This window comes from Flavobacterium sp. 38, from assembly GCF_057799715.1.
The window spans coordinates 57,672-115,342 of the sequence record NZ_JBYNWZ010000008.1 but is presented as its reverse complement, the minus strand read 5'-3'; the positions used below and the strand labels follow the sequence as shown (position 1 = coordinate 115,342).

Genomic DNA, 57,671 nt, shown 5'->3' with positions numbered 1-57,671 from the left:
TTCACGCAGATTTTTTCTTTTTAATTCTTTTAATCCGTGTCTCAAATTATTTCACGCAGATTTTAAATTGATCTAAGCAGATTTCGCAGATTTATTGTAACTGCATTAAAATTAGATCTGCTTTAATCTGCAAAATCTGCGGGAAACTTTTTTTTAAATTCTTTAATCTGTGGCTTTAACGTTTATAGCTATTCTCCTGATTTTTCTCAGCAATTAATCTTTTGCATTCTTCCAGCAATTGTTTTCTTAAAATAGACAGCTCTCGTTCTTTGGCTAGAGCCGAATTTTTTGCGTTGGTCGTAACGATTTCAGTTTTGATAATGAGTTCTCTTATTTCGATTGGCATAATGGTTTACGTAAAAAGTTTATCAAATTTGGTATCCTTTGAAATGTCAAAATAGGTGTAAGCCAGTTCAATAGATTCTATCGCGATATTGCTTTCCTGAGAGTTTAAATCAGAAACAGCATATTTTACAGGATAAGCATTATTAAAAGTCCATTGCATGCATACGACTCCAGAGGCATTAAGCAATTTCAGAATCACATTTTTGGGCTGAATTGGGTTTGATAATCCTTGATCAATGCAGTTGGCGCACCAATTTACCAGCTGCGATCCTGCAGGCACCATGGCTCTTTTAAGTACTAAGTTTTGACTGTTGGAAATGGTTGGGAGGCGATATTTAAATCTATTTTCGCCTCCACAAACAATTTCTTCTAAGCTTAGTTCTTTAGAAATTCCAGACACCTCTTTGAAAGCCGCATCTACACCCGCAAATGAAAGTGTAAAATAAAAGCTAACAGGATAATCGTTACTTACCGCCATTTTTAATGATCAGTTGTTCGTGTGCAATTTCTATAGTGTCTACCGCAACCTCGTTACCATCAGATTTTAAATCGGTGCTGGTAATTTTAGTGGGCCAAGCATTATTTAAAGTCCATTGCATGGTTACGCCGCCTTTTTCGTCTAATAATTTGATCAGAACCGTTCTTCTTTTAATCGTATTCATTACGACTTGCTGATGCCAATCCCAGAAAGTATTGTCATTAACAAAGATTCCACGTTTCATGGTTACGTTTCCGTATTTGGTAATTCCTGGCATTTTCTCCACAGAAAAAAGCGGACTATTACTTTTACGGTATTCTATAATTTGATTTTCGACGTCCATTCCGGTAACTTCTTGAAAAGCTACTTTTGTTAATTCTGTTCCAAGGTCTACTTCGAATCTAAACTTTGGCATGGGCCATGTTGCGCCTTGTACGCTTCCGTCATCTGTTGCCATATTCTTTTATTTTTAAATTAAAATTTTACTTAATTGAGTATTTATTTGATTAACTAGAAGTTGCCATTTGCTGTTGAAATGTCAAGACAATGAATTCAGCAGGATGAACAACAGCTACTTTAACCGTAACATTCATGAAACCATTTAAAATGTCGTCTGCCGTCATGGTAGAACCCAATCCGCAGGCTACAGAAAAGGCATCAGAAGCGCTGGCTCCCTGTAAACCTCCTTGTTTCCAGATCGAATTAAGGAAACTGCTGATCATTGAAATCACGGCTTCCCAAGTGTTTTTGTCATTCGGCTGGAACACATAAGCCTGAGCGGCCAGTTTACAAGATTGTTCTAAGAATATCATAGTTCTGCGCACCGGAATATATCTCCAGTCTTGGCTATTTCCGTCTAATGTTCTAGACCCCCAGATTAAGATTCCTAAGCCGTTAAAAGTTCGAATCGCGTTGATCGATTTACCCGAAACAGCATCTACGTTTAAGTTGGCTTGTTGACTTTCAGAAATCGAAATCGGTAATGAAGCTGCACCTACGATCGAAGTATTTGCAGGAGCTTCCCACGGACCAACGGCATTGTCTACAGTTGTAATTACTCCTGCCATAGCACCGCTTGGAGGAAGAATATTAGCATCGGCTACAATGTGTTTGATCATTAAGGAATAGGTCTGACTTGCAATAAGTAAGGCATTGTGATTTTGAGTAACAGTTAAAGTACTTGCCGGACTTTGAATATTAGCAATAATTGCCGCCGCTGCTGGATTTGGAGCGCTAGCAGGATTAAGAATTGCTTCTAATTGTTTTACATCTCCGCCAAATAAATTCGTATAATCAATATCAGAATTTTGCATTATTGTAGTCCCGATAAAAGGATAATATGCCATTCCATAATTTAACCCAACAGAACCTGTATTCATTCTGAAATTGGTAATGTCTTGAGTATACAGAATTGGGTCTGGAGCGTCACCTCCAATAATATCAAACAAACACATTGCTGTTTGCATTTGCGTTGCTTGCAAAAGCATGGACTGCATTAATGTTCCATTGTTTTCTACACTTAACAAAGTCGCTTCAGGGCAGATGTACATAGTGGGTTCTTGCTCGTTTAGCAATAAAGCAAGTCCTTTAGTCAAATCATTCAGCTGTACATTCGGATTTACAACAGGAACACCTGGAGCTGCTGGTTTTTGCGACGGAGGTCCGTAGCTTCCAACAGAAACAATATAAGCATCTCCACCGCCATTTTCGTAAAAAAGCCTTACGCTATTGTACAAATAATAAACAGTGTTCGGGTCTGGAACTATAGAATAATAAGTTCCTGCAATTAGCATGTAGTCGCCTTTTAAGGGCTGACTTTTTTCTGCTACCAAGTAATATTCAGGATTGTACTGTTTCGACGGACTTGCAGGTGCAGGTGGATCTGGCAAACAGAAAAAAGCCTGAAAATCAGCAAAAGATGTGATTTTTACTGGCACATTCGTATACGATTTTCCTTCGTATGCGGCCTGTGGTGTGTACCCTATAAATGCTGGTATTGCTGTGGCAACTCCAACAACAGAATTGGGAAAAGCATTTAATTCTTGAATGTAAACACCAGGAGTTTGAATGGTAGATAAATTCATTGATTTTAGTTTTTAGTGTTCATTTTTAATAGTTTTTTTATAAGTAGATATACATTGGTGAGGCGACTTCATTTTGGTCGCTATTCTCGATTATTCCTATTCGGGAGACATCTGGACACGGAAGTCCTTTAATAATTACTTTAGGTTTGGCATTGTTTTGATTTGAAACAGAACTGTTTATTAAGTCAAATTTATATTTCGGTTTTTCACTAAGCGTAATGTAAGTTTTGCTGGAAGTAAACAGCAAAGCCGATTCTCCAGTTTGAATTGTGACTTGCTGCGGTCCGTCAAATTGTATGTTTTCTTTTTGAGTGATCGAAGGATTGTTTAGCTGTACAGCGTTTTTATTGATAAAATAATATTGCCATTGGGTGGCTCTTGCCGTAAAATTGATTTCAAAAAATATAAAATTAGCAGTGTTTTGTTCTTTCAATAGATCTTCAAAATAGACTTTTAAATGCCCAAAATGAGATGATGCAGGTTTGTTTTCTAAAGTCTGATTCAATACAATTTTCCCCTCATTGTTTAGATTTTTAGGATCCTGGCTAGAATAATTAGCGGTTCCGATCCAATTAATTGGCAAAGTTGTAAAGAGAATAAAATTTGGATTACTGCATCTAATATTAAATTCGAAATAATCTTGCTGTGTAGTTTTAGAAATATAATCTAACAGATCTGAAAGTGATGATTTTGTGTTTGAATATAAATCGAATCCGTTTGAAATGTGATTGGTTTTGAAACCGAATTTCTTGAATATTTTATCGGTTTTATTATTTGGCGTAAAATGAAGGCAATTGCATTTGCCGTTATCAAAAAAAGTATGATAAGCGCCTGTAGTAAAGATTTTTATGTAATTGCTCTGTATCATTTTACGATATTATTACTAGTGTTTTTTACAGACGGTATAATTTCCATAATTTCATGTCCTTGCGCTTTTATCAGTTTCATTTTATAAATAATCGAAGGCTGGTATTTCGCGCCCATCGCCGTCCATAAACTGTGCATTTGGTGGTAAGAAATCTTTTCGTACTCAAATTCTAATCTGCTTAAACCGTCTGGAATAGAAGAGGAGGACGAAGCATCTACATAATTGTTAATCTGAAAGAAGATGATAATGGCATCGAGAAATTTTAAGGATTCTGTGTAATCTTCAAAATTGCTGCTAATGAGTAAATCTATATTGTATCTTTCTGTTGGATTGAAATTGGAATAGTTGCCACTTTCTAATTTCTGATTTCTGATATAAAAAGGCTGATTGGTTTCTTTTTCAATATTTATCAGAGACAAAACCACTTTGTTCTGATTTACTTTTGGCAAAGTGCCACTTGGTTCAATGAGATAGTTTACAGTCGTTTTGTCTTCGGTTAGGCCAAAACGATTTTTTAAAAACTGTCCCAATAATTTATTCGTAAATTGAAGTGATTGATGTATCATCGTTTTAACTCTTAAATTAAGTAAGTGTGATAGCTAATAAATTAGCTGTTCTTAATTGTAAAAGTAACTGAGAATTAGATTTGTACGAAAAATTTGTAATATACTTTTCATAGACAAATTTGGCAGATAGTCGATGTTTTTATAGACAAAGTATAGACAAAGTTTTTTTTGTCTACGCTTTGTATCAGTTTGGTGTATATAGCCCTAAAAAGTATTGCTGCATTTTGACATATACAGTAAAAAACACTCTCAAAGTAAGTATAGATTTTGAAATTTAGGGAAAGAAAAATGGACAGCATTTTTATAGTACAAAGCTGTTTAACATTGCTAAAATTTACTGAAGCATGTAATGGTAAAATAACAAATAAGGGAAAGGAAATTAAGAAACAGTTCTTAAGTACGAAATGATATCGTCTTCTTTCTTAAGAGTTAATTTCTTTTTAAGACGATATTTATGAGTGCGAACGCTTTCTTGATTAATGCCGAGAAGATTGGTAATGTCATTGTTGCTCATATTCATTTTAATGTAGCAGCAATATTTTAAATCTCGAGAACTTAGAGAAGGATGTTTTTTGGCAAGAGCCAAAAGAAAATTAGGATTTGACTGTTCGAAATAAATTTTGAAATCATCCCAGAGCTTATTGTCGTTTGCAACTGTTTTTATAGAATTTACAATAGACATCAATTCAATTCTGGTCGCGTCATCTACGTTGGGATATAAATAAGAAATACGTTCTTTTACTTTCAAAAGCACTTCAACCTTTTGATCAAGTTCCATTACATAATGACTCAGTTTATCAGGATCATTCTTCTGAATCGCAGCTTCTGCAAAAGACGTTGGAGCTTTGCTTTGTGACTCTGTTTTTTTTAGAAGAAAAATAGATCGTATTCTGTAAATTAAAAAGTCAGTATTCTTAAGTTGCTGATAAGGAAAAGTAAAAACAATGCTTTGTTTGGACCAGCATAACGATTCGCATTCATAATTCTGTGTCAGGTATAAAATGGGAATATTCCTTTTATCAGAATCAAAATTAGTATCATTCAAAACAAACTGATTTTGTTTGAATCCTAAAATGACTAAATCTGGATTTAAAGAATTTATGGTGTTTTTCAAATCTACTCCTCTCGAAACAGAAACTGTAGAAAAGGCGTAATCAGATACTATTGATATCGCGTTTAATATCATAGTCAATATCGTGATATCGTCACATCCGATTACTATAGATTTTTTCTCAAGCATTTTTTGGGGTACTATATGTTGCTTTTTTTATGCGTTTTCGGTTTAATTTCTAAGACAGCATATCAAAATGAAATAAACATTTTTTCTCGTTAAAAACAGCTCTTAACATTGACAGAGTTTATCAGATAAAATAAAACTCACTTCTCCAGACAGTATTGATAACTTGATTTGAATAAAATAGAATTGCAGCTATTTTTGATGATTTGTGGCTTATAAATTAAAGGGATGTAAATTTATTTAATCATAAGAATATTACTATAAGTACTATTACGTGTTTTTGCATTTCTTGTGTTAATTAACAATTTCATCACTTTAGACATTGAAAATTAACTAAAAGCCGATTTTTAATACTAAAATCTAGAAAGCATGATGAATTATGTGGCCGATGTTACAAAACAACTCATTTCAGCATTGTTTCATTTTAGAATATTGATGGTTCATTTTACTATTTCTGGTTTCAGATTATAAACTGAAACCATTTACAGAGGGGTAAACAAAAAAGATTAAAGTTTTTCACTCTAATTTTAATATTATGAAAATGCAGCTTTTTAAATCGGTTGATCGAGGAGCTGTCTGAAGAATGCTTAGCACTTATAATTATATTATGAGTATTGTAAAATGAACCTGTAAGGTAAAATACAGTATTAATTTAAACGCAACAAAACCTATGGCGGCTATTCCTGACGAATTGTATAATGTTAAATTTGCAGCGTACTTTGATTCTATGAAAGAATTGTACATACTCGATGAAAAATTTAAGGTTATGTGCGACGCTTATTGTATAAGTACTGCAAAAACGGAGCTTTATAAGGATAAAAGCGAAAAAAACTACAAACGCAAGATGAAGTTTGAAAATTTGTCAAGAGAATTAGAAGAAGAAATACTTTTTTACATTATGAGAAACAGATAAATTTTATTGCTGATCTTCAATAGATTTGCAAAGAGCTATTTGCGATACAACTTTCCATTGTTCCATTTTTTCTGCTCTAGTTAAACCCGCATTTAGTCCGCTAGTTGAAGGTAATGTTGTATAAATGATGCCTTCTTGTGGAACAGTAAGTTTTTGGAAGTATTTTGCAGCAGCTTTACTTTCAAAAAAGATATATTTTATATTCGGATATTGTTTATGCAGACTTTCAAAATCGTTTATCGTTTCTTCTGTTATTTTAGCATCACTGCTTCCTTCTCTTTTGCAGCTTTCTAAAACATTCCAAAGACCAATGTTATACTTTCTTACGAGTGCTTTTCGATCTTCATAAGAGGCGCTGAATTCTTCTTCAAAAATAGCAAACAGAATTTTCCAAAAATGGTTTCCTCTATTGGCGTAATATTCCTGCTTAGCAATAGATTGCTCGCCCGCCATAGTGCCCATAATTAGAATAATTGTGGAATTGTCGATTAATGGGGGTAGGGCTTTTTTGAGCATGTTTTGTTTAAAATTCTGGTTTTGTAAAATTACAAATATGAATTTAAAATAGAGTTATAATTAGGTCTACAAGTTTTAGAAGAAAAGAATGTTGAAGAAATTACAAACTATTTGCTTTCTAAAATTTAAGGCAAAAGTACATTTGTTTTTATGTAGTGTGTTGGTTTTTAATTACTTGTGGTTGTTTTTATTGCTGAATTATAAAACAAACAATTTATAGTCTCCTGACAGTTCTGTTAAATAATTAAACAAAAGTTAAAGCTTTACGGGAAACCGTAAAGAAGTGTGATGTCATTCCATTATTTTCGCTCACAAATTATAATAACTAACCTCAAATTTATAAAAAAATACTTATGCGGAAAATTTACCTACTGCTTCTTTTTTTTGTGTCTATTAGTAGCTATTCTCAAGATATTCTTTGGGAAAAGTCATACGGTGGCACGCATGCTGACTACCTTTTTGATGCGCAGCCTACTGCAGATTACGGATTTATTTTAGCTGGAAGTTCGCTATCCAATAAAACTGGGAACAAAGAAGAAGATAATCATGGTGATTTAGACTTCTGGGTCTGGAAGATGAAAGAAAGTGGAGAGCTTGACTGGCAGAAAAGTTTTGGCGGTGCTGGTTTTGATTTTCTTCAAAGTATTAAAAACACGAGAGATGGCGGATTTATTCTTGCAGGAACTTCAAATTCTTCAAAAAGTTTTCAAAAGAAAGATAATTGCAAAGGGCTTTCAGATTTCTGGGTCATAAAATTAAATGCCGCTGGCGACGAACAATGGCAAAGAACTATAGGCGGAAATGGACAGGAAGAACTCTTATGCGCTTTTCAGACGAAAGATGGAGGCTATATTTTAGGAGGTTCTTCAAGCTCTAGCCCAAATTCGGTTTCAGGCTCTAAACTGGACGAAAATTCTTTTGCAACTGATATTTATTCGAAATCAGAGAAATCTAGAGGTAGCTTGGACTACTGGATTGTTAAGTTAGATAAAGAAGGTGTTATTCAGTGGCAGAAAACCTATGGAGGTCAATACTCTGATGTTCTAAGAAGCATGGAACAAACCTCTGATAATGGATATATTCTTGCGGGCTACTCTAATTCTCCTATTTCTGGTGATAAAACAGAGCAGCATAAAGGCGTTGGAGATTACTGGATTTTAAAAATAAACGATACAGGAGTAATCGAGTGGCAAAAAACTTATGGAGGAGATGGTGACGACCAGCCTTATGTCATTCATCAAACAAAAGATGAAGGCTATATCTTAGGAGGAAACTCAAATAGTAAAAACGCATTGACTACAGAAGGAGGTATTGTTGCAAATGGAACAGATTATTGGCTTCTTAAGCTTGATAAAGAAGGAGGAGTGCTTTGGAGTAAAACTTTTGATTTTGGAAAAGTTGATATTCTGACTTCACTAGTTGAAAATGAGGATGAAACTTATTTGATTGGAGGTCATGCGCGCAATTCTGGGCCAAAGTCTGGCGGAAACAGTCTTGCATCAAAAGCTGTCGGACTGGTAGCAAAAGAGAAAGATGGCATAAACGATTATATCGCCTTAAAGATTAATGGCCAAGGTGAGGAAATCTGGAACAAAAGCGTAGGAAGCGGGGGCGAAGATATACTTCGCAAACTTATCGAAACCAGAGATGGTGGTTATCTGATGGCAGGTACTTCTAATGGCTCTTCCAAAGATAAGAATTCTAATATTGGAGGAAACGATTTCTGGGTAGTTAAACTTAAAGATAAGGCCAAAGTTGAAAAGGTTAAAGCAAGTATCGAAGCTATTCCTAATCCTGTTTCTACTTATACAAATGTAATAATCGGATACGATTTTAATATGGGGACGGCAAGTGTAGTGGATATGCTTGGTCGTACACTACAGAGTTTTTCTATTTCAAATAGAACTGTTCCAGTAGATTTAAGCAGATACGCTGAAGGAGTCTACATTATTATTATCAAAACAGATATTAAAACCGAATCGGTTAAAGTAATTAAAAGAATAACAGGTAAATAGAATTGGAATAATCTTAATAAGAAATATCTAAGTTATGATATTGTTTAAAAAAAAAGATTTTATGAAAAATAAAATATTATGGGTTCTAATTATTAGCTTTAGTATAATGCGTACTAACGCACAAGATATACCTAATATAATGCCAGCTTCTCCTACTTCCGCGTCTTTGGGAAATTATGGACAGATACCTTTAGGATTGTTTTCTGGAACCCCACAAATTAATATTCCAATTTTTGAATTAAAAGGAAGAAAATTGACAGTACCAATTTCTTTAAGTTACAGTTCTAACGGAATACGAGTTGATGAAATGGCATCTGATGTTGGATTGGGATGGGTTTTAAATGCGGGAGGTTTAATTACAAGAACAATTATGGATGATGCAGATGAAAATCAGACTGTAGCAACACCAAATTTTTCTGATTTTACAGCATCAACACTCGCGTATTTGCAAAATGCTACTACTCAAGGTGATGGATATGATGCGTCAGCAGATATCTTTTCCTTTAATTTTAATGGCTTTTCCGGTAAGTTTTATTTAGACAATAATAAAAATCCAGTTTTAATAAATCCTTCAGCATTAAAAATTGAAAGTGCAGAATCTTATGCATTTAAAATTACAGATCCCACAGGTATAATTTATTGGTTTGGAGACTCATCTTCAACTGAAAAAATTATGTACAGAAGTAAATTGACAACACATAATACATGGACAGGGGAGGAACCTACGAGCTGGTATTTAAATAAGATTGAAGATCCTTCTTCAGGCGATATTATAACATTTGATTATATAGTTTCGAACTATACGTATGATGCAGGTTTGTCACAATCTGTTTCTAGAAGTGTTACCTCGACAGGTTCTGCACCGGGTCAAAATTTAGTGATTACTGAATCGAGAGTTCTAGGAGTTATACTAAGTTCTATTTCATCAAGTTTGGGTAAAGTTAAATTTATTTATGAAGAGAGGGATGTTAGCTCTAATACAAGAAAAATCGAAAGGATTGAAATTGAAGATAATAATCAAAATAGTATTAAAAAAATTAAATTGGGCTATAATATTGTTGCAACGACTTTAGCAACTCAATATGATAATCCTCATATATTTTATGAGCCTCAATATGGAAAAAGATTGTTCTTAACCAGTATTGCTGAAATTAAAGACGGCAGTAATATACCACCGTATATATTTACATATTATGATTACGATAAAATCCCTCCAAGATTTTCATATGCACAAGATTATTGGGGATATTTCAACGGTGATAGTAATAACAATTATCTCGTAAGCAATGATGACTATTATCTTTCGGATAGTAATTTCTCATTATCTATGTTAAAAAATATTTTTGGTAATGTAGGAGGAAATAAAAAGGCAAATGGACTTTACAGTAAAAATGGATTATTAAAATCTATTACATATCCAACAGGTGGATCAAATGAATTGATATATGAGCCTCATTCATATTATGGAACTAAACAGATTTTTCCTTCTAAGAAGCAATTAAGCATTAGTCTTTCTAACACTGCAGATCAAATGGCTAGAAGTGAAACAGTAGTTACAGAAACAATTCCATATTATCAGGAAAAAGTACCATTATATTTTTCTTCTGGATCAACTAGATGTTGGGAAAATGGTTGGCCTGATCATCATATAAGAGCAAGTTTAGTGGTAGAAGTTGCTGAAAACGGATCCGAAATATTTGAAACACCTCTAAATGGAGAAGGAATTTATAGTGTTGATGTGCATGGTATGAAGATATATAATAGTAATAGCTCTGTGATAGCTGCACCAACAATAACACAGCATTACATTGATTTGCAGCCAGGCAGAAAATATAAATTTAAGGTTTCAGTGCCATTTGAGTGTGTTAGAGGTGATTTTAGTACATCTTTTTACGATCAAAATCCTACATCTATTGATGCAAATATTGAAGTAGGAGGACAAAGAATATCTAAGATTATTTCCAATTATGGTAATGATAAACAAGAAGTGAAGAAATACTACTATGGAAATCTTTCATGTTTGGATTGTTCAAGTGGAGTTCTAGAATTACCAACACCTTCTATAACGTTAAAAACTTATCATGATTGGACAGGTACTACTTGGTCTGGGGATTCATCATACACGCTTTCGAGTACAGATGTTATCTCTTTGAACTCTAGTTCAATACTTCCATTATATACCAAGCAAAATAGTCATATTGGATATAGCTCTGTTGTTGAAAGTATCGGTAATAATTTTGATGGAGGTGGAATATTGCATAAATTTATGATTGCACCTATTGAAATTGCAAATCCATTAAGGGGAAGATATGTGCCTGGAACTCCTTTAAACACAACTTTTGGAACCGGTAACGAAATTGAAACGCAATATTTTTATAAAAATGCGGATAAATACGTGACAGTGAAAAAAGTTATAAATGATTACTATTTAAACCCTGTATTAAATAAAGAATACTATGGTTACAGTATAAGCCAACGTGACTTTTACTCAGGAAGTACTTGGACAGTTACGGATAAAATAAAAGCTTATGATATTACAAAATATATATTGAGGTCTCAATGGCATTATTTAAAGTCAATGACTGAAGAAACATTTGATTTAAATGGATTAAATCCAATTAAGACGAAAATTAATTATAATTATAATAATCAGGATCACTTACAAATTACTTCTCAGACTACAGTTAACTCTAAAGAAGAAACATTAGAAACCAAATACTATTACGCCCAGGATTCAGAGATGTCAGGTCAGCCATTTGTAAATGATTTGAGAACGGCTAATATTATTTTGCCTCCATTAAATACCAAAAGTTTTTCTTCGGGATCTAAGATATCAGAACAGTTGAGAGTTTATGATAAGAGTGCCACTACAAGCAATTTATTGTTACCAAAATCAGTTAATATTAATAAAGGATCAGCAGCAATAGATTTAAGCTCAGACAGAAAACTAACCTATGATCTTTATGATGATAAAGGCAATATTTTGCAATATACACCCGAAAACGGAATACCAGTTTCTATTATCTGGGGGTATAATAAAACACAACCTATTGCCAAGATTGAAAATATGGTTTATGCATCTATTCCAGCAGAAACAATAAACAATTTGCAAACACTTTCAAATAGTGATAAAGACAACTGCATGTCGGAAGGATGTACAGAACAGAAACTTCGAAAAGCTTTGAATTTATTTAGAGATTCACTTCCAAATGCATTTGTTTCTACTTACACCTATAATCCTCTTGTTGGCGTGACAAGCATTACCGATCCAAAAGGATTTTCTACCTATTATGAATATGATGAAGAATTGAGGTTAAAATGGGTGAAAGACAACCAAGGAAAGCTGCTTACAGAGAATATTTATCATTATAAAAACTAAGATTAGAATTATTTATGAAAACAAAATTACTATCAGCTTTTTTATTTATAATTGTAAATATTTGTCATGCTCAAGTTGCAACGTATTGGTATAGAGATGAAGACGGAGATGGATACGGAGAAAGAGGGCTTGAATGGCCCCCAATAAAGAGCAAAAACCAGCCAGCAGGCTATGTTGGTAATAACTCCGATTTGGATGATACTAACTATCATATAACAAATATTACTCCCAATTGGTTCTATAGTGATCTTGATAATGATACATTTGGGGATCCAGCTACAGGATTGTATATAAGTGTAAAACGGTCATATCAAGTTCGTAACAATACAGATTGCAATGATAATGATGCATCGATAAATCCCAATACAAAATGGTACCGCGATGCTGATGGAGACGGTTACGGATCAGCGTCAAACTATGTAAGCCAATGTGTACAGCCTGCGGGATATATCTCAAATGCATTGGATTATGACGATTCTAATGGGAATATTACCAATATTGCGCCTCAGTATTTTTATCAAGATGCGGATGGAGATGGTTATGGAAATGGAGCTGCAGCTGTCTATTATAGTTACATGCCTGCTGGTTATGTAACTAACAGTTCTGATTGTAACGATTCTGATAAATGGATTAATCCAAATACTAATTGGTATAAGGATAGTGATGGCGATGGTTATGGTAATGATCTAATTAGTGCAAAAAGTTGTGGAGGGTTTCATGGTTATGTTCTTAATTTTGAAGATTATGATGATGGCACTCCCAATATTACTAATATTCCGCCACAATATTACTCTCGTGATCTGGACGGCGATGGCTTTGGCAATCCGGCTACTACAGTATATTATAGCAATAGGCCAGCGGGCTATATTACTAATAATCTGGATTGCAATGATTACAATGCTGCAATTAATCCTAATACAGTTTGGTACCGTGATGTTGATGGGGATGGATACGGAACCGCTGCTTTAACGGCTGTAAGTTGTAATATGCCTGCTGGTTATGTACGTAATGCAGCAGATTATGACGACTCTACAGCAAATATTACCAATATTGCACCGCAGTATTTTTATCGAGACCAAGATGGTGACGGATATGGAGATCCATCCGCTTATGTATATTATAGTTTTATGCCTTCAGGCTATGTAAGCAACAATTTAGACTGTAGGGATATGGATGCTACGCTTACCCCAAATACTAGCTGGTATCGAGATGCCGATGGAGATGGTTATGGAAATAGCGGAATAGTAATAAATTCATGTACACAGCCAAGCGGATACATTAGATGGGCATTAGATTATGATGATTCTACAGCAAATATTACCAATGTAGCACCGCAATATTTTTATCAAGATGCCGATGCCGATGGTTATGGAAATCCATCTGTTTATGTGTATTATAGTAATATGCCTGCAGGCTTTGTTGCAAATAACTACGATTGTAATGATGCAGACAGTTCTTTACATCCAAACACCGTTTGGTATCAGGATGCCGACGGCGATGGTTTTGGAAATGGCGGAGTAACTACTGCTTCATGTACTCAACCGGCAGGATATGTACGTAATGCTGCAGATTACAGTGATACGACTGGTAACATAACCAATATTGCACCACAATATTTTTATCAGGATAGCGACGGCGACGGTTACGGAAATCCATCAGTTTACGTTTATTACAGCTATATGCCTGGAGGTTTTGTTGCAAATAGTTCTGATTGTAATGATGCCGATAACTCTTTAAATCCCAATACGGTTTGGTATAGAGATGCAGATGCAGATGGTTACGGAAATGCTGGAGTATCTACTTCTTCATGTATACAACCGGCAGGATATGTCCGTAATGCTGCAGATTACAATGATACGACAGGTAACATAACCAATATTGCGCCACAATACTTTTATCAAGATATAGATGGTGATGGCTTTGGTAACCCAAATGTTAGTGTGTATTATAGTGCAAAACCGTCTGGTTATGTAAATAATAATGCTGATTACAACGATTCAACAGTAAACATAACCAATATTGCTCCGCAGACATTCTATCGAGATGCTGATGCTGATGGCTTTGGTAATCCAAATATCAGTGTTTATTACAGCGCTATGCCATCTGGATATGTGAATAATAATGCCGATTATAACGATTCTACAGCAAACATTACGAATATAGCTCCACAGACATTCTATCAAGATGCTGACGGAGATGCTTTCGGAAATCCTTCGGTAAGTGTTTATTACAGTGCCATGCCTAACGGATATGTTACAAATAATTTAGATTGTAATGATACAGATGTGAACTTGAATCCAAACACAAAATGGTACGCAGACAATGATTCAGATGGATTAGGAGATCCTTCAGATTATGTGCAGCAATGTTCAGCACCAAATAGCAATTATGTACGCAACAATTCTGATAATTGCCCTCAAGTTGTAGGAAGCAGCGCAGATTGTAATGATGTTGTATCTCCTTCAGATTATAATTATATTATTACTAAAAAGTATAAACAGCCAACAGAGGCAGTTATAACTTCTCCGTCGTTAGAACAGGCACAAACCAGCATAACCTATTTTGACGGATTAGGGAGACCTATTCAGCAAATTGCCAACAGACAATCGGCAACAGGCAAAGATATTATTACTCATATCGGTTATGATAATTTTGGGAGACAAGATATTGAATATCTTCCTTATGTATCATCAGCTGCAAATATGGCATTCGAAACAAATGCAAAAGATAATACGAAAGCTTTTTACAATACAGAAAAATACGAGAATACAGCTAACCCATATTCACAGAAGAAATTAGAATCTTCGCCATTAAACAGAGTGTTAAAACAAGCGGCTCCAGGAAATTCTTGGGCTATGGATAATGGCCATGAAATAAAATTAGAATACCAGTCCAATAGTTCAGCTGATGCGGTCAAATTGTATAAAGCAACAGCAAGTTGGGCTGCAGGCTCTGGTTTGTACGATATCTCGTTTTCTGATGCAGGAACTTATGCAGATAATGAATTGTACAAAAACGTTACTTATGACGAAAATACAACAGCAAGTCCCGCAGAAGGTTCAGGTTCTACAGTAGAATTTAAAAACAAAGAAGGACAGGTTGTCTTAAAAAGAACGTACAATGGAGGAGAGAAGTATGATACCTATTATGTCTATGATATTTATGGAAATCTGACCTATGTAATTCCTCCAAAAGCAGAAGGAACAATAGACTATAATGTTTTAAACGGTTTGTGCTACCAGTACAAATACGATGATAAAAACCGTCTGGTAGAGAAAAAACTTCCTGGAAAAGATTGGGAATTTATTGTATACGATAAACTGGACAGACCTGTAGCTACAGGTCCAGCCTTGTCACCATTTAAAGGCGAGAATACTCAAGGATGGATCATTACAAAATATGATGCTTTCAGCAGGCCAGTTTATACTGGATGGAGCAACCAAACGTCAAATACTGCAACTCGAAAATCATTGCAGGACGCGCAGAATAGCGCTCCAGTTTTGTTTGAAAACAAACAGACTTCTGGAAATATTGACGGAATAGAAGCTTATTACAGCAATGTAATTGCACCAATAAGTTTTAAATTATTAACGGTTAATTATTATGATAATTATGATTTTCCGAATGCACAGGCAGTTCCGTCTACCATTGAGGAGCAGGATGTTTTGGCAAATGCAAAAGGAATGGCAACAGGAAGCTGGACAAGAGCAGTAACTACCGCCTCTTCTACAGCAGGTGAAACCAGTACAATAATTTATGATGATAGAGCCAGACCAATAAAAAATCACCTTCAGAATTATTTAGGAGGTTATACTTCTAGCGAGAGTAAAATTGATTTTTCAGGAAAAACGCTTTATACTGTTACCAAACATAAAAGAACATCTGGAAATGCTGAAATTACAGTGCGGGAAGAATTTGCCTATTCGCCTCAGGATCGACTGCTTACACACACGCACCAGATCAACGGCGGAACAGTCGAACTGCTGGCAGAAAACACTTATGATGCTTTAGGACAGCTTACAAGCAAAAAAGTTGGAAACAATACAGGAAACCCGCTTCAGAAAGTAGATTTTCAGTATAATATTAGAGGCTGGCTGAAAGAAATTAATAAAACAGCCAATCTGCAGCAGGATACCGATCCTGTAGACTTATTTGCTTTCAAGATCAATTATGATAATACAGAAACAGAAATAGGAGATGTAAAAAAGCTTTACAACGGTAATATTTCAGAAACGTTCTGGAAAACAGCTTCAGATCTAAACGAAAGAGCTTACGGTTATAAATACGATAATCTAAACCGCCTAACCAATGCGATTTACGAAAAGAACGGATTAACTACAAGCGCTTATGACGAGTATCTGTCTTACGATAAAAACGGAAATATTAAAACCCTTAGCCGTAAAGGAGATTACGACCCTCAGCTAGGTAATCTTGATATAGATGATTTGGTTTATACTTATCCGACAAATTCAAACCAATTGTCTAAAGTTGTAGATAATTCCAACAACAGTAGCGGATTTAATGATGCCAATAAAAAGGATGATGAATACAGTTATGATAATAATGGAAATCTGATTAGCGATAAAAATAAAAACATCACCGAGATTACCTATAATCATTTAAACCTGCCAAAGAAAATAACATTTGGAACAACAGGAACTATTGAATACTTTTACGATGCGTCTGGGCAAAAAGTACAGAAAGCTGTTACCGAAGATACGGTTACGACTGTTACGGATTATTTAGGCGGTTACCAGTACAAGGACAATGTTTTAGAGTTTTTCCCGACAGCAGAAGGGTATGTAAAAAACACGGCAGGAGCGCTTTCGTATGTATTCCAGTACAAAGACCATTTAGGCAACGTTCGTGTAAGCTATGCTAAAAATCCGACAACGCAGGTTCTTGAAATTATTGAAGAGAATAATTATTATCCTTTTGGATTAAAGCATAAAGGATATAATGATTATCTAGCGACGGCGAATAAGTATAAGTACAATGGAAAAGAGCTTCAAGACGAGCTTGGGCTTAACATGTACGACTATGGAGCACGAAATTATGACTCTGCACTTGGACGTTGGATGAACATTGACCCGTTAGCAGAGAAATATTTTGGAGCGACTCCATACAATTATGTATTAGATAATCCTGTAAATGCATTTGACCCAGATGGGATGGATGTCTATTTGCTTACAGAATCAGGAAGAACAATATTAGCTTTAAAAGAAAAAGATAAAAAAACAGATACAATGTATGCTGTTAATAGTTCAAGTGTAACTGATATAACTTCTTCAAATGGTACCAAAGACACTACTTCGGTATTTGATATGAAAGATACTAATGAGGATGGACAATTTACTAAAGAAGATGGAGTGACGGTAAAATCAGGAATAATAGGACAGATGGTAAATAGTTCTGGAAAAATGCATGGCAACGATTATTATTCTTCAAAAAGTGAGTATAGTGAAGAAAATGAAAACGATTACTTAAATGTTTTTAAGTATGCATCTGACAATTCAACCTCCGAATTCGGTATGCATACTTATATGAGTAATGGTAAAAAAATGATACAGTTATCCACGAATGCAGATGAAGGGGCCGTAAGTGCCCCTATAGCATTTGGGATAAAAAATTCAGATGTAATTAATAGATGGCACAGTCATCCAGGTATAAGAACTAATCCTTCTGTTGAAGTATTCAGTATACAAGGAAATACTGGAGATAGTGATTACGGTCATTCCTATGACCAAAATCGAAACTATCCAAATTACATATATTTTCCGAAATCATCTAGATTATATAATGTTACTCCAACATCAATTAATTATATTAAAACAATAAATAAAAAAAAGAAAGATAGTTATAAAGATTTAAAAAATTAAAAGATGAAAAGAAAAGCTCTATGTTTATTTTTACTACTAGTTTTTATATCATGTAAGAAAGAAGAATTATCAGTAGATTTTAGAAAAGTTATTTTAGATTATCAAAGTAAGGTTCCTTTACCAAGAGTAATAAATGCTGATATTGAGAAATATCTATATGTAATTAATTTTCAAAAAAAAGGAAATGATACATTGTTTAATCTTATTAGATGTCCTAGTATCTCTAAAAACGATAGTATTTCAGGAATATATCAAGATGAAATTCTTAGACCTTTAGCTATTATAGATAAAAATAAATTAGGAATAAGTTACTATCAAATTAAGAAGAAAAATATAGGCAATTTTATAAGCAATGATTTTTTTAGAGAAGATTATCCTCCACTATATAGATATCAGATTAAAAACAAAAAAATAGTGTTAATAAAAATTGATACAATAAGTGACAATTGGAAAAAATAATTATGCCCCCGCTCCGCAAAGTCTTCAACTGAAAAGCTGTGCAAATGTCTCTGACTTTGCGCATTTTTTTTTAGTTTGTTTTAAATATAGAACTTCTTAAAAGTCTCTGACTTTTTTAGAAATATCTTGATGAATTAATATGAGATAAAGTCTTTATAATAAATTATTAATGAGATTTAATTTAAAGTCAGAGACTTCCCGCTCTCCGAAGAGTTCAACTGAAAAGCTACGCAAATGTCTCTGACTTTGCGTATTTTTTTTAGTTTGTTTTAAATACCGAACTTCTAAAAAGTCTCTGACTTTTACTTCTTTTATTCAGTATATAAAAAAGTAAGATAAATCATCTATTTTTACAAAAAAAATAAAGATGAAAGAAGGATATGTTATAAGAGATCAAACACTACCACATTTTATAACTCCAACAGTTGTAGACTGGATTGATGTTTTTACAAGACAAAGTTACAGAGATATTATTATCGAATGTTTAGATTACTGCATTAAAAACAAAGGCATGATATTGTATGGTTATGTAATTATGAGTAATCACATCCACATGATCGTGCAGTCTGAAAATGGTAAGCTTTCAGATTTGATTCGAGATTTTAAAAAATTTACTGCAAAATCTATTTTAGAAAAGATCCAGAACAGTCCAGAAAGTAGAAGAGAATGGATGTTGGAACGTTTTAAACTAGCCGCAAAACAGCATACTAGAAATAAAGTTTTTCAATTTTGGCAATACGGAAATCATGCGGAAGAAATTTATACTAACAAATTTATGTGGTCAAAATTAGATTACATACATTTAAATCCTGTAAAAGCCGGCTTAGTAAATAAAGCATCAGACTATATTTATTCAAGCGCATCCAATTATGTGAATGATTTTGGTTTGCTTGAAATTGAAAAAGCAGAAAATCCTTTAGTTGATGTTTTATATTTTAAATCAATTTTTAGATTTGATAAATATTGATATCGTTTAAAGTCGGAGACTTTTTGTAGCAAACGTCACTAAAGATGTAAAAAAAATAAAAAGCGCAAAGTCGGAGACATTTGCGCAGCTTTTCAGTTGAACAATTCGGAGATTGCGCAGCTTCTAACAATAAGAACAGTGCTAGTCTTAGAATTTGTACTGTTCTTATTGTTTTCAATCTTTAACCCACCGAACAAACATTTTTACTCTCTTTACTCAAAGGTTTCAATCCAAGATTTTGAAACATCTGCATATCTTCAGATAATCCTGGATTTGGTGTAACGAGTAAAGTTTCGCGTTCTCCCGTAAAAATAGAATTTGCACCAGCCATAAAACACCAAGCTTGTTCTTCTTCCGTCATTTCGATACGTCCTGCACTTAAGCGGACAACAGCTGCAGGCATAATAATACGAGCTGTGGCAATCATTCGAACCATATCCCAAAGCGGCACTTTCGGATTATTTTCTAATGGAGTTCCTTTAACTCTCGCCAACGCATTTACAGGAACAGATTCTGGATGAACGGGCATTGTAGCTAAGGTTAAGAGCATAGAAACACGATCAGCAGGAGTTTCTCCCAAACCAATGATTCCACCAGAACAGACAGTTATTCCCGCTTTTCTCACATTATTTATCGTATCTAGACGCTGATCAAACTTGCGTGTACTGATGATTTCATCGTAATAACTTTCTGAAGTGTCCAAATTGTGATTATAAGCATACAGACCAGCTTCTTGTAAACGTATAGCTTGTTCTTCGGTTAGCATTCCTAAAGTGCAGCAGACTTCTAGTCCGAGATCGTTTACGCCTTTCACCATTTCTATAACGCGATCGAAATCTTTATTATTTCGGACTTCGCGCCAAGCGGCAGCCATACAAAAACGGGAAGAACCTCCATCTTTGGCTTTTTGGGCGTGTTCGAGAACTGTTTCAGTTGGTAAAAGAGCCTGTACTTTAATATCGGTGTGATAACGCGCTGCCTGTCCGCAGTAAGAACAGTCTTCTGGACAACCTCCAGTTTTTACAGAAAGTAAGGTGCATACTTGTATTTCTGAAGGTTTGTGCCAGTTTCTGTGTACAGTCGCAGCCTGATAAACCAATTCTAAAAGAGGCTTATCATATATAGCCTGAATTTCTTCTTTGCTCCAGTCGTGTCTTATTTGTCCATTCATTTTTATATGATATACTTTTATTTTTAGCCAAATGTATTGTTTTGCCGTATCACTAAAATGCACCAGTTTTTAGATTATGAGTGGTCCGGTTGAAATTGAAGATTCAGTAGGAATTATTTCAAGAAGAACTGTCTTTTTAGATTAAACAGTTTCTGAAATATAAAATAAGATTATAAGTAGATGATTTTTAGGTAGCTATAGGCCGAACAAAAATTAACTTCTGCTTTAACGGATATTTCTGCACATTAACGTATTTTAATTAAATCTTAACGTTTAATGTTGTTATTTTCAGATATTTATAATATCTTTAACTTATGAGATGGGAATTGTATAATCTTTCTACATAATTTTGCAGCATTAGATTATCGAACCCCAAACTACGTTTAACCTAACTTTTTGCCTGATATGAGAATATTTTTAATGGCACTGCTTTTTTCTTTAAGTTCCTTTACTGCTGTAAATGTATGGGAAGAGAATGAAATTTTAAGCGAAGTTGAATTCGCAAGACTTACCGAGCATGTAAGTGAAATTAAGGCTTACACATCAACTAATCACAAGTACAGTAATAAAATTGCTTTTCTTGTTGATATGAAAATTAAATCAGGAAAAAATCGCTTTTTTGTTTACGATCTCGAAAACAATCAGATTCTAGATCAAGGATTGGTAGCGCACGGCTCTGGTTCTGAAACAGGAATAAAAGGAGATATCCTGCAATTTAGCAATACTCCAAATTCAAATTGCACTTCGCTAGGAAGATATTCAGTAGAAAAGCCGTATAAAGGTGTTTTCGGAAAAGCTTTCAGATTGGCAGGATTAGATGAGAGTAATAACAATGCTATGAAACGTGCCATTGTATTACACCATTACAAAGAAGTTCCATCAGAAGAGCAAGGTTATTATATCATCAACAGCCACGGTTGTCCGATGGTTAACGAAGCATTCTTCAAAAGACTTGAAAAATATATAGAAAGTTCAAATTCTAAAATCTTATTGTCTGTTTATTATTAAAAGATGGAGTAATAAGTTTGGAGTAAACTAAAATTCCATTAGAATTTTGAACAGTAAAAATAAATTTAAAAGAGAACTTAGGTTCTCTTTTTTTATGCCGATAAATTAAATTTTATGCCGTTTAAATTTTTGCCCTTTATCTCTAAGTTCCTATAAATGCTCATTAAAAGCAATAAATTAGGATAAACTTAACTTGTCTGATAAACTAGATAGAAAATACAAGTTGTAAATTAGTAGAATAGTAATCAAAAGTTTATTTTATGAAAGCAGTACGTTTTTTTGGGCACAAAGATGTCCGCGTTGTTAATGATCTTGAAAGACCTGTTCCAAAAGGTGATGAAGTTTTGTTAAAAATTGGCGGAGCTGGTGTTTGCCACTCAGACCTGCACATTATAGACGAGGGAACAGTTGTAGGAACCGTTTTTACTCTAGGACACGAAAATGCGGGATGGGTTGAAGAAATTGGCGAAAATGTGAAAGGATATAAAAAAGGAGATGCCGTTTTGGTATACGGTCCGTGGGGATGCGGACATTGTAAGCCCTGTCAGCAGTCAAAAGAAAATTATTGCGATCATCAGTCGGAGCAAGCTTATGGGGGTGGTTTAGGACTAGATGGCGGTATGGCAGAGTATATGCTGGTTCCGTCTTCGAGACTTTTAGTGCCTATTTTCGATTTAGATCCTATAATTGCAGCTCCATTAACAGATGCGGCACTTACACCATATTCTGCCATAAAACGTTCTCTTCCTAAATTGATGGCAGACGAGTTTGTTGTAGTGATTGGTGTTGGCGGTTTAGGTCACGTAGCACTTCAGATATTAAGAGAAATTAGCGGAGCAGCTATTATTGCCTGCGACGTTACCGAAGATAAATTAGCATTTGCAAAAGAATTAGGAGCTGAATTTACCATTAATTCTAAAGATGCCGATGCAGCAGAACAAATTCAGAAAATTACCGGAATCAAAAAAGCTAAAGTTGTTCTAGATTTTGTTGGAGCAACTTCTACCATAGATTTAGGAACGAAAGTGGTGAGTCTGGATGGAGATCTTACGATTGTTGGTCTTGGCGGCGGACATTATCAGTACAGTATGAATGTTTTGCCTTTCGGAGTGAGTATGACGAATCCGTATTGGGGATCAAGAACAGAATTGATGGAAGTTGTAGGCTTGGCTAGACAAAAGAAAATTCATATCGAAATAGAAAAACATAAACTTGACGATGCTAACGAAGTGTATGATCGAATGAGACAGGGAAAAATAAAAGGCAGAGCCGTTCTAGTACCATAAAACTCAGAAGAAAAGGAATCCGTTTCAATTGAGACGGATTTTTTACTTCTAAGAAATAAATATTATTTGCAGATTAAAAAATATCAATATATTTGCGTATCAGATTAAACAAATGAAAAACACAATTAACATCGCTTCTATTATCATGATTATCATTCAATAATGATGGAGAGGTGTTATATAAATAAGTAAAAGATAAAATTTAGAAAGCCTCCCATAATCGGGAGGCTTTTTTGTTTACAGCAATTATGAAAAAATCAATTCAGAATAGCATTATTATTTCAATTATCATTATTCGCATTACGTGACGAGTCAGGATTATATTGTCTATTCAAAAAAGCCTTTCTCAGTCCTGCGAAAGGCTTTTTTTATTTCCCTCCAGCAACAAAAAGCATAAATAAAAATCACACAATGAAAAACGAATTTACCCTCACCATTTATTCTGAAGATCAAATAAGATTAATCAATAAACTCAGCTCGATGTTTATACGAAAACAAGTAGCTATTTTGAGTCTTAATATGTCTATTTGCGAAATTGATCAAATGTACAGGCACACTATAGTAGTAAATGAAACAGTAGATACCGTAATAAACTTAGCTGCACAGATTGAGAAAATTATAGAAGTTTTTAAATGCAGTTATTCTTCGAAAGATGAAATCGTTTACAGGCAGACCGCATTATTTAAGATCTCGACTGCGGTATTTATGTCAGATCCACGAATTGAAAGTGTACTTCGTGAAAAAGATCTCACGGTTTCAGAAATTCAGAAAGAATACACCGTATTGCAAGCCACAGGAACAGATGAAGAGATCATCAGCTTGACTGAAAAATTAAAACAATTGAAGCTTATAGAATTTATAAAAAGTTCCAGAATTGCACTTACAAAGTCTGAAGAAGGCTTTTGTGTAGAATTTTAGAAAAAAACCGAGTTTAAATCAGTTGTTTTCTGCTAGATTTCTTATTTTTAATAGTCTAAGTTACTAAAGCTAAAAATATGATTTTAGGTACTAAACGTTTATTGTCTTTTTTATTGCTGTTGTCGGCAGTACTGATAACGCCATTAAGAATGGAAGCACAGCTTTTGGGTGCAGCCAAAACTACGGCCGAAGAACCAGCAAAAATTCCAGATGATTCATTAGGCAGAAGAACGCCTCAAGGAACCGTAAACGGATTTATCAAAGCGATTGGCGATCAGAATTATCTGCGCGCCAGCCAGTATTTTATGCTTAGTAAACGTTCGTATCGCAAAACAACTGAAAGAGTGCGAATTGCAAAAACTTTTCAGCAGCTTTTGGATCAAGGAGGAAATTTTTCACCCTCATCTATTCTTAGCAATAAAGAATTAGGACGCATAGACGATAATCTGGCAACGGGAATCGATTTAGTCGGAAATATATCGACAGATAAGATAAACATAGATCTTTATTTAGAAAATCAGTCAGATGATAGTGAACCGGCGCTATGGCTTTTTTCGGCAGAAACCATTGAAGCCATTCTTTCAGCAGATGTTAGCGGAGAAAAAACATTTTTGGATAGAGTATTGCCAAAAGTCTTAAAAGAAAAGAAATTTGGAAATGTTCCTATTGGACATTGGGGAGTAGTGGTGATAATGACAATTGTTTCCTACCTGCTTTCGCGACTGCTTATATTCGTCTTTATATTTCTGCTTCAAAAAATATGGAAGAAAGCAGATACCGATAAAGGGAACGCTATAATCGAGGCTTTTACGTTACCGGTACAAATGTATCTCACGGTAATTTTATTTGTAGCAACGACGCAGCGTATGGGAATTTCGATAATTGTGCGCCAGCGATTTAGCATCATAATAATTACAATCGGAATTTTGGCTTTTCTGATCCTGCTTTGGAGAATGACCGATTTTGTGAGCATGTTTACCCGAAGCAGAATGAATAGGCGAGGACGCGCTTCTGCGGTATCTGCGGTATTGTTTTTAAGCCGCACCATGAAAGCCGCCATTGTTGTTATCGGAATTATTGCCATATTGGGAATAATTGGAGTAGATGTAACAGCCGGACTTGCCGCACTGGGAATTGGGGGGATTGCATTGGCTCTTGGAGCACAAAAAACAATAGAAAATTTTGTGGGAAGTGTCAGCCTTATTGCCGACCAGCCCTTACGCGTAGGCGATTATTGCCGTGTTGATGATATAAAGGGAACAGTAGAATCTATCGGAATGCGTTCTACAACACTTCGTACGGCAGCTCGAAGTATTGTAACGATTCCGAATGGCCAGCTTTCGGCTAGTAAAATAGAAAATTATGCCCATCGCGACCGATTTATATTCAATCCGATTTTTGGTTTTAGAATGGAAACCACTCCAGACCAAATGCGTTATCTGCTTGTAGAATTAAGATCTTTGCTCTACGCACATCCCGGAGTAATCAATACGCCTCCAATAGTCCGTTTTACGGGCATTACAGCCGATGCTTTAAAAGTTGAAATTACATCATACATCGAAGCGGTTAATTTTGAAACCTCACAAGAAGTTCAGGAAGATCTTTTATTGCGTATGATGGATATTATCGAAAAAAGCGGTACTTCTTTAGCTTATCCGTCACAGACTTTATACATGGCGAGAGACACTCCTTTTTCAACTGAAAAAGCAGAGGAAGTTGCAGAAACAGTTAAAAAGTGGAAGGAAAATAATGAACTGCAACTTCCTAAATTTGATCCAAAAAGGGTAGAAGACTTAAAGGGAAGCATTAAATATCCAGACGATGGAAGTTTTAATCCAGATACGGATATGACTATAATTTAATAAAAAATAGGCTGTTCAAAAGACAGCCTATTTTTTTATTGCAATTTATAATTTCAGAACTATTTCTCCAGAGTTATAGTTTTACCTGTAAAGTTTATTCTGCCGCTTTGAACATCTTTAGAACCATCAGGCTGTTTTCCGCCAACAAAAATCGTAAACCATCCCGGTTCTACAACACGTTGTTTTTTCTTATTGATCATAGAAAGCTGTCTTGGCGTAACGGTAAAAGTGACCGTTTTGGTTTCTCCTTTTTTAAGATGAATGCGCTCAAAACCTTCCAATTGCACAATTGGACGTGGAGTAGAAGCTTTTTCATCTTTCAGATATAATTCAGCCACTTCATCTCCGTCACGTTCTCCTGTATTGGTTACATCTACAGATACTTTAAAATCATTTTCGGAATTTAACTCTTTTGGAAGCTGTAAATTAGAATATTTGAAATTCGTATAGCTCAAACCAAATCCGAAAGGATACAAAGGCGTTTTATGAAAGTAACGATACGTTCTGCCTTCCATATCATAATTTTCAAATTTAGGCAATTGGTCAACCGATTTATAATACGTAACAGGAAGCCTTCCAGCTGGATTATAATCTCCAAAAAGGACATCCGCGATAGCGTTACCACCTTGCTGTCCAGGATATCCAGCCGTTAAAATTGCGGGAATATTGTCATTTGCCCAATTGACAGAAAGCGCGCTTCCGTTTATTAAAACTAATATAACTGGTTTTCCAGTAGCTTTAACGGCTTTCATCAATTCTTCCTGATTTGCTGGCAGATCCAAACTTGTTCGGTCACCGCCATTAAAACCATCTGCTTCAACTTTCATTTCTTCGCCTTCTAAACGCTCATTCAATCCTAAAACTAAAATTACAGCGTCGGCTTGATTGGCAGTCTGTACCGCTTCTTGCACTACATTTTCTTCAGGTTCTGCCCAAAACAGTTTTGCAATGGCGTCTCCGTAGTAATTCTGATACTTGATTTCTATTTTATATTTCTTTCCTGCTTCTAAATTAATTTTTTGCGGACGAAAACGTGGGTGATGCTCGTTTTTTCCGCCTTCAGCTTTTCCGTCTTCAATTTGAACAGTCATAAAAGGTTTTGACCATTCTGAAATGTTATAAATTCCCGTTTTAGGAACCGTAAGATAACCTGTCCATTTTACGCTGTAATTACCCATTTTCAATCGAGGATCTGGCGTATTGATATCCCATTCAAAATCGATATTATCATCTATTTGCGTAAATAACGGTTTTCCTTTCCATTCCAAATTATTAAAATATTCTCCAATTAAACCTTGAGTTGCGTTTTCGTTTTGGAAATATATTGAAGGAATAATTTTCATTGCCTCAACTCCTTTAGCTAAATCTGTTCCTTTGGCATATAAAATTTTAGCATTTGGCTCCAATTTATTTTGAATTCCTTTTAAAACTGTAACCGGATTGCTCGGAACCCCGCTGTAATTCCCCCATAAAGACTGAATATCATTTGCATTTGGACCAATTACGGCAACTGTTTTAATGTTTTTAGAAAGTGGCAGCGTTTTATCTTGGTTCTTCAAAAGCACAATACTTTTTTGAGAAGCTATTCTGGCAAGATAATCGTGCGCCGCATTGTTATTATCAGAATACGGAATTTGAGCATAAGGAACAATATCGTCTGGATCAAACATTCCTAATTTGAAACGAGCGGTATATAAACGTTTAACAGCAATATCAATGTCAGCTTCAGCAATTAATTTGGAATCTACAGCCTCTTTTAAAGATTTAAAACTGCTTCCGCATTCTAAATCTAACCCGTTTTTTACCGCTAGAGCCGAAGCACTTGCAGCATCAGTTGTTATTTTATGGTATTTCCAAATATCCGTTACAGCGCCACAATCGGATACTATATAACCTTTAAAACCCCAGTCCTTTCTAAGGATATTAAACAAAAACGGACTCGCACTGGCAGATTCTCCACGAAAACGGTTGTAAGCGCCCATTATGGAGTAAACATGTCCTTCTTTGACCAAAGTTCTAAAAGCAGGAAGATAGGTTTCGTAAAGATCAATATCGCTTGTATTGGCGTCAAAATAATGGCGTGATGGTTCTGGGCCAGAATGTACGGCATAATGTTTGGCAGTAGCGACTACTTTTAAATATTTCTCATTATTGCCTTGAAGTCCGTTTACATAATTGAGTCCCAACTGGCCCGTTAAAAACGGATCTTCGCCATAGGTTTCATGCCCGCGTCCCCAACGAGGATCGCGAAATATATTGACGTTTGGCGACCAAAATGTCAAGCCTTGATAAATACCGTGCTGATCTCTTCTTAAATATTCATGGTGTTTCGCACGAGCTTCATCAGAAATGGCAGTAGCTACGTCCAAAATCAATTGACGATCCCAAGAAGAAGCAATAGAAATAGATTGCGGAAAAACAGTGGCAAATCCCGCACGGGCAACGCCATGCAGCGATTCGTTCCACCAATTGTACTCAGGAACTCCCAAGCGGTCAATTGCTGGAGCAGAATCCATTAATTGATTTATTTTTTCGTCTAATGACATTCTCGATACTAAGTCATTAACACGCTGTTCTGTAGGTAGATTGGGATTTTGGTACGGAAAATTTTCCTGCGCAAAGGTGGTTAAAGCAAAAAAATGTAACGCAACAACTATGGTTCTTTTTTTCATTGGTTTTGGCTGGTTGGATTTGATTTAGTAAGTATTAAATAAATATACTTAAAATCTATTTATAGCCAACTTATAAAAATATAAATAATTTTATCGAAGAGTTTTAGAACCCCAAAACCTCTTTAATGTTCTTCGGGTTCTCTCACAATTTCCATATTCCCATCATTTTGCTTTACCGCTTTCCAATCGGGATTCAATTCTATTTCGTAAAATTCGCTTATAATTTTTCTGCCCTCAATTTTAGAAGGAAGCGGAAACACAAAATATGTTTTTCCCTCTTTTTCATAACTTAGAATTCCAGCTTTGCCCAATTGGTTTTTTCCTTCAATTGTGCCAAAATTTCCAAAGTTTTTTCCCGATTTATCTCGTCCTTTTATGCTAGAATACACAATTCCTTTCTCGTTTAAGGTCAAAGTGCCATTCATATTAAAAGTACGTCCGTAATGTTCAATATCGACAATAGCGACTTTCAAGGTTGGTTTATTGAGCAATAAATTACTGTAATAGTCAATTAGCTTCTTTTGTTCTTCTTCTCGCGCAACTTCCTGTCTGTTTATTTCCTCAAAATTGTTTCTAGATTTAGCAGATTCTAATGTCTTTTTATTGACGTTTAATGCCGATTTAAGAATCATCTTTTCGTAAATGTCGACAAAATTATAAATCTTGTTCAGACCATTTCTCCAATGAATTTCCAGATAATCAAAAATTAATCCGTAGGCTGGACCAGTGGCGTAGGGGAAAGGTCGTGTATACGTTTTGGCTTCTTCTCTCTGATTAATTTCTTCAATCGCTTTTTCATATTTATTCTCATAAGAAGATAGAGCAAAACCGGTGTAATTGGCTAAGCCTTCTAAGGTTTCTATTTCCAATTCGTCGTTGAGGTATTTTGCATATTGCTTTTGTCTTTCTTTTCTAAAAATAACGGCATCTTTCAGATAGTTTTTGACTTCAACGGTTTTTCTTTTTTCGATAATAGCCTTCAAAGCATTTTTTAATGCCTGATATTCTAATCGCAATAAAATACGGGCATTAGTTTCGTCCAAATATTCAATCGGATTTCCTTTAAACTTTCGAGATTTCATCTGCAGCAAATGAAACAATTCATGAATAACAGTTGCACTTTTATCATCCAGATAGTTATTCAAAACTGTAGCATATTCTTTTCCTTCATATTTCTGAGTAGTATTGACAAAAACCAGCGAATTGCGTTCCATTGTTTTATAATGTAAAGTATCATTATCGGTTTTGCTGTTTGATAAGTTTGCCAAACTGTAAATAGAAGTATCAAAATCAATCGAAATAATGCTGTCATTCCAGATTGGTTTTCCCCAAAGTTTTCCATTATCTTTTTCTAAGAGAACTTTGGCTTCCAGAAGTTTTGTTTGAATGTTTTGCCTGTTTGCTAAGGCTTTATCTGTTTCTTGTGCTGTGGCAAGTTGTAAAAGCATCGTGAAGATTAGCAATAAAAGATTCTTTTTCATTTTCGATTGATGTTTAAGATTTCGAAAACAAAATTAGAATTGCCAGTAATGAAAATGAGTTACTAAAGGGCTGAAATTAGGACTAATCCCTAGGATGATTTTTTAATTTCTCTGCCAATTCATGCCGATTTGCCACATCCAATTTGGCGTAAAGATTTCGGATATGCGTTTTTACCGTGCTCAAAGAAATAAAAAGTGCGTTAGCAATTTCTTTATTGGTCTTATCTGCCAAGATCAATCTGGTGATTTTCTCTTCTTGACTCGTCAAGCTTAAGTTTGAAAATTGGAGCTGGTTTTCTTTTGGTTTCAGCAGTTTCAATTTTCTGAATTGAAAAACAGCAACAATAATCAAAACGAAGACTAAAAAGCCTAAGAAATAATTTAGTTTTTTATGAAAAGCATATTGTTGCTGTAAAATAACATTCGATATTTTTGAGATTTCATCTTGATATTGAAGATAATAAGAAGTTTCGCCGTAATAGTCTTTTAGCGAATTTGATATCGTTTCGTAAAACTCCAGATTTTTTTCAAAATCAGTTTTAACATCAAAATCACTTTTTTTAATATCCGAAAATGCCAAAAGTTTCAGAAGCGGATGCTTTATATTCTTTTCGCTATACGATTTCACTTTTTCGGCAAAATCATTTACAGCCTGCTGCTGAGCTTCTTTATTTTTGATTTGAGAATTGTTTTTCTCCAATTGTTCTTCAAAAGATTTTAGCTTTTTCCATTCATTATCAATCAAATTGCTGTTTTTTGACAGACTAAACCAATTATTTCCCGATTTTGAAAAGTAAATAGTATCTCGGTTAGAGAAAATAAAATTATGATAATTGCTTTTCTCATTATCCTGAACCAATTGAAGTCCTTTATTGGTATTTATGTTGGAATGAATGCGATAGAGTTTGTCTTTTTCTGATAACAATTGCCCTTTAAACTCAAAATAACCCGAACTGTCCGTTTGGGTCGAAAAAAGAATCTGATTTTCAGTAATCATTGTTTCTTCGTCATATTTCAATAGACTCAAATAAACCGTTTTGTTTTGCTGCTCTGCGTCAATATATCCCGAAATTTTATACTGCCCGTAACAAAACGGAATTGAAAAACCGATAAGGATTACACACAAAAAAAGAGTCGTTTTTATTTGATGCATTTTATTTTTATATAATTATAGAAACTGATAAAGTGTAATTAATTGTAGTTTAATGTTTTATAAATAACTAAAATAAAGAAAAAACGCATTCGAATAAAAATAAGTAACTGAATTTTGCAGAGCTGAAGAAATAGGGATACTACTTCTTCATCGCTTTGGCTCGCATATTGGGTGGCATTTTTTCGATAGCATATCGAAGTGCGGTTCTTGGCATGGTCGCTTTATTTTTGATTACAAAATCGAACACTTCTTTTTGATTTGCTTCACTTGCCGCTTTAAGCATCCAGCCATAACCTTTTTGAACCAAATCATCTTTATCGTGAAGTAGGATTGTGGCTATTTCAAAAATCTCTTCTAAAAATAGTCCTCTGCGGGCGGGAATAATCAAGGTTACAGCAGCGGCACGACGCGTCCAACGGTTAGAGGAATGTGCCCATTTTTTCAGTTTCGCAATGTATGCAGGATACATTTGGAGAAAATCTCCAATAGTATGATTACACAGCGTATCGCACGAAGCCCAATTGTTTACGTAGTTTTTTACCCATTTTTCGAACGTTTCAAAATCTGAAGGCTCGTACTGTTTACGCAGAGCATACGATAAATTGCACGCGATAATAGATTCTTCTAAATTGCCAGATTGCCAAAGAATTTCACACAAATCAAAAATTTCTTGTTTCGGTTTGCCTTTTATGTCACTTAAAATTTCTTTACTGATTTGATGTACAATTGGAATTTTAACTCCATACGAATTAATTTCTTCTTTAAAGAAATGTTGAGAGCCGTTTTTTGTTTTTTCATCAACACTGTCTTTGAGCGTTTGACGAATATTATCGATAATTGTTTTCATATTGGTTTATTATCGTTATTTAAACTTGCTATTGTCATAATTATAAGGAATACTTGAGCCAACAACTACGTCTTCAATTCTTTCTATAATTAACCAGTCATCCATATTTTTTTGGTGTTCGAAGTTCAGAGGCGGGTCTATTTCCTCTACTTTCGCAAATTTAACGAGAATGAGGCATTTTTTTCGCCAGCGTTTTTTCTGGTTATCCGTCAAATTGAGATTTTCCTGATTGCTTTCAAGAATAGTTATAATCTCAGAATCTGCTAATTTAATATAGTTTTCTACATTGGTTACTAAGGCTTTTGCTGAAATTTGTTTCGTCCCTTTCTTCATGAAATACAAAATCTCATTTCTAAACACTCGGCTATGGGGGATTTTACGTCCCGCTGCGCCACGAACAATCATTGTTTTTTCTCCTTCGAGTATTTTTTCTAATACCTTTTCTTTGTCATCACAGTATACTAAATGTACCATACGATTATCATTTTATCTTATTTATATTCTTAAATAATATAATTAGGATACAGCCATTTTTGCCATACAGTATAAATTTCTGCTACTCAATATGCTGCTTTGATCGTTTTCGGATTGTTGGAAGTTTTGTAAAAGTAGGTATTTTCTGTAAACTATTTATTTGAAGTGTAATATTTATTTCGCTTAAATTAGTTCGGAGTTTGACAATGAAAAGAAAGCATTTGAAGGAATAAAAACGACAAGTTTAGTTTATTGCTGAATAACAACCCATTTTTCAAATCTTCCGTGATGGCTGATTGAAATATCCTGAAGCGAATTTGAAGTTTTTGAATACGGAATACCATTTTCGTCTTTTATAATTTCGACGTTTTCAACTTCAATCACATGATTTAAGTTTTCGGGATTGTTTACAGCAATGGTATGAATACTTTCAGGAGAAATTGTGGTTTTGGTATAATAAACATTTTCATTGCAAATTACTTTTCCGAATGCTTGATTAAGATTGAAAGAATCTAAAAAACAACAAAGCTTCTTCGGACAGAATTCGCGTATTTTAGTTTGACGGTTGTAGATTTTATAAGCCGCTTCTTTCATGCTCCATAAAAGCCAAACCATAGTTTCGGGTTTCGAATGATTTCTTATAAACTCTTGTTCTTCTGTGGTAAAAAGTTTTTCTATAAAACCTTTGCGCTGCCAGTTGCTTTCCAAACGTGACTGCGCAAGATCTATAATGTCATTGCCAATCATTTTTCGGCAAGTTTGGTTTCGATGATTTCAACTGCGGTTTTTACGTCAAGCATGCGTTCCATATCGGCATTGTCGATCACGATATCAAAATTTTCTTCAATATCCAGTACAATATCAACCAGATTAGCCGAATTGATATTTAGGTCTTTAATAAAATCGGTTTCTTCTGTAAGATTGTCAAACGCTTCTGTGTTTGTTGTAAAAGGCTTTATAATTCCTTTTAATTTTTCGATAAGTTCGGTTTTGTTCATATTAGTTTTCAAATTTTTTAAAGATTATGCATGCGTTCACATCGCCAAAACCAAAACTGGCTTTCGCAATTATTTTTGGATTTGTTTTAATTGTTTCTAAAAGCACTTTCGAAGGATCAATAAGAGAAGCGATTTCAGGATGAAGATCGGAGCAATTTTTATTTCCAAACAAAAATCCTTCGTGAAGTTGCAGTATAGCAGCTACGCTTTCAATACTTCCAGAAGCACTTAAACAATGTCCTGTCAAGCTTTTCAGCGAATTAATGTACGGAAAATCAGAACCGCTTCTGTTCAAAGCTTTGGTCCAATTTTCAATTTCCAAACTGTCTTTTGTAGTCGCGGTCAAATGTCCGTTTATGGCATCAATTTCATTTGGGTTTATTCCAGCATTTTCGACTGCGCTTTTAATACATCTTTGCACAGCAGTACTGTTGGGAGCCGTCATAGTACCGCCATCGCGCTGCCCGCCAGAATTGATATTGCCACCTAAAATTTCAGCATAAATTCTTGCATTACGTTCTAGAGCACTTTCTAAATCTTCAACAACAAAAGCTCCAGCACCGCTTCCAGGAACAAATCCTGCAGCCGAAGCACTCATGGGTCTTGAGCCTTCTTCGGGATTGTCGTTAAATTTAGAAGAGCAGACACGAAGCGCATCAAATCCTGCCCAAATATAGGGACCGCTGTCTGAAGTGCTTCCTGCTAAAATCCGTTTGGCATGTCCAGATTGTATTCGGTCATACGCCATCAAAATCGCTTCTGCGCCCGTAATGCAGGCCGAAGAATTGGTTGTAACCTGATTTCCGAATCCGATTTTACCGCCCAGATAAGCGCTGACACCGCTATTCATGGTCTGAGCAACGACTGTGCTTCCTAATTTACGAGTTTGGAGTTCGTCAATTTTATAAATGCTTTCGCGAAATTTATCTATGCCAGAAGTTCCCGCTCCAAAAATGGCGCCGCTGTCCCAATCTGGAGTTTCGTTTAGTGGCAATCCTGCATGATTCCAAGCTTCCATTCCTGCGATAACGCCGTAAAGAATTCCCGTGCTATTAAATCCGCGGAGTTCGAGTTCGGTAAAATATTGCGCTTTTAATTCTTCTGAAATTTGTGGCTGACCCGCAATCTGACAGGAAAATTGCAATTCTTCTAATTGTTTATCATGACGAATACCAGAAATGCCGTTTTGCAACGCATTTGTAAATTCCGAAATTCCAACACCATTTGGCGCAGCAACTCCAAGACCTGTTATTACGATTCGCTTTTTCATAATCTTTTTGTTATCATTCCAGCCAGAATTCCGCGACAAACTTCTTGTCCAGCTTCATTTTTCATTATGGCGTTGCATTTTAATTTTCCAAAACGAAAAAACAATTTTTCAGAAGCTACCGTCACTTTTTCGTTTGGATAAACAGGTTTTAAAAACTCCATTTCAGCCGAAGTAAAGGCAATTACGGTATTTTCGCCCAATTCATTTCCTAACAGAAATATTCCCAGACAAACCATTCCAATCTGAGCCATGGTTTCGGTTAAAATAACGCCCGGAGTAACTGGATTGTCTTTAAAATGTCCTTTATAAAAATCTAAATTTTCGTTGAAAGTATACGTTCCCGTCACGCCATTTTCATCTGCATGAAGCAATTCGTCTACAAATAGAAAAGGTTCACTGTACGGAAGCTGTTTGATGATTTCATTTAATTCCATAAGCTTTCAAATTACCATTGCAATAAAACTCTTTGTGCCGAAAAACCCGGGCCAAAACTCAGCATTAAACCTTTTTCTCCTTTTTTCGGATTTCGGTTCATAATGTTTTCTAAAACGTACAAAACAGTTGCACTCGACATATTTCCATATTGTTTCAGCACTTCTTTTGTATCGTCGATATTTTTATGTAATCCTGCAAAAAGTTCTTCGACCGTTGTTACAATTTTTTTTCCGCCGGGATGAAAAATCATATGATCAATATCTTTTATTTCCAGATTATTCTGTTTTAAAAACGGATGTATAATATCGCCAAAATGAGAGGCAATTGTATCTGGAACTTCAATATCGAGAACCATCTGCAAGCCGCCGTTGGTTAGTTTGAAACCCATCATGTGTTCGGCATCATAAAAATGATACATCTGTTCGTCCAGAATTTCGGGGCCATTATCATTTTCGCTTGACGACAATAAACAGCAGGCAGCTCCGTCTCCAAAAATCGCGGCACTGACAATGTTCGGCATCGAAAAATCATTCAGCTGAAAAGTGGCTGTTGGCGATTCTACCGCAATTACAGCGGCGCGTTTCCCAGGATTTGATTTTAGAAAATTCTTCGCATAAATAATTCCCGATATTCCTGCCGCACAGCCCATTTCGGTTACGGGAAGACGAACGATATCTTGTCTTAATTTCATTTTATTGATAAGATACGCATCAAGCGACGGAATCATAATTCCGGTACAGCTTACGGTAATAATGTAATCTAAGCTCTGCGGATCCCAGTTTGCTTTTTGAAGTGCTTTTTCCAGCACTTTTTCTCCGAGAACAATCATTTCGCGACTGTAAATGTCATTTTTTTCTTCGAATGAAGTGGCTGTAAAAACCTCTGTAGGCTCCATAATAGAATACCGTTTATCTACAGAAGCACCTTCAAATATCTTTTTTACTTTTTTGACAAAACGTTCTTCCTGACCTTCAAGCCAAACTTCTACAAGCGGAAGGATTTCTTCGGTCGTACGGGAATATTGCGGAAGCTGTTTTACAGCTGTAACTATCTTTACACTCATATTTTTGTAATTATCCATTGGTAACGGAAAGCCCATTTCCAGTTGATGGAATAGTTTTTTAAATTTAATTTTTTAGAAAAATGTTCTAATTCTTTCTTTTTGAATCCTTTTAAAATAGAAATCAAACCATCGTTGCGAGACATTGTATTGAGATTGAAAACCACGCCAATTAGCTGAAATAATCTATAGGCGACTTTGCTGCGATGCAAATCATTCACAACAATTCCGATCGAAGCATTATCGTTTAATGTTTCCATCAGATCGTTTATCTGATTTGTGGTAAAATGATGCAAAGTCAGTGTACACAAGACAGTATCGTATTTTAGCGATTTAAAATCTTCACTGAAAATATCCAGACATTTATATTCGATATTTGGAAAATCTGCTGAAAGTTTCTGGGCATAATCAATCGTAAAAGCGTTGGCATCTATTCCAATTAATTGAAATTTTAGATTATGTTTTTTTCCATAATTGGCAAGCATTCGAAGCATATCGCCATTTCCGCATCCAATATCGACAATGGTAATCGTTTTAGAAGTATCGGTCTTTTTTAAAAGTTCTTTTATGCCGTGAAGCGTCAGTTTGTTTCCGCCAAGCAATTGATTGATAGCAGCAATCTGATCTAGCGCACCGATAAGTTCTTCGCTTTGAAGCGAAAAATCATCCATCATTTCGATTTCTTCTGTTCTATATTTGGTATTTACACTCATTTATTCACTAGTTATGGGACGGCCGTGCGTTTGTTTTATAATGACTGAAAGCAATGACGGCAGCGATGCAGCGATGGTTGTCAAGGCATGAGTAAGGTTTTTATGTGTTAGCGCTTTGGCCAGTATTCGTCCGAAGAATAATCTTTTTCCGAAATGTTTTTTCCATTCTTTGCGGTATTTTTTTTCGAATTCATTTCTGGATTCGATTTTTCCATAATAAAAGTCCAAAACTAATTCTGAAGCTATTTTTGCACTGTGAATCGCCATCGCCATTCCGTTCCCGCACATCGGATGAATTAATCCAGCGGTATCGCCAATCATCAGAATATGATTTTCTACAGGTTCTTTTTTATCGAATGAAATCTGACTGATCGTTAAAGGTTTTTCGAATAGGGAAGTGCTGTTCTCCAAAACAGCTTTCAGTTTTTTATTTTTATAAAGAACCGATTTTTGATATTCTTCGATGTTTTTATACTTTTTAAAAGTTTCAAAATCGGCCAAATAGCAAATGTTTATAATGTCTTTTTCGACTTTTGAAACCCCGCAATATCCGCCTTGAAAATTGTATAAAGCGACAAGACTTTCGTCAAAGTTTCCAGAATAATGACTTTTTACAGCTAGCCACGGAGATTTTTTAGAAATAAAATCTCTGGAAAGGATTTGGTCAATATTGGATCTTTTGCCAAAAGCGCCCAAAACTATTTTTGCATTGAGCATTTGTTCAGAGGTGGTTACCGTAAAAATGTCGTTTTGAAAAGAAACATTGGTCACCGTTTCTGTAATAACGGTACAGCCATTTTCTATTGCTTTTTGAAATAAAAAATGATCCAATTCGTAACGGCTGATTCCGAAACCGCCTAGCGGTAGTTTGGTTTTTGCTGTTTTACCATTTTGCGCGGTGAATTCAAAGTTTGAAATAGCTGTCGGATGAAGTTTTGAAACGTCTATATCCAGCCAGAATAAGTAGGGAAGAATTTCATTTGAGATGTATTCTCCGCAGACTTTGTGTTTTGGAAAAGTATTTTTTTCGATAAGAATAACCTTCAATCCTTTTTTGGATAAGTGTAAAGCGCCCGCCAGACCAGCAAGCCCGCCTCCAATAATAAGTACATCCGGATTTGTTCTCATACTACCAATTTAACTATAAATTTTGATATGGATTTATTAAATTCTATAAGAAATTAACAAAATATCAACGTGGGGAAGTATGTTATGAGTTATGAGTTATGAGTTATGAGTTATGAGTTATGAATTATGAATTATGAATTATGAATTATGAATTATGAATGAAGAAATGCGAATGATAAATTATGAGTTATGATGTTACGCATATAAAAATTGATTTATATGTTTAAAATTCACAACTCATAACTCATAATTTATAATTCATTAATTTTTAGCTTTCTATCGAAGCTTTTAGCATTAAATAATGCATATCGGTATTTTTTACAAAAGGTTTTAAAAGCTCGCTTCCTGGACCAAAAGCGGCAAGCTCTACATAATCGCCAGAATGATCCATGCTGATCCAACCTACATTATTGTGTTTTTTCTGGATTTCTGAATAGGCCTTAAAAGGAAGTTTTTTGTAATTGTATAAGCCGCCTTCTTGTTTTTCGAGTCCCGAATAAAAGTCCAGCAAGTGTTTTGCTTCTTCGTCGGTCAGGCTAATTTTGTTGGTTTCAAAAATCCAATCTTTAATTTGCTGCAAATTAAAATCGCTATGAATGGCATTTAAAATATATTCGTTTGTGTATTTATAATCGGCAATGCTTTTGAAATTCTTTACGGCATCTGCTCCATAAATAAGCCCCGGATTAGCATTGCCATGATCTGTTGTAATAATGACAAGCGTTTCTTTGTCTTTTTCTGCAAAATCTATGACTGCTTTTATGGCATCATCAAAAGCCAACTGATCGTGAAGCAAAGCCGAAATATCATTAGCATGAGCCGCCCAATCTACTTTTCCGCCTTCAATCATTAGAACAAAACCATTTTCATGATCTTTCATTTGGTTAATGGCTGCTGTACTCATTTCGGCAAGAGTCGGCGTATTTTGCAATTCAGCAATATTTGTGCGGTCAATAGAATAGGGAAGTGCGCCCGAAGAAAAAATGCCAAGCGTTTTATTTCCTTTTTTTAAATTATTTAAGTCAGCACCATTTTTTAGAATCTGATATCCTTTCTGTTCGTATTTGCCGTAAAGATCTTTTTTATCTGCTCTTTTTGCAGCATTGAAAAATTCATCTCCGCCGCCCATTAAAACATCAATTCCAAGGTCGGCGTACATTTCGGCAATTTCAGGCTCTGCGTTTCGGCTATCAGAATTCACGCAAAAGCCTGCGGGAGTGGCATGAGTAATCGTAACGGTGGTCACGCAGCCCGCTTTTTTACCCGCATTTTTAAACTTTTGCCAAATCGGAAGGTATTTTTCTCCATTGGCTCCAACGTTTAAAACACCATTTTTAACGCGATGTCCGCCTCCAAAAGAAGAACTTGCCGCTGCAGAATCGGTTACTGCAGAACTGTCAGAAGCCGTATCCATTAACGCTCTCGAAACTTTATTTTCATCATAAAGCGTAATCCAGTTTCCGTTTTTGCCTAAAATATACTGAGAATATAAATTGGCCATTTGAAGCGTGCCAGAACTCATTCCGTCGCTGACCATGAATATAATATTTTTCGCTTTTTTGCTTTTTTTAGAAATAACTTCTGAATTATTTGCAAATAGCACTGATGGACCTAGAGTGAAAAGTCCGGTTAACGCGGTTGAGCCTTTTAAAAATTTACGCCTGTTCATTTTTGATTGTTTTTAATGCGATGTAAAGTAAAAATATTTTTCTTACTAACGAAACTTTGTTGCATTAATTTTTTGTTGTTTTTTTCTAAATTTGCAGTCTGCTCAAATTCCGAGTTCCGGAATGAGTTATTTAGCATTAAAAATAAATGACAATACAAGATTTAGTTGGAAATTATTCCATTTCAGGAAGCAATCAGGACGAAAGTAATGAGATTACCTACCAAGGTGTTCTGAGCTTAGCTTTAGACAAAAACAACCGTATCAAAGCGGACTGGCTTATCAATTCGCATCAACAAAAAGGAACAGGTTTTTTTAAGGATAATATTCTGGTTATCAATTTCAGTTACAAAGGCGAAGACAATAAAACCTATAAAGGAGTAGCGGTTTACAGATGCATCACAAAAGATGTTCTTGATGGTTTTTGGTCAGAGAAACATGGAAATCCGCTTTATTTAGGAAGCGAATATTGTTTGAGAATGGAAACTACTGAGCGATTGAATTAATGAATTTAAACACATAGTTTTACGTCAAGATAACTTTGTCAAAGTTCAAAACTTTGACAAAGTTTACCGCACTGGCTTATATTAAGTGGTTTGAGTTGCTACAGCTTTTGTTCTATATTTTCTGTTATAAAGAATAATAAAGCCAATCCACATTACTAGAAGAGCTACAATTAAAATAAGTTCTGTTTCGTGAAGCCCATTGCGAAAGAAATTGTTTAAAGAATGCACTCCAGCAACAGCTAATAAAGATCCTGTCGAAGCATAGACTTTTCCGATTCCCCAAGTTCCAAAGAAAATGATTCCGAAGAAAATCATATTGCTTGGCGTGGTTTCAAAATTAAGATGCCAAGCAAACCAAAGAACTGCGATAATTAGAATTGAAGTAAATTTAGGAAGCGATTTTAGCTGTTCCTGTAAAAAGCCTCGCCAGCCAATTTCTTCCAAAAGACCGTAAGCTAAAACGGTAAACATTAATAAAATTGGAAATTTCCCGATTGTGAAATAATAAACTGTAGCGATTAAAACCGCAGGAAGAATCCAGTAAACGGCAAAAGGAACAATTGCATTTTTGTATATTCCTTTTAAAGACATTGGATTATTTAGAGAAAATATTTTGATGGCAGCCAAAGCGCCCAAAGCAGGACCAACGCCACGAAGCAGAATTACCAAATACGGATTTTCGATTCCAGATAATAAATTAGTTTTTGTAGCTGCATATCTGCAGATTACAGCAATTATGTAATAAACTAGGATAGCGGCAAAGTTGATTTTATTTTTCATCGTTTTAAATTTGTTTGGTTTAGTGAAGCAAACTTAGTACGCGAAAATGAAAATAAAATTGACTTTGGGTAAGAAATCATTTTTCCATAACTCTTTTTCGAATTCGGCTTAAACTTTCAGCCGTTAATCCAAGATAGGAAGCAATGATTTTGAGAGGCGTTCTCTGGAAAATTTCTGGACGGCCTTCTATAAGTTTTAAATAACGCTCTTGTGGAGAAAGCGTTAAAAGATTAATCTGTTCTTGCTGTTTGCGCACGTAAAGCATTTCAGAAATCGCTTTTCCGATTCGCAAACCTGTTTCCGATCTTTGGTATAATTCTTTTAAATCGAGATGGGAAATAGACCAAAGTGTTACATCTTCTAAAGCTTCGGTTTTTATTACAGACGGCTGCTGATTTAGAAAAGACATATAATCGCTTATAAAACTATTTTCGTACAGCAAATTAATGCAAATGTCTCTTTTACCATCCCAAACAAATAATCCAGCCGATCCTTTAATGATGATGTTCAGGTATTTTTCGACGCCGTGGTAATCTTTTATAATATCAGATTTATCGAATTCACGCACTTTTATTTTCTCCGAAAAACCTTTCCAGATATTCATGTCGGCAGTAAAATAGTTTTCGAAAATTCGCTTTACCTCTTCTGGAGACGGACTGTGTGGCATTTTATAAAGTATCAGTTTGGAATGCCAATATAAGGTTTATCTCTCAAAATAAAAACAATTGTATTAACCAAAACTGATGTTCAACTTTGTCAAAGTTTTAAACTTTGACAAAGTTTGATTTGCGAACCAAAATCTACTTTAGACAAGGCAATTGCAAAACATTCGCATTCAGGGGCTGTTCTATTTTTCTTTCTAGTTTTTCAGCATTTACAGTGACGTAAATTTCCATAGAACCCGTTCCGACTTTTAGTCCGAGAATGTGACCGCCGTAAGCATCAAATTTGTCGTCAGTCGCCACACCGTGCATGTGGATTGAAGGTTTGTCACCACTCCAAGCGATTGATCCTGTAATACTTCCCATTTCGACTTTATTGAAAGTTTTAGGATGAAATTTCTTTTCGTTAAAATCATAAAAGCCAAAAGTAGCATCTTGTGCAAAACCAATTCCAGTAAAATTGGCCGACGGAATTTTTTGCTCTTTGGCTAATTTTTCAATTAATTCTAAAACATTATCGCCTTCGCGAAGAACCATCAGAAAGCCTTGAGCTGTTTTGGTATAACGGCATTTTTCTGCATCATTTTTCTGTGCGTGTGAAAGATTAAAAACCAAAAGAAATAGTAATGAAGTTGCGATTTTTTTTATCATGGCTGTTGTTTTTGTGTGTAGTTTTAAACACATAGAAACATAGAATTTTTTAGATTGTAAAGAGGCGTTTTACTTGCATAAAAACACATAGTTACGTTCGAGGCTATGTGTTGGAAACTAGTTTCCTTTCGTATTCTTTTTCACAATATAAAATCTATGTTTCTATGTGTTTAATTTTTTTTTAGTTATAGCTATACGAAGCTTGTTTATACGCTGATGAAACGGATTTACTTCGTAAAGACGCAGATAAAAACGAATTTATTTTTAAAAGTATAAAAAAATCAGTTTTTATCCGCGTTTTCGTGATAACGAATCCGTGTCATCAGTGTTCCATTCAATTAGAGTGTTCCCGTACCCTGAACTTGAATAATTCTATTATGATCTTTTTCGTATTTTTCTGGATCAGAAGCGGCATATTCATTTTCAGGTTCTGGAATGGCGTGAATTTTAGAATCGCTTATAGAAATCACAGCCGAACAAACATAGATTCCGACTTTTCCTTCGCTGTATTTAAAATCCAGTAAAGTCAGTTTTACAATGTCGTTAATCGAAAGTTCGTAATAATTTCCGTAGCGGATTATTTTGAAATAAATCTGTTTTTCTTCACTAATTTCAAACTGATTCGTTTGTATGTTTTGGAATATGAAATTGTTTTTGACATCTTTTTCATTAAATCCCCAAGCTCGAAACTGCACAAAACCATTCATAAAATCGATCGAAATATAATAGCCCGTTCCTTCTTTATCGCATTCAATTACAAAACCCGTTTTTCCCATTCCTTCCACAGCAAGAGTTCCTTCCCAAACAAAATCCATTGACGGTTTTTCGAAGCAGTAAATTTCGTAACCGCTACGACATCCAAAACGCCATTTATTTTCATTTTCCTGTAGAAATTCAGCTGTCGGATTTCCCAGAATTGGCATGGGTTGCGGCAGGTCTTTTTGCTGAATCGTTTTCTGATATAATTTTTCCCAGAAGTAATAGCTTTTTAAACGAAGCCTTCCGCTTTTATCGGTATCCAATTCTTTTGGCGGTGGAATCACACGATGTGTATTTACATTTCCATCGGCAAAATAAAAATTATAAACCAAATAATGCTTGCCTTCTTTTACCACTCTCGCCGCATAATTGCCCTGCGGCATTAAAACGTTATTGTGAAAAGCGCAATATTCACCCCTAAATTCTGGAGCCGACCAGTAACGGACTTTAATATCTTCTCTAATAGAACCTAAAAGATAATGCGTTCCCTTAATTTCGAAAACGCACGGACATTCCACATCGTCATATACGTACGGAATATGAAGCGGTTTTTGCAGCACAAAACCTTCTTTTTCTCTTTTGGCAACACCAATACAGCCTCTGCGGTATGTTGGTCCAGAGGCACTTCGGGCACAAATTAATAAATAATCTTCGCCTTTGTATTGGTATTTAAAAGGATCTCTAAAACTAATCCATTGTCTGGGATTATTGTTTTGACCTTCATAATGCGGGGCTTCACTTTTAAAAGGAAGTCCGTATAGGTTCTCTTTTTTCCAAGTAATTAAATCGGTCGAAACCGCTCTTCCTACTTTTTGTTCAATTCCTTTATCCTGACGCTTCAAACCAGTATAATACATTTCATAACCTTCGCCATCCGATTTTTTGCTTACATGCATTGTCCACAGCATATCATCATCCCATTCGCCTGGATCGCCTACAAATAAGGCGTTTTTTACTCGTTTCCACGAAAGGCCATCTTTTGAAACTGCATGCGCAATATAATCGTGATTGGGAATAATTAAATGAAATAAATGATGAATTCCTTTTTCATCTATAAATACATCAACATCTCCAATTTCCCAGTTGCTAAATCCTGAACCTGAATACATTTTATTATTTATTTTAGGTGTTAGTATTTTATTTTAACACATAGAAACATAGAATATATAGCTTTTACAAAGGCGTTTCACTAGTAATAAATAACATAGCGTCGTAATATGGTAATCCCAATATTGAATTTTTTGGCTATGTTCAAAGCTATGTGTTAGAAACTAGTTTCTTTCTTTTTCCTTATAAAATCAAAGAAAAATCTATGTTTCTATGTGTTTATTTTTTTTCATTAAAAAGCTTTATTTGATGATTTTATAATGTTTTAATCCTTCTAAAATTCCTTCTGAAGCTGACGTTTTAGCTACATAAATGCTTTTAGTGGTTTCGTAGGCCAAAAGTTCTGCGCTTCTATTTCCGACAATAATTCCTTTTACAGGACCTCTAAACATGTCTACATCATTCCCAGAATCTCCTGCGGCGACTACATTTCCTAAAGGAATTGACCATTTTCGGCATAAAAACTTAATTGCATTTCCTTTGGAAGCACGTTTCGGAATAAAATCCAAAAATTGCCCATGACTCGGAATGATATTTACTTTATACCATTCTTTTCCAAGAACCTCAATTAGTTCATCATGATCGTAATGTTCTGATTCATAATAATAGGAGATTTTATACGGATTCTGAGCTTCATCTTCTTGAAGTTTAATCCATTTTACAGCTTTTAATTTATTGACGATTTCGTCTCTTTTCCATCTTCCCGAAAGGAATTTTGCCCAGCCTTTATCTAGAATATAATCTTCTCCGTTGGTGTAATAAATTTCGGTTCCGACAGAACAAATGATAAAGTCGGGTAGAGGAAATTCTTCTTCATCGATTACTTTTTTAACCAAAGCTAAATTTCGTCCAGATGCCATTGCAAAAGCCATTTTATCGGTACGATTGGTTAAATGCGATTTTAATTCTTTCAGACCTGGATTTAAAAGTTTAGGTTCTATTAAAGTTCCGTCAATATCTGAAACCAATAAATGGTCTATTTTACGTTTTAATCGGCTGATATTGATATTAGGATAATGCTGCTTTTTGATTCCCGCACCAGAGGAAAGCGATAGATTTTCTTTTACTAAATCAACATACTGATTGACGTGGCTAACCCAGCTGTAATGTTTCTGAATATTGATGGCGCCGTTGTTCGAATAATATTTCCACTGATTTTCATCGGTTAGAATGTTTCGAAGCGCTTTTTTAATTTGGCTTTCTTCTTGCGGATTTACTAATTCTCCGTTCTGACAAACCGGAATAATTTCTGATGGCCCGCCGTTCTTGGTTACCACAACCGGAAGCCCCGAACTAGCCGATTCAATTACGGTCAAGCCAAAGTTTTCATGCAAGGCTAAATTCACAAAAACACCTCTTTTCTCTGCCGCATAACGATAGATAATCGAAACTTCATTTTCCACATCATGTTTCTTCGGAATAGCCATTTTTCCGTACAAATCGTATTTGTCCATTAGCAGAAGTAAATCAGTCAGAACATTTTTTTCCGATTCTGGCATCTTTGCAATGTCTTTTCTAATACCAGCAAAAATGACGAGATTGGCAATACTTTGCAATTCTTTATCTTTTCCGTAAACGTCAATTAAAGTATGCAGATTTTTGTGTCTGTCTGGTCTCGAAAGTGCCAGAATAATAGGCTTATGCGGATTAGTTAAGAATTTAGAAATGGTTTCGGCAACCCAATATTTTCGTTGCGCTTCTTCCATATGTTTGTCCGAATCATTTTCCTGATAATAATACGGAACAAATTTTCTAGTATCAATTCCTGGAGAAATAGCGTGGTATTTTCCGAGTTCGAAATTTTTATATGCTTTGTAGGTTTCAATTTCCTGTTCGGTAGAAGTTACAATGAATTCTGCGAGTTCTAAGGTTTTTTCTTCGGCAGCAATTCGGGCTTTAAACTTGAACTTTTTTTCGAGTTCTTCTTCCGTTTCTCCGCTTTCGATTAGTTTTTTCTTTTTATAAAAACCTAAAGAATGTCCCGTATGGGCGAAGGGAATATTTAAAACGGCAGATAATTCGGCTGCGGCGTATCCCGCGTCACCATAATGAGAGTGAATCCAATCGGGGAAAATATTATGCTGTTTAATGTGCTGCATCGCTCCGTTTACAAAAGTATCGAGACCTTCCCAAAGTTGTTCTTTTGCCTTATACTTTTTCCCCAGAAACGGAATTCGCCTGATGTCCAATTTGTCATTGATAACTTCTACAGGTACCGCATATTCAGGTGAAAGGGCAGGATCATCAATTAATCGGGTAAAAAGATGCACATGTTCTACATCTTCATGTTGTGATAAAAATTCGGCTAATTCGTAAATGTATTTTGTCTGTCCTCCGTTGTCGGCATCCCGTCCAATTTCTAGACCAGAACCTTTTAGAAGTCCGTGTATATTGATAAGTGAAATTCGTAATTTTTTCATCATTTTTCCTTAATTATATGAAAATGCAAGTTACAGCGCCCACACCGATTAAGAAGAAATAATTCCATTTTAAATTTACATAGTTCCCATGTTTTTGGGTCGAAGATGGTGTTTATAGTGTAAAAATGCTTAGACAAACTACATATTTTATATTCAATTGCCTCCAGCTTTAGCTGGAGGTTTGAATTTCAATTTGTGAATGGCTTTAGCCAAAATTGCGATTTGGCTAAAGCCTTGTTGGTAAAAAAAAACTGTACCTCCAGCTAAAGCTGGAGGCAATTCATTAAAAATAATAAACCCGACAGGTTTTTAAAACCTGTCGGGTTTTGATGTACATTTAGAATGTATATTTTGATGGATATATTTAAAATATATTTTTAATTTTTATTAATCAGATTTTCAATATCAAGAATTGAAATTTCAGGATTTCCGCCAGCAGATCCCGCTACCAAAGCTCCCGTCGCACAAGCAAAATTTAAAGCAGCCTGCGGTTCTTTTCCATTTAAAAGTGAAGTGATTAAAGCACCAAGAAATGAATCTCCAGCACCAACGGTATCTTGAACTTTTACCGTATAACCTTCATTTTCATAAAGATGTTTGTCCCACAATAATAAGGCACCATCTTTTCCTCTTGTCACGCAGATTGCCGTTGCATTGGTTAAAGAGCAGATAAAATTCATGTTTTCTTCTAAAGTAGTATAAGGAGAATCAAAAGCAGCGCTAATTTCGGTTAGTTCTTCATCATTAAATTTAATGAAATTAGCAGATTGCATTAGGTGTTGCAGCGTTTCATAATCGTAATGCGGTTTTCGCAGATTGACATCAAAAACTTTATAAGTGTGTGTGTGGAGTAGTTCGTCTAGTGCTTCTCTCGAAACTTGATCTCTGCAAACCAAACTTCCGTAGATTAAAACATCTGAGTTTACGACTAATTCTCTCGCTTCTTCGTTTAGCATAATTTTGTCCCAAGCAGAAGGGTAGAGAATTTCATAAGTAGCCGATTTACTTTCGTCTAAAGTTACGTTTACTAATCCTGTTGGGAAATCATCAGATTGTAGAATAGTATTGGTTTCTAAGCCTAATTTATTGACTTCATTTATAATCGCTTTTCCATCTTCATCATTTCCTACACAGCTAATCATATTAGAATCAACGCCTAGAGCTTTCATTCGAAGAGCCACATTTAAAGGCGCTCCGCCAATTTTTTTCTCATTATCAAAAATATCCCAAAGTACTTCTCCGAAAGCGACAGCTTTTAGTTTTTTGTCGTGGCTCATTTTAATTTTTTTCTCGTTTTAAAACATTAAATCGGATAAAAAGTGGTTCTCCGATTTTATAAAAATAGAAAAGATTGACGGTTTATGCAACCCGTTTTTTATTAAGAAACGATTCCTTAACTTACAATGGATTAAAATTTAAGTAGTAAAATACTGAAAATTAGATATTTGGTTTTGAATAAGTTTATTGTAGATTTATACTAGCCTTAAAAAGCTAAAAGCAAAAAATATTTATGGTTTTAGGCTTTTATTGTTTTTCGTAATCTTATGCTTTTAATTATTTTTAGACTTGAGTATTTTTATTGAAAATTATAGATAAATGAAGAATTACGAATTATACTGGAAAGCTGTTCACATTGGCTCATTAGTCAAAACTTATATTGATATGAGAGATTTTGGCATTATTTCATACAAATTTGATTATTTAAATGAGCAATCAGAAAATAGACACCTCGCAGGTTATATTAAAGTATCTATTCTAATTAGTATTTCTTTTGAAGAAGGGGAGGATGAGGAAAATAGTGAAATGTTATGCCAAGAGGAAGATAAATATTTAGATATAATAAATAGTTGTGACTGGTATCTTATAAATGAAGAAGGAAAAAAAATACCAATCCTTTGCCCCATGTTTCATGAAGATAACGGAGTAACCTGGATGAAAGATCTAAAAAGAAAATAATTTTTTTTACCATATAAATCGACAAAATGAAAAAGCTCCTTCTTATTATTGTTTTTGCTGTAATTACTATTGTCACTTATTTATATTTTAAAGATGCCAAAACTCTGGTGGTAGAAAAAAGATATATCCTTGTAAGTGAAACAGGAAAGAAAATCCAAGCAACTTTATTCTACAGAAATGTAGACGTAGAAGTGGGGCAAAAAATAGAGAATGTACATGAAATTCTAATATTTTTTGATCAAGAGACGAAAATGAAGTTTAATCCAATTATTGTAGTTCCTAAGTTTAAAATGATTGGTGTTATTGAGGGCGGAGAAAGCGGATTTTTGAAATTAGGAAATAAAGTTTTTCAACTATCAGAACAATCAAATAAATTTACAGCTTTAGACAATAATACCTATTTTGATAATGCTCCAGTAGAAAAAATAAATTTTAGTGAGCAGTCCATTTCTTTTAATAGTTTTGGAGGATTACGAAAATATGGAGAAGTTATAATGCTAAAAACGATATAGAGTTTTTAGTTGTAGCATTTTACATCTCCAATTGAACTCCGAACTTCCCCACATAAGGATTCTCCGCCATTTGAGAATGTCCAACGACTAAAATATAATCTCCTTTCTGTTCTAATTTCGTTTCTAAATCTAAACCAAATGGTCCATCTGAAGATTTATCTGGAGCTATGATTTGATTAAAGCGAATGTTTCCAGCTTCAGGCAATACAATTTTTGCTTTCAAGTTTGTCGAATTTTCGTTTTTAAATTTTATGTAAACTTTAGAAGTGGCAGAACTCAAAGTTCCTTCAGCAGTATATAAGCCTTTGTCATTTTTTACATTCATAAAAATGGTGTCTCCTTCTTGCATGTTTTTTTCAACAAGTGGAGCTTTCTCGGTGACTTTAAGTTGCTTTGTGGTGTCTTGGGCAGTTTCTAAAGAATTATCGATTTTATTTTCTTTTTTAGCGCATGAAAGACAGAAAATACAGAAACAGAGAAGGATTAGATTTTTCATAATGGAGATTTTTAATGTAAAGTCAAATTTAATTGGTTTCTAATCGAATTACGTTACATAATAATTATAAGAATTTGCATTTAAAACTTTCGATTTTTCATTTCACTACAAATTTTCCTTAACTCATTACAAGATGTAATTTTTCTAATTTATATTATAAAAATAATAAATTTCAATCTCCTAAATTTGGTCATAATACAAAATAAACGGCCATGGAAATCAATTTAATTACAGAATCAATTTGGGAGAATAAAAGGAAAACTTCTTTCTGGGAAAGATTATTCAGAAGAAATAAAGCCCAAGAGAAAGAGCTAACTACGCCAGAAATTATAAATAAAAATTGTGATGGATTGCAATTTGGGAATCATAATGTAAAATCATTTTTGTTTTCTACGGATATGGCGCTTATTGAAAACAACGACGCCGATGCAATTTTGGCTGTTTATCCTTTTCCGCCTTCGCCAAAAATCATTAAAACACTAATTGAATTTGCAGGGAAACCTATTGTCTGTGGTGTAGGAGGAGGGAAGACAAAAGGCAAAAAGTCTTTAGAAATGGCTATTTATGCAGAAGAAGCCGGAGCGGCAGGAATTATCGTAAATGTTCCGTTTGAAAATAAGGATATAAAAAAAATCAGAGAGAAAGTCGCAATACCAATTATATCAACAGTTACTACTTCTAATTATAAATTTTTAAAAGAAAGAATAGAAGCAGGAGTAACTATTTTCCATGTTTCAGGCGGAGCGAACACAAATGAAATTGTAAAAGAAATAACAGCTCAATTTCCTGATTTTCCCGTAATGGCAACTGGCGGTAAAAATCTGGAAAGCATTAATGAATCGATAAATTCTGGTTCTAAAGCAATTGTGCTTTCGCCGCCGTCCAATAAAGATTTGTTTAAAACTGTAATGGATAAGTATAGAAAGACTTTTGGTTCTTTTTGAGGTTCTAAGCTTCTAAGGTTCTGAGGTTCTGAAATGCTAAGACGCTAAGATTCTAAGATTAAACATAGCCGAAGGTTTCAACCTTGGGTACACAAACAGAAGAAATTTTCTTCTCGTACTCAAGCTTGAAACCTTGGGCTATATAGAATTGGAAAATGTGATTATTTATCCATGAGCTTCAACAGAAACATCATTCCATTTTTCCCAGCTTTCTAAGCGTTGTTCGTAGCTTTGTTTTACGAATGGAAGCGCTACTTTTCCTAATAGTAATCGTAACGGCGGATTTTCGTTTTCAACAAGATTTACAATTATTGGAGCTGTAGCTTCAACTTTTCCGAAGATATTTTCTCTTTCGGCTTGTGCTTTTTTAATTTCGTCGTAATAAGGTAAACTTTCGCTGGCAATTCCAGTATGCCAAATATTCGATGCGTAACCGTTTGGTTCTAATAAAGTTACTTTGATTCCGAATTGTTTTACTTCTGAAGCTAAAGTTTCGCTCAAACCTTCGATCGCAAATTTAGAAGCACTGTAAAGTCCCATTGCAGTTGGTAAAGTTGCCAAACCTAAAATAGAAGAAACCTGAATAATATGACCGCTTTTTTGTTCTCTCATAATTGGAAGCACGGCTTGCGTTAACCATAAAGTTCCGAAAAAGTTAGTTTCAAACTGTTCTCTGGCTTCGCTTTCGCTTGCTTCTTCTACAGCGCCTGTAAGTGCATAACCTGCATTGTTAATCAAAACATCGATAGTTCCAAAATGCTGTTTTACTTTCTGAACTACTTCTAGAGATTCCTCTCTTTTGTTTACATCTAATGCAAGTGGCAAAATAGATTTTCCGTATTTTTCTTTAAGGTCGTTTAAAGTTTCTAGATTTCTAGCCGTAGCTGCTACATTGTATCCTTTTGCTAAAAATGCTTCGGTCCAAGCTCTCCCGAATCCTTTTGATGCTCCTGTAATTAAAATTGTTTTTGACATTGTATTTGTTTTTTATAATTATTAATAAATTTAAATATGACCAATCGGTCATTTTTATAATAAAAAAAATTAGAGCTTTTTTTTAGCAATAATTTTTTTGAGTGATTGTACTATGGTTTTCATGCTGTCGTTATTGCCAGACATTCTAGACATTAAATGCCCGCCTTCCAGCATAGCAAAGAGAATAGTTGCAAATTCTGCTGCATTCCAATTTGAATCAAATTCTTTGTTTTCGATTCCTTTTTCTATAATAGAGGTCAAAAGCTGCTGCCCGCGTTTGATGACATGGTTCACTTTTTCTTTTACGATAGGATTGGTATCGTCGGCTTCTGTACCAAAATTTAGTAACGGACATCCGCCAGTAACAGGAGGATTTAACGGATTGCTGAAAAAGTCGATATAAGCAAAAAGCTGTTCTTCGGCCGTTTTTCCCTGAGTTACTTCTGCTTGAAGTTTACTGTTCAAAATTTTCATGTTATGATCTACAGCAGCGCAGGCCAAAACGTCTTTATTTTCAAAATGCACATACATGCTCCCTTTAGACAATTTGGTAGCCTCCATAATATCGCTCATAGAAGTTGCTGCAATTCCTTTTGTATTAAAAATAGGAGCGGCTTTTTCTATAATGAACTGTCTGGTTTCTTCACCTTTTGTCATGATACATTGTATTTATGATGCAAATATATGACCGATTGGTCATTTCTGCAAATCTTTTTCTGTTTTTTTTAAAATTTAATTTTACGCAGAAATTATAAATCTCTTGAAAACCTTTAAAATTAAGGGCTTTCAAGAGATTTTTTTTAAGAATAAAAATGGAAAAATTAGATTGCTCTATTCCTTTCATCCTCATTTCCAAAGTTTCGTTCTTTAGATTTCACATTTTCATTCCCAAATTTATAACTCAAAGCAATTCTGAAACCTCTTGAATCGCTGTAATTTTTCATCGTATTTTTAATTCCGTTCGAATAATAAGAGATTAAAGGTTTTTGCGCATTCAATATATCTTCTCCAGTCAAAGTAATCGAAAGACTCTTTTTTAAAGCCAGAACTTTAACTGAAAAATCTAAAATATTCAAAGTCGAAATATTAAAAACCTGATAACGTCCCGGAAGCTGCAAACCGTAATTCAATCCCAGAAATAAAGTTTTGGACTGATTTATGGTAAAGTCATTATTGCTGTAAATATAACCATTGTAACCGCCTACAGAAGCAATAAGATTGGTTTTAGATTTTACATTTTGATAGTTTAAATTGAATCCCATGTAGCTGTTCCACCAATTGTATTTGTTGAAATTGTAGTAAGTGGAAAGTCCGATTTGATAGGTATTGGCATAATTAATCGGCGTGCTTTTGGTAATATTAGTTTCAGGATTAATGATTGCCAATTCTTGTCCGAAATCGGAAACCTGAGAAAAGTATAGCGAATTCACCCATTTTTGATTGCGGATATAAGTAAATTGCAGATTATCAATAAGCGAAGGCTTCAGAAACGGATTTCCCTCAGAATAATAAAACGGACTCGTTCTAATCACAAACGGATTCAGATATTCAAAATCAGGTCTGCGGATTCTTCGGCTGTAGTTTAAAGAATACGAATTGTTATCGTTCGCATTATAAGTCACATAAGCCGTTGGAAATAGCTTTAAATAGTTGTTTTTATTGGTTTGATTCAGGTTTTCAGAATAACCTTCTGTCTGCGTGGCTTCGGCTCTTAAACCAATTTGCGTTTCCCATTTTTCGTTTAGTTTTTTATTCGCAGAAAAATATAAAGCTTGATTGTATTCTTTGTAAGTGAAGACATTAGAATAATTTGTATTCAAAATCGGAGTTCCAGTTTCGTTATCAAAAACGCTTAAATTGTTTTTTGTGTTTGTATAAAATCCTTTTCCGCCAAAACTGATATTCGCCCAAGAATAGGGAAGTGCTATGTCAATTTTTGCCGAATAATTTTTCAATCGGTTTAAGTTAGAATTGATGGCAGAAAAATAAGTTCCATCAATATTTTTTCTCTGATTATCCATTTCATTACCAGAAAATGCACGAGAATCCTCTTTTTGATAATCGAAATAATCTAAGTCTACCGTAATATTTTTTCCTTCGTTATTCAAAGCAAAAGCGTTATTCCAATTTAGCGAATTCATTTGCGGTTTGTTCTGTCCCCCAACATCAGACAAAATATAAGAATTGATTTGTCCTAAATTATCAAAACGCGTCGTCAGCGGATTATTAGATGAATTTCGATCATTAAAACTTCCTAAATATTTAATTCCAGAAGTCCATTTCTCAGTCAGTTTATAATCTCCACCAAAACTAATGCTTAATAAATCGGTTTTAGATTTGGTTGTAATATCCTGTTTCCAAATTTCATTCGGATAATAAATTCTGTTATCTGAAGTCGTTCGAAACTGATCTTTACCTTTATTTATAGAAGCCTGGAGCGAAAGTTTATTGTAATTGTAAATAAACAATCCGCTTATGTTTCCGCTTGCATAACTTCTTTGCGTGTAAGTAGTTCCAAGATTTGCATTCCACGAATTGGCTTTTGCAGTTTTCAATTTAATATTGATTAAACCGCTGTTTCCTTCGGCTTCGTATTTTGCCGGCGGCGTTGTAATTACTTCAATACTTTTAATGTTATCTGCCGGAATCGACCTTAGAAAAGCAGCCAGATCTTCCTGCGTCATTTTATTCAATCGGTCATCAATCATCACCAGAACTTCTCCTTTTCCAACAATAGAAATCGTTTCGTTTTGAACTCGCACAGTTGGAGTAGATTTTAAGGCATCCAAAGCCGTTCCGCCAGTTGCTGTAACCGAGTTTTCGATATTAAAAACCAAACGATCTACTTTTTGTTCTACGAGTTTCTTTTTCGATTGGATTGTCACTCCATCAAGCTGAATTTGTTCTTTTACTTCCAATTCGCCTAAATCCAGATTTTGGTCAATTGCAATTGATTTATTGCTGAATTCAGTTCCGAATTGCTCTATTATCAGCTGATAAATTCCTTTTTCGGCTTTCAAAGTAAAATTCCCCAAACTGTCTGTCGAAGTTTGTTGATACAAAGTTTTATCTGTTTTTAATAAAGTAGCTGTGGCAAATTCCAACGGCATTTTATTTTGGTTGATAATTTTTCCTTTTACAGAAAACTGCTGGGCAAATACATGGATTTGAAAGAGAAATAAAACGGAGATGAAAATGATTTTGTTCATGGTTTAAAAATTAATTACAGGACAAAACTGTTTCATTTACAACCCAAAAACCACTTTTATCGACAAACCCCTTCGATTAATCTGCAAACCCGTTCTAATGCTTTTTTCTGAATGTATATCTTTGTTTTAAAATCAAACCTAATGTATAAAGGCACTTTAACCAAAAAGCTCGAATTCATAATTCATATCATTTATTGGCTTTTAATTTTTTATTTCACTTTCGTGAAAAATGCGATCAAAACTAAGTTTGTTGTGCCTGATTTATTTATCTGGACGTATTTTATCGTTTTTATTCTAACCTTCTATTTTCATTATTTAATTGTAATGAAACAGGTTTTTAAATCCTTCAGTTGGAAAAAACTGTTCGTCGGAGTTTTCGTTTCGTATTTGGTTTTTACTTTTTTAAGATGGATAATTGAGCAGGTTTTTACCGGAATTTTGTTTGATCGTATCAATTATACTCAACCAGATTTTGTTAATTATTTGTTGGATAATGTTCAGTACAGCAGTATGACGATTATTCTGAGTTCGCTTCTTTGGTTTGTCATTTATTCGATTCGTCTTTTAGAATATAATAAGTTAATTCTGGAAGAAAATAAGAATACCGAAATCAAATTTTTGAAAGCACAGATCAATCCGCACTTTGTATTTAATACTTTAAATAACATTTACTCGATGGTTTATTTTCAGTCAGATAAGTCATTAACTGCAATTGATAAACTGAGCCAAATTATGCGTTTTACGACTTACGAATCACAGAAAGAAAAGATCAGATTGACAGATGAAATTGACTATATAAAAGCGTATATTGAACTCGAACAGTTGCGACATCAGGATGCTATTTTGGTTGATTTTAAGGTTGAAATAAAAAATGAATTTGAAGAAATTCCGCCTTATATTTTGTCGCCTTTGGTTGAAAATGCTTTAAAGCACGGAGAAGTTTCTAATGATGAACCTATACAAATTGAATTGAAAGTTTTAGAAAACCAATTGAATTTTAAAGTAAAAAATAAAATCGGAACGCAGAAAAAAGACAGTCTTGGCGGAATAGGTTTGGACAATCTGCAAAAACGTCTTGAGATTCATTATCCTAAAAAACATCAGTTAAAAATAGAAAACGACCAAAGCCATTTTACAGCCGAACTTGAAATAGATTTAAAATGAATAAAAAAATAAATTGCATTATTCTGGATGACGAACCGTTTGCTGTAAAACTGATTGCCGATTACGCTTCTAAAATTTCTAGATTAAATGTTTTATACGCCGACAGTGATGTTTTTAAAGCTATTGAAGTTTTGAATACCGAATCGGTTGATTTGATTTTTATTGATATTCAAATGCCACAATTGACAGGAATCGAATTGATGCAAATGTTCAATCAGAAATATAATTTTATTATTACTTCGGCTTATCCGCAATATGCTCTAGAAGCGTTTCAGTTTCATGTAATTGATTATTTATTGAAACCGATTACTTTTAATCGTTTTTATCAGAGTGTGGAAAAGTTTATTCGTTGGCAGGAAAGTTTCCAAACGAGCGAAAGCAGCGAAGATTTTTTGTTCGTAAAAGCAGATCGAAAGCATTACAAAATTGCAGTTGAAGACATTTTATACATCGAAGGATTACGTGATTATATCCGAATTCATACGAATGATGAAAAAATTATGGCTTTAGAAAACATGAAAGATATTCTGGAGAAACTGCCTTCAAACCAGTTTATTAGAATTCATCGTTCGTATATTATTCCGAAAAATAAAATTAAAGTAATTGATGGAAATCAGATTGTAATGAAAAGTGGTATGGCTTTGCCAATTGGGGAGACGTATAGAAAATTGGTTAGTGAGTGGTTTAGATAGTTTTTAATTAGTGCTTTAAAATTTTAAAATAGCAACTTATGAAATGGAACATTATTATTTTTATTTTCTTGCTAATTTCTTGTAATAAGAAGAATGAAGATGTAGCTGTAACCTCAGATAATTCAGGAAGTTATTTTAGAAGGAAATTAGATGATAAAAAACTCATGGACAGTTTGAATTATCTTGTTCTAAACAAAGGTGATACCTTGGCTTATAATGAATTAAAAGGTATTCATTACATTGGAGAACAGAAGTTTACTGGCTTTTTATATTACGCCTTAATAATGTCAAATAAGTATAATTATAAACGAGCTTCTTTTGATGTGTATGACATTTTAATGACTGATAAGGAATTTTTGGATGAAAAAACAAAAAAGATGGCTGAAGAATATTTAATGAAAAGTAAATAAAATCATTTTCTGTAATCAACAAAGATTGAATGTTTACAGATAAATTACTTAAAAATAAAAATGTAATTAATTGTTTGTAAGTGTTTTAGGTGTAGTGCGTTCTTTTTTTGATTAAATTTATCAGAAAATAAAGCAATATGTTTACAACTATACTTAGAGAACATCCTGAACTGGCGCTTTTTTTATGCTTGGCTCTTGGATTCTTAATCGGGCGCATTAAAATAGGTACATTTAAAATCGGTGTAGTATTAGGAACTTTATTCTCTGGAGTGCTAATTGGTCAGTTGGATATTCAAATTCCTGATATTGTAAAAACCATTTTCTTTGATCTTTTTCTCTTTTCAACAGGATACAAAGTAGGTCCTCAATTTTTTCAAGGTTTTAAAAAAAATGCTTTTCCGCAATTATTGCTCACTTTGGTAATTTGTTTATCGTGTCTAGTAGTAGCCTATTCTATCTCTGTTTTTTTAGGTTATGATATAGGAACCGCAGCGGGATTATTAGCAGGAGCGTTTTCTGAATCTACTGTTATTGGCACAGCTTCAGATGCTATCAGCCACTTAAATATTGATGAAGCAGA

50 protein-coding genes (1 of these 50 only partly in view) are annotated in these 57,671 nt (G+C 34.5%); 18 read left to right on the top strand and 32 right to left on the bottom strand.

What is annotated here, in order from left to right:
* Positions 1–175: 175 nt before the first annotated feature.
* From AC3E9W_RS18155 to AC3E9W_RS18125, 7 genes are all read right to left on the bottom strand, one after another.
* Complete coding sequence (locus AC3E9W_RS18155) at positions 176–346, bottom strand: DUF5908 family protein (RefSeq protein WP_488769466.1); 171 nt, start codon at positions 344–346, stop codon at positions 176–178.
* Between the two features lie 6 nt (positions 347–352).
* Complete coding sequence (locus AC3E9W_RS18150; protein ID WP_488769465.1) at positions 353–823, bottom strand: phage tail protein; 471 nt, start codon at positions 821–823, stop codon at positions 353–355.
* Entirely contained in the window at positions 810–1,280 is a 471-nt protein-coding gene (locus AC3E9W_RS18145; RefSeq protein WP_008469163.1) for a phage tail protein, read from the bottom strand. Before AC3E9W_RS18145 ends, AC3E9W_RS18150 begins: the two co-directional genes overlap by 14 nt.
* A gap of 49 nt (positions 1,281–1,329) precedes the next feature.
* A complete protein-coding gene (locus AC3E9W_RS18140; protein ID WP_488769464.1) occupies positions 1,330–2,907 on the bottom strand; it encodes a phage tail sheath family protein in 1,578 nt (525 codons plus the stop codon).
* A 37-nt stretch (positions 2,908–2,944) separates the two neighbouring features.
* Entirely contained in the window at positions 2,945–3,775 is an 831-nt protein-coding gene (locus AC3E9W_RS18135) for a hypothetical protein (protein WP_488769463.1), read from the bottom strand.
* Positions 3,772–4,341: a Pvc16 family protein gene (locus AC3E9W_RS18130; protein ID WP_488769462.1), complete on the bottom strand. Its 570-nt coding sequence runs from the start codon at positions 4,339–4,341 to the stop codon at positions 3,772–3,774. The genes AC3E9W_RS18135 and AC3E9W_RS18130 overlap by 4 nt, the downstream gene beginning before the upstream one ends.
* Before the next feature lie 379 nt (positions 4,342–4,720).
* Entirely contained in the window at positions 4,721–5,581 is an 861-nt protein-coding gene (locus tag AC3E9W_RS18125; RefSeq protein WP_488769461.1) for a helix-turn-helix transcriptional regulator, read from the bottom strand.
* A gap of 667 nt (positions 5,582–6,248) precedes the next feature.
* On the opposite strand from AC3E9W_RS18125, the gene AC3E9W_RS18120 reads away from it, so the two are divergent.
* A complete protein-coding gene (locus AC3E9W_RS18120) occupies positions 6,249–6,491 on the top strand; it encodes a hypothetical protein (protein WP_306156376.1) in 243 nt (80 codons plus the stop codon).
* 3 nt (positions 6,492–6,494) lie between these two features.
* Here the strand turns inward: AC3E9W_RS18120 and AC3E9W_RS18115 are convergent, their stop codons facing one another.
* Complete coding sequence (locus AC3E9W_RS18115; RefSeq protein WP_488769460.1) at positions 6,495–7,007, bottom strand: DNA-deoxyinosine glycosylase; 513 nt, start codon at positions 7,005–7,007, stop codon at positions 6,495–6,497.
* Between the two features lie 353 nt (positions 7,008–7,360).
* Here AC3E9W_RS18115 and AC3E9W_RS18110 point away from each other — a divergent pair, with 353 nt between their 5' ends.
* The 5 genes from AC3E9W_RS18110 to AC3E9W_RS18090 all read left to right on the top strand — a co-directional run bounded on the left by AC3E9W_RS18110 (position 7,361) and on the right by AC3E9W_RS18090 (position 19,706).
* A complete protein-coding gene (locus AC3E9W_RS18110) occupies positions 7,361–9,022 on the top strand; it encodes a T9SS type A sorting domain-containing protein (RefSeq protein ID WP_488769459.1) in 1,662 nt (553 codons plus the stop codon).
* A gap of 61 nt (positions 9,023–9,083) precedes the next feature.
* Positions 9,084–12,401, top strand: a complete 3,318-nt coding sequence (locus tag AC3E9W_RS18105) for a hypothetical protein (protein WP_488769458.1) — start codon at positions 9,084–9,086, stop codon at positions 12,399–12,401.
* A 14-nt stretch (positions 12,402–12,415) separates the two neighbouring features.
* Positions 12,416–18,280, top strand: coding sequence for a DUF6443 domain-containing protein (locus AC3E9W_RS18100; protein ID WP_488769457.1), 5,865 nt, complete (start codon positions 12,416–12,418; stop codon positions 18,278–18,280).
* 3 nt (positions 18,281–18,283) lie between these two features.
* Positions 18,284–18,739, top strand: coding sequence for a hypothetical protein (locus AC3E9W_RS18095; protein WP_488769456.1), 456 nt, complete (start codon positions 18,284–18,286; stop codon positions 18,737–18,739).
* A 367-nt stretch (positions 18,740–19,106) separates the two neighbouring features.
* Entirely contained in the window at positions 19,107–19,706 is a 600-nt protein-coding gene (locus tag AC3E9W_RS18090) for an REP-associated tyrosine transposase (protein WP_488769455.1), read from the top strand.
* A 181-nt stretch (positions 19,707–19,887) separates the two neighbouring features.
* Here AC3E9W_RS18090 and bioB read toward each other — a convergent pair whose 3' ends face one another.
* On the bottom strand, positions 19,888–20,877 hold the full coding sequence (gene bioB / locus AC3E9W_RS18085; protein ID WP_488769454.1) for a biotin synthase BioB: 990 nt from the start codon (positions 20,875–20,877) through the stop codon (positions 19,888–19,890).
* A gap of 405 nt (positions 20,878–21,282) precedes the next feature.
* Between bioB and AC3E9W_RS18080 the strand changes: the two genes are divergently transcribed.
* From AC3E9W_RS18080 to AC3E9W_RS18065, 4 genes are all read left to right on the top strand, one after another.
* A complete protein-coding gene (locus AC3E9W_RS18080) occupies positions 21,283–21,885 on the top strand; it encodes a murein L,D-transpeptidase catalytic domain-containing protein (RefSeq protein WP_456896728.1) in 603 nt (200 codons plus the stop codon).
* A 260-nt stretch (positions 21,886–22,145) separates the two neighbouring features.
* The gene (locus tag AC3E9W_RS18075; protein WP_488769453.1) at positions 22,146–23,171 is read left to right on the top strand and encodes an NAD(P)-dependent alcohol dehydrogenase; all 1,026 of its coding nucleotides are present in this window, start codon (positions 22,146–22,148) and stop codon (positions 23,169–23,171) included.
* Between the two features lie 411 nt (positions 23,172–23,582).
* Positions 23,583–24,089: an acetolactate synthase small subunit gene (locus tag AC3E9W_RS18070; protein WP_488769452.1), complete on the top strand. Its 507-nt coding sequence runs from the start codon at positions 23,583–23,585 to the stop codon at positions 24,087–24,089.
* A gap of 77 nt (positions 24,090–24,166) precedes the next feature.
* A complete protein-coding gene (locus AC3E9W_RS18065) occupies positions 24,167–25,951 on the top strand; it encodes a mechanosensitive ion channel family protein (RefSeq protein ID WP_488769451.1) in 1,785 nt (594 codons plus the stop codon).
* Between the two features lie 59 nt (positions 25,952–26,010).
* Here AC3E9W_RS18065 and AC3E9W_RS18060 read toward each other — a convergent pair whose 3' ends face one another.
* The 13 genes from AC3E9W_RS18060 to AC3E9W_RS18000 form a co-directional block, all read right to left on the bottom strand.
* The gene (locus tag AC3E9W_RS18060; protein WP_488769450.1) at positions 26,011–28,623 is read right to left on the bottom strand and encodes a beta-glucosidase; all 2,613 of its coding nucleotides are present in this window, start codon (positions 28,621–28,623) and stop codon (positions 26,011–26,013) included.
* Between the two features lie 122 nt (positions 28,624–28,745).
* Positions 28,746–30,104, bottom strand: a complete 1,359-nt coding sequence (locus tag AC3E9W_RS18055) for a hypothetical protein (protein WP_488769449.1) — start codon at positions 30,102–30,104, stop codon at positions 28,746–28,748.
* Between the two features lie 82 nt (positions 30,105–30,186).
* Positions 30,187–31,257: a response regulator transcription factor gene (locus tag AC3E9W_RS18050; RefSeq protein WP_488769448.1), complete on the bottom strand. Its 1,071-nt coding sequence runs from the start codon at positions 31,255–31,257 to the stop codon at positions 30,187–30,189.
* Positions 31,258–31,396: 139 nt separating this feature from the next.
* Entirely contained in the window at positions 31,397–32,104 is a 708-nt protein-coding gene (locus tag AC3E9W_RS18045; RefSeq protein WP_488769447.1) for a DNA alkylation repair protein, read from the bottom strand.
* A 15-nt stretch (positions 32,105–32,119) separates the two neighbouring features.
* A complete protein-coding gene (locus tag AC3E9W_RS18040) occupies positions 32,120–32,578 on the bottom strand; it encodes a hypothetical protein (protein WP_488769446.1) in 459 nt (152 codons plus the stop codon).
* A 249-nt stretch (positions 32,579–32,827) separates the two neighbouring features.
* Positions 32,828–33,325 (bottom strand): 4'-phosphopantetheinyl transferase family protein, encoded by a 498-nt coding sequence (locus AC3E9W_RS18035; protein ID WP_488769445.1) that lies wholly within the window; start codon positions 33,323–33,325, stop codon positions 32,828–32,830.
* Entirely contained in the window at positions 33,322–33,576 is a 255-nt protein-coding gene (locus AC3E9W_RS18030; RefSeq protein ID WP_306156405.1) for an acyl carrier protein, read from the bottom strand. Before AC3E9W_RS18030 ends, AC3E9W_RS18035 begins: the two co-directional genes overlap by 4 nt.
* A gap of 1 nt (position 33,577) precedes the next feature.
* On the bottom strand, positions 33,578–34,846 hold the full coding sequence (locus tag AC3E9W_RS18025; RefSeq protein ID WP_488769444.1) for a beta-ketoacyl-[acyl-carrier-protein] synthase family protein: 1,269 nt from the start codon (positions 34,844–34,846) through the stop codon (positions 33,578–33,580).
* A complete protein-coding gene (locus AC3E9W_RS18020; protein ID WP_488769443.1) occupies positions 34,843–35,280 on the bottom strand; it encodes a 3-hydroxyacyl-ACP dehydratase FabZ family protein in 438 nt (145 codons plus the stop codon). The genes AC3E9W_RS18025 and AC3E9W_RS18020 overlap by 4 nt, the downstream gene beginning before the upstream one ends.
* A gap of 11 nt (positions 35,281–35,291) precedes the next feature.
* The gene (locus tag AC3E9W_RS18015; RefSeq protein ID WP_488769441.1) at positions 35,292–36,344 is read right to left on the bottom strand and encodes a type III polyketide synthase; all 1,053 of its coding nucleotides are present in this window, start codon (positions 36,342–36,344) and stop codon (positions 35,292–35,294) included.
* Positions 36,341–37,054 (bottom strand): methyltransferase domain-containing protein, encoded by a 714-nt coding sequence (locus tag AC3E9W_RS18010; protein WP_488769440.1) that lies wholly within the window; start codon positions 37,052–37,054, stop codon positions 36,341–36,343. Before AC3E9W_RS18010 ends, AC3E9W_RS18015 begins: the two co-directional genes overlap by 4 nt.
* Positions 37,055–38,182, bottom strand: a complete 1,128-nt coding sequence (locus AC3E9W_RS18005; RefSeq protein ID WP_488769439.1) for an NAD(P)/FAD-dependent oxidoreductase — start codon at positions 38,180–38,182, stop codon at positions 37,055–37,057.
* 268 nt (positions 38,183–38,450) lie between these two features.
* On the bottom strand, positions 38,451–39,851 hold the full coding sequence (locus AC3E9W_RS18000; RefSeq protein ID WP_488769438.1) for an alkaline phosphatase: 1,401 nt from the start codon (positions 39,849–39,851) through the stop codon (positions 38,451–38,453).
* Positions 39,852–39,997: 146 nt separating this feature from the next.
* On the opposite strand from AC3E9W_RS18000, the gene AC3E9W_RS17995 reads away from it, so the two are divergent.
* On the top strand, positions 39,998–40,354 hold the full coding sequence (locus AC3E9W_RS17995) for a hypothetical protein (RefSeq protein WP_488769437.1): 357 nt from the start codon (positions 39,998–40,000) through the stop codon (positions 40,352–40,354).
* A gap of 81 nt (positions 40,355–40,435) precedes the next feature.
* Here AC3E9W_RS17995 and AC3E9W_RS17990 read toward each other — a convergent pair whose 3' ends face one another.
* The 6 genes from AC3E9W_RS17990 to AC3E9W_RS17965 all read right to left on the bottom strand — a co-directional run bounded on the left by AC3E9W_RS17990 (position 40,436) and on the right by AC3E9W_RS17965 (position 48,010).
* Entirely contained in the window at positions 40,436–41,134 is a 699-nt protein-coding gene (locus AC3E9W_RS17990; protein WP_488769436.1) for a CPBP family intramembrane glutamic endopeptidase, read from the bottom strand.
* Positions 41,135–41,210: 76 nt separating this feature from the next.
* Positions 41,211–41,801: a Crp/Fnr family transcriptional regulator gene (locus AC3E9W_RS17985; RefSeq protein ID WP_488769435.1), complete on the bottom strand. Its 591-nt coding sequence runs from the start codon at positions 41,799–41,801 to the stop codon at positions 41,211–41,213.
* Positions 41,802–41,934: 133 nt separating this feature from the next.
* Complete coding sequence (locus AC3E9W_RS17980) at positions 41,935–42,447, bottom strand: PPC domain-containing DNA-binding protein (RefSeq protein WP_488769434.1); 513 nt, start codon at positions 42,445–42,447, stop codon at positions 41,935–41,937.
* A gap of 338 nt (positions 42,448–42,785) precedes the next feature.
* Positions 42,786–44,315, bottom strand: a complete 1,530-nt coding sequence (locus tag AC3E9W_RS17975; RefSeq protein WP_456896768.1) for a glycoside hydrolase family protein — start codon at positions 44,313–44,315, stop codon at positions 42,786–42,788.
* A gap of 240 nt (positions 44,316–44,555) precedes the next feature.
* Positions 44,556–46,736 (bottom strand): HAD-IIB family hydrolase, encoded by a 2,181-nt coding sequence (locus tag AC3E9W_RS17970; protein WP_488769433.1) that lies wholly within the window; start codon positions 46,734–46,736, stop codon positions 44,556–44,558.
* A gap of 374 nt (positions 46,737–47,110) precedes the next feature.
* Positions 47,111–48,010 (bottom strand): carbohydrate kinase family protein, encoded by a 900-nt coding sequence (locus AC3E9W_RS17965; RefSeq protein ID WP_488769432.1) that lies wholly within the window; start codon positions 48,008–48,010, stop codon positions 47,111–47,113.
* 319 nt (positions 48,011–48,329) lie between these two features.
* Between AC3E9W_RS17965 and AC3E9W_RS17960 the strand changes: the two genes are divergently transcribed.
* Together AC3E9W_RS17960 and AC3E9W_RS17955 are read left to right on the top strand one after the other, a co-directional pair.
* Complete coding sequence (locus AC3E9W_RS17960) at positions 48,330–48,689, top strand: hypothetical protein (RefSeq protein WP_488769431.1); 360 nt, start codon at positions 48,330–48,332, stop codon at positions 48,687–48,689.
* Positions 48,690–48,715: 26 nt separating this feature from the next.
* A complete protein-coding gene (locus tag AC3E9W_RS17955) occupies positions 48,716–49,201 on the top strand; it encodes a hypothetical protein (protein ID WP_488769430.1) in 486 nt (161 codons plus the stop codon).
* 19 nt (positions 49,202–49,220) lie between these two features.
* Here the strand turns inward: AC3E9W_RS17955 and AC3E9W_RS17950 are convergent, their stop codons facing one another.
* On the bottom strand, positions 49,221–49,697 hold the full coding sequence (locus AC3E9W_RS17950) for a hypothetical protein (protein ID WP_488769429.1): 477 nt from the start codon (positions 49,695–49,697) through the stop codon (positions 49,221–49,223).
* Between the two features lie 212 nt (positions 49,698–49,909).
* Between AC3E9W_RS17950 and AC3E9W_RS17945 the strand changes: the two genes are divergently transcribed.
* Entirely contained in the window at positions 49,910–50,641 is a 732-nt protein-coding gene (locus AC3E9W_RS17945) for a beta/alpha barrel domain-containing protein (protein ID WP_488769428.1), read from the top strand.
* A 165-nt stretch (positions 50,642–50,806) separates the two neighbouring features.
* Here the strand turns inward: AC3E9W_RS17945 and AC3E9W_RS17940 are convergent, their stop codons facing one another.
* The 3 genes from AC3E9W_RS17940 to AC3E9W_RS17930 form a co-directional block, all read right to left on the bottom strand.
* Positions 50,807–51,616, bottom strand: coding sequence for an SDR family NAD(P)-dependent oxidoreductase (locus AC3E9W_RS17940; RefSeq protein WP_488769427.1), 810 nt, complete (start codon positions 51,614–51,616; stop codon positions 50,807–50,809).
* 69 nt (positions 51,617–51,685) lie between these two features.
* Positions 51,686–52,273, bottom strand: a complete 588-nt coding sequence (locus AC3E9W_RS17935) for a TetR/AcrR family transcriptional regulator (RefSeq protein ID WP_488769426.1) — start codon at positions 52,271–52,273, stop codon at positions 51,686–51,688.
* A 164-nt stretch (positions 52,274–52,437) separates the two neighbouring features.
* Positions 52,438–54,825: a TonB-dependent receptor domain-containing protein gene (locus AC3E9W_RS17930; protein WP_488769425.1), complete on the bottom strand. Its 2,388-nt coding sequence runs from the start codon at positions 54,823–54,825 to the stop codon at positions 52,438–52,440.
* A gap of 141 nt (positions 54,826–54,966) precedes the next feature.
* On the opposite strand from AC3E9W_RS17930, the gene AC3E9W_RS17925 reads away from it, so the two are divergent.
* The 4 genes from AC3E9W_RS17925 to aspT form a co-directional block, all read left to right on the top strand.
* On the top strand, positions 54,967–55,989 hold the full coding sequence (locus AC3E9W_RS17925; RefSeq protein ID WP_488769424.1) for a sensor histidine kinase: 1,023 nt from the start codon (positions 54,967–54,969) through the stop codon (positions 55,987–55,989).
* Positions 55,986–56,681 (top strand): LytR/AlgR family response regulator transcription factor, encoded by a 696-nt coding sequence (locus tag AC3E9W_RS17920; RefSeq protein ID WP_488769423.1) that lies wholly within the window; start codon positions 55,986–55,988, stop codon positions 56,679–56,681. Before AC3E9W_RS17925 ends, AC3E9W_RS17920 begins: the two co-directional genes overlap by 4 nt.
* Before the next feature lie 38 nt (positions 56,682–56,719).
* Positions 56,720–57,091, top strand: a complete 372-nt coding sequence (locus AC3E9W_RS17915) for a hypothetical protein (protein ID WP_488769422.1) — start codon at positions 56,720–56,722, stop codon at positions 57,089–57,091.
* A gap of 137 nt (positions 57,092–57,228) precedes the next feature.
* Positions 57,229–57,671 carry the 5' portion of an aspartate-alanine antiporter gene (aspT, locus tag AC3E9W_RS17910; protein WP_488769421.1) on the top strand. Its footprint extends 1,234 nt past the window's final position, so the window shows 443 of its 1,677 coding nt (coding positions 1–443); its start codon is at positions 57,229–57,231; its stop codon lies beyond the right edge, outside the window.

Bases quoted from the DNA above. Each gene is read 5' to 3' on its own strand.
- AC3E9W_RS18025 (WP_488769444.1), bottom strand. From the start codon at position 34,846: ATGAAAAAGCGAATCGTAATAACAGGTCTTGGAGTTGCTGCGCCAAAT.
- AC3E9W_RS17950 (WP_488769429.1), bottom strand. From the start codon at position 49,697: ATGAAAAATCTAATCCTTCTCTGTTTCTGTATTTTCTGTCTTTCATGC.
- AC3E9W_RS17990 (WP_488769436.1), bottom strand. From the start codon at position 41,134: ATGAAAAATAAAATCAACTTTGCCGCTATCCTAGTTTATTACATAATT.
- AC3E9W_RS17920 (WP_488769423.1), top strand. From the start codon at position 55,986: ATGAATAAAAAAATAAATTGCATTATTCTGGATGACGAACCGTTTGCT.
- AC3E9W_RS18000 (WP_488769438.1), bottom strand. From the start codon at position 39,851: ATGAACAGGCGTAAATTTTTAAAAGGCTCAACCGCGTTAACCGGACTT.
- AC3E9W_RS18130 (WP_488769462.1), bottom strand. From the start codon at position 4,341: ATGATACATCAATCACTTCAATTTACGAATAAATTATTGGGACAGTTT.
- AC3E9W_RS18065 (WP_488769451.1), top strand. From the start codon at position 24,167: ATGATTTTAGGTACTAAACGTTTATTGTCTTTTTTATTGCTGTTGTCG.
- AC3E9W_RS18095 (WP_488769456.1), top strand. From the start codon at position 18,284: ATGAAAAGAAAAGCTCTATGTTTATTTTTACTACTAGTTTTTATATCA.
- AC3E9W_RS18060 (WP_488769450.1), bottom strand. From the start codon at position 28,623: ATGAAAAAAAGAACCATAGTTGTTGCGTTACATTTTTTTGCTTTAACC.
- AC3E9W_RS17965 (WP_488769432.1), bottom strand. From the start codon at position 48,010: ATGAGCCACGACAAAAAACTAAAAGCTGTCGCTTTCGGAGAAGTACTT.
- AC3E9W_RS18040 (WP_488769446.1), bottom strand. From the start codon at position 32,578: ATGGTACATTTAGTATACTGTGATGACAAAGAAAAGGTATTAGAAAAA.
- AC3E9W_RS18045 (WP_488769447.1), bottom strand. From the start codon at position 32,104: ATGAAAACAATTATCGATAATATTCGTCAAACGCTCAAAGACAGTGTT.
- AC3E9W_RS18150 (WP_488769465.1), bottom strand. From the start codon at position 823: ATGGCGGTAAGTAACGATTATCCTGTTAGCTTTTATTTTACACTTTCA.
- AC3E9W_RS17945 (WP_488769428.1), top strand. From the start codon at position 49,910: ATGGAAATCAATTTAATTACAGAATCAATTTGGGAGAATAAAAGGAAA.
- AC3E9W_RS18030 (WP_306156405.1), bottom strand. From the start codon at position 33,576: ATGAACAAAACCGAACTTATCGAAAAATTAAAAGGAATTATAAAGCCT.
- AC3E9W_RS18055 (WP_488769449.1), bottom strand. From the start codon at position 30,104: ATGAAAAAGAATCTTTTATTGCTAATCTTCACGATGCTTTTACAACTT.
- AC3E9W_RS18140 (WP_488769464.1), bottom strand. From the start codon at position 2,907: ATGAATTTATCTACCATTCAAACTCCTGGTGTTTACATTCAAGAATTA.
- AC3E9W_RS17985 (WP_488769435.1), bottom strand. From the start codon at position 41,801: ATGCCACACAGTCCGTCTCCAGAAGAGGTAAAGCGAATTTTCGAAAAC.
- AC3E9W_RS18125 (WP_488769461.1), bottom strand. From the start codon at position 5,581: ATGCTTGAGAAAAAATCTATAGTAATCGGATGTGACGATATCACGATA.
- AC3E9W_RS18070 (WP_488769452.1), top strand. From the start codon at position 23,583: ATGAAAAACGAATTTACCCTCACCATTTATTCTGAAGATCAAATAAGA.
- AC3E9W_RS18010 (WP_488769440.1), bottom strand. From the start codon at position 37,054: ATGAGTGTAAATACCAAATATAGAACAGAAGAAATCGAAATGATGGAT.
- AC3E9W_RS18135 (WP_488769463.1), bottom strand. From the start codon at position 3,775: ATGATACAGAGCAATTACATAAAAATCTTTACTACAGGCGCTTATCAT.
- AC3E9W_RS18075 (WP_488769453.1), top strand. From the start codon at position 22,146: ATGAAAGCAGTACGTTTTTTTGGGCACAAAGATGTCCGCGTTGTTAAT.
- AC3E9W_RS18015 (WP_488769441.1), bottom strand. From the start codon at position 36,344: ATGAGTGTAAAGATAGTTACAGCTGTAAAACAGCTTCCGCAATATTCC.
- AC3E9W_RS18110 (WP_488769459.1), top strand. From the start codon at position 7,361: ATGCGGAAAATTTACCTACTGCTTCTTTTTTTTGTGTCTATTAGTAGC.
- AC3E9W_RS18005 (WP_488769439.1), bottom strand. From the start codon at position 38,182: ATGAGAACAAATCCGGATGTACTTATTATTGGAGGCGGGCTTGCTGGT.
- AC3E9W_RS18105 (WP_488769458.1), top strand. From the start codon at position 9,084: ATGAAAAATAAAATATTATGGGTTCTAATTATTAGCTTTAGTATAATG.
- AC3E9W_RS18115 (WP_488769460.1), bottom strand. From the start codon at position 7,007: ATGCTCAAAAAAGCCCTACCCCCATTAATCGACAATTCCACAATTATT.
- AC3E9W_RS18145 (WP_008469163.1), bottom strand. From the start codon at position 1,280: ATGGCAACAGATGACGGAAGCGTACAAGGCGCAACATGGCCCATGCCA.
- AC3E9W_RS17930 (WP_488769425.1), bottom strand. From the start codon at position 54,825: ATGAACAAAATCATTTTCATCTCCGTTTTATTTCTCTTTCAAATCCAT.
- AC3E9W_RS17925 (WP_488769424.1), top strand. From the start codon at position 54,967: ATGTATAAAGGCACTTTAACCAAAAAGCTCGAATTCATAATTCATATC.
- AC3E9W_RS17955 (WP_488769430.1), top strand. From the start codon at position 48,716: ATGAAAAAGCTCCTTCTTATTATTGTTTTTGCTGTAATTACTATTGTC.
- AC3E9W_RS18020 (WP_488769443.1), bottom strand. From the start codon at position 35,280: ATGGAATTAAATGAAATCATCAAACAGCTTCCGTACAGTGAACCTTTT.
- AC3E9W_RS17940 (WP_488769427.1), bottom strand. From the start codon at position 51,616: ATGTCAAAAACAATTTTAATTACAGGAGCATCAAAAGGATTCGGGAGA.
- AC3E9W_RS18080 (WP_456896728.1), top strand. From the start codon at position 21,283: ATGAGAATATTTTTAATGGCACTGCTTTTTTCTTTAAGTTCCTTTACT.
- AC3E9W_RS17960 (WP_488769431.1), top strand. From the start codon at position 48,330: ATGAAGAATTACGAATTATACTGGAAAGCTGTTCACATTGGCTCATTA.
- AC3E9W_RS17970 (WP_488769433.1), bottom strand. From the start codon at position 46,736: ATGATGAAAAAATTACGAATTTCACTTATCAATATACACGGACTTCTA.
- bioB (WP_488769454.1), bottom strand. From the start codon at position 20,877: ATGAATGGACAAATAAGACACGACTGGAGCAAAGAAGAAATTCAGGCT.
- AC3E9W_RS17935 (WP_488769426.1), bottom strand. From the start codon at position 52,273: ATGACAAAAGGTGAAGAAACCAGACAGTTCATTATAGAAAAAGCCGCT.
- AC3E9W_RS18120 (WP_306156376.1), top strand. From the start codon at position 6,249: ATGGCGGCTATTCCTGACGAATTGTATAATGTTAAATTTGCAGCGTAC.
- AC3E9W_RS17980 (WP_488769434.1), bottom strand. From the start codon at position 42,447: ATGATAAAAAAAATCGCAACTTCATTACTATTTCTTTTGGTTTTTAAT.
- AC3E9W_RS17915 (WP_488769422.1), top strand. From the start codon at position 56,720: ATGAAATGGAACATTATTATTTTTATTTTCTTGCTAATTTCTTGTAAT.
- AC3E9W_RS18090 (WP_488769455.1), top strand. From the start codon at position 19,107: ATGAAAGAAGGATATGTTATAAGAGATCAAACACTACCACATTTTATA.
- AC3E9W_RS18035 (WP_488769445.1), bottom strand. From the start codon at position 33,325: ATGATTGGCAATGACATTATAGATCTTGCGCAGTCACGTTTGGAAAGC.
- AC3E9W_RS17975 (WP_456896768.1), bottom strand. From the start codon at position 44,315: ATGTATTCAGGTTCAGGATTTAGCAACTGGGAAATTGGAGATGTTGAT.
- AC3E9W_RS18100 (WP_488769457.1), top strand. From the start codon at position 12,416: ATGAAAACAAAATTACTATCAGCTTTTTTATTTATAATTGTAAATATT.
- AC3E9W_RS18155 (WP_488769466.1), bottom strand. From the start codon at position 346: ATGCCAATCGAAATAAGAGAACTCATTATCAAAACTGAAATCGTTACG.
- AC3E9W_RS17995 (WP_488769437.1), top strand. From the start codon at position 39,998: ATGACAATACAAGATTTAGTTGGAAATTATTCCATTTCAGGAAGCAAT.
- AC3E9W_RS18050 (WP_488769448.1), bottom strand. From the start codon at position 31,257: ATGCATCAAATAAAAACGACTCTTTTTTTGTGTGTAATCCTTATCGGT.